Origin of the sequence: Desulfosporosinus cupriresistens (assembly GCF_001707885.1) — a bacterium.
GTDB lineage: Bacteria > Bacillota > Desulfitobacteriia > Desulfitobacteriales > Desulfitobacteriaceae > Desulfosporosinus.
Genome location: NZ_MASS01000022.1, coordinates 1 through 57,671 on the forward strand (window position 1 = coordinate 1; position 57,671 = coordinate 57,671).

54 protein-coding genes (1 of these 54 running past the window's edge) are annotated in these 57,671 nt (G+C 45.1%); 5 read left to right on the top strand and 49 right to left on the bottom strand.

Annotated elements, in window-relative coordinates; genetic code table 11:
* The 6 genes from DSBG_RS10495 to DSBG_RS10515 all read right to left on the bottom strand — a co-directional run.
* Positions 1 to 872, bottom strand: an 872-nt coding sequence (locus DSBG_RS10495; RefSeq protein WP_068964265.1) for a beta-ketoacyl-ACP synthase III, incomplete at its 3' end; no start/stop codon positions are given.
* A gap of 38 nt (positions 873 to 910) precedes the next feature.
* Positions 911 to 1,894, bottom strand: coding sequence for a phosphate acyltransferase PlsX (gene plsX / locus DSBG_RS10500; protein ID WP_068964267.1), 984 nt, complete (start codon positions 1,892 to 1,894; stop codon positions 911 to 913).
* Positions 1,895 to 2,482: a transcription factor FapR gene (gene fapR / locus DSBG_RS10505; RefSeq protein ID WP_068964269.1), complete on the bottom strand. Its 588-nt coding sequence runs from the start codon at positions 2,480 to 2,482 to the stop codon at positions 1,895 to 1,897.
* A gap of 418 nt (positions 2,483 to 2,900) precedes the next feature.
* The gene (gene rpmF, locus DSBG_RS21785) at positions 2,901 to 3,080 is read right to left on the bottom strand and encodes a 50S ribosomal protein L32 (protein ID WP_083236817.1); all 180 of its coding nucleotides are present in this window, start codon (positions 3,078 to 3,080) and stop codon (positions 2,901 to 2,903) included.
* A 32-nt stretch (positions 3,081 to 3,112) separates the two neighbouring features.
* Entirely contained in the window at positions 3,113 to 3,622 is a 510-nt protein-coding gene (locus DSBG_RS10510) for a YceD family protein (RefSeq protein ID WP_068964271.1), read from the bottom strand.
* A gap of 347 nt (positions 3,623 to 3,969) precedes the next feature.
* Positions 3,970 to 5,163, bottom strand: coding sequence for an acetate/propionate family kinase (locus tag DSBG_RS10515; RefSeq protein WP_068964273.1), 1,194 nt, complete (start codon positions 5,161 to 5,163; stop codon positions 3,970 to 3,972).
* A gap of 318 nt (positions 5,164 to 5,481) precedes the next feature.
* On the opposite strand from DSBG_RS10515, the gene ylbJ reads away from it, so the two are divergent.
* A complete protein-coding gene (gene ylbJ / locus DSBG_RS10520) occupies positions 5,482 to 6,636 on the top strand; it encodes a sporulation integral membrane protein YlbJ (protein ID WP_068964276.1) in 1,155 nt (384 codons plus the stop codon).
* 48 nt (positions 6,637 to 6,684) lie between these two features.
* On the opposite strand, the gene DSBG_RS10525 is transcribed toward ylbJ, so the two are convergent.
* Positions 6,685 to 7,185 carry an ATPase gene (locus tag DSBG_RS10525; protein WP_068964278.1) on the bottom strand — a complete coding sequence of 167 codons (501 nt, stop codon included), beginning with the start codon at positions 7,183 to 7,185 and terminating at the stop codon, positions 6,685 to 6,687.
* 17 nt (positions 7,186 to 7,202) lie between these two features.
* Positions 7,203 to 7,754, bottom strand: a complete 552-nt coding sequence (gene rsmD, locus DSBG_RS10530; protein ID WP_068964279.1) for a 16S rRNA (guanine(966)-N(2))-methyltransferase RsmD — start codon at positions 7,752 to 7,754, stop codon at positions 7,203 to 7,205.
* Positions 7,755 to 8,026: 272 nt separating this feature from the next.
* Between rsmD and gpr the strand changes: the two genes are divergently transcribed.
* Entirely contained in the window at positions 8,027 to 9,013 is a 987-nt protein-coding gene (gene gpr, locus DSBG_RS10535) for a GPR endopeptidase (RefSeq protein ID WP_068964281.1), read from the top strand.
* Positions 9,014 to 9,070: 57 nt separating this feature from the next.
* Here the strand turns inward: gpr and DSBG_RS10540 are convergent, their stop codons facing one another.
* The 7 genes from DSBG_RS10540 to DSBG_RS10570 form a co-directional block, all read right to left on the bottom strand.
* A complete protein-coding gene (locus DSBG_RS10540; protein ID WP_009620355.1) occupies positions 9,071 to 9,199 on the bottom strand; it encodes a small, acid-soluble spore protein, alpha/beta type in 129 nt (42 codons plus the stop codon).
* A 264-nt stretch (positions 9,200 to 9,463) separates the two neighbouring features.
* Positions 9,464 to 10,774 (bottom strand): ATP-binding protein, encoded by a 1,311-nt coding sequence (locus DSBG_RS10545; RefSeq protein WP_068964283.1) that lies wholly within the window; start codon positions 10,772 to 10,774, stop codon positions 9,464 to 9,466.
* Positions 10,775 to 11,113: 339 nt separating this feature from the next.
* Positions 11,114 to 13,633, bottom strand: coding sequence for an ATP-dependent DNA helicase RecG (recG, locus tag DSBG_RS10550; RefSeq protein ID WP_068964285.1), 2,520 nt, complete (start codon positions 13,631 to 13,633; stop codon positions 11,114 to 11,116).
* On the bottom strand, positions 13,630 to 14,493 hold the full coding sequence (gene sdaAA / locus DSBG_RS10555) for an L-serine ammonia-lyase, iron-sulfur-dependent, subunit alpha (RefSeq protein ID WP_068964287.1): 864 nt from the start codon (positions 14,491 to 14,493) through the stop codon (positions 13,630 to 13,632). The genes recG and sdaAA overlap by 4 nt, the downstream gene beginning before the upstream one ends.
* 12 nt (positions 14,494 to 14,505) lie before the next feature.
* On the bottom strand, positions 14,506 to 15,177 hold the full coding sequence (sdaAB, locus tag DSBG_RS10560; RefSeq protein ID WP_068964289.1) for an L-serine ammonia-lyase, iron-sulfur-dependent subunit beta: 672 nt from the start codon (positions 15,175 to 15,177) through the stop codon (positions 14,506 to 14,508).
* Between the two features lie 50 nt (positions 15,178 to 15,227).
* Positions 15,228 to 16,934 carry a DAK2 domain-containing protein gene (locus DSBG_RS10565; protein ID WP_068964291.1) on the bottom strand — a complete coding sequence of 569 codons (1,707 nt, stop codon included), beginning with the start codon at positions 16,932 to 16,934 and terminating at the stop codon, positions 15,228 to 15,230.
* Positions 16,935 to 16,954: 20 nt separating this feature from the next.
* The gene (locus tag DSBG_RS10570) at positions 16,955 to 17,311 is read right to left on the bottom strand and encodes an Asp23/Gls24 family envelope stress response protein (RefSeq protein WP_068964292.1); all 357 of its coding nucleotides are present in this window, start codon (positions 17,309 to 17,311) and stop codon (positions 16,955 to 16,957) included.
* A 179-nt stretch (positions 17,312 to 17,490) separates the two neighbouring features.
* Here DSBG_RS10570 and rpmB point away from each other — a divergent pair, with 179 nt between their 5' ends.
* Positions 17,491 to 17,682, top strand: a complete 192-nt coding sequence (gene rpmB / locus DSBG_RS10575) for a 50S ribosomal protein L28 (RefSeq protein WP_040412341.1) — start codon at positions 17,491 to 17,493, stop codon at positions 17,680 to 17,682.
* 258 nt (positions 17,683 to 17,940) lie between these two features.
* Here rpmB and hslO read toward each other — a convergent pair whose 3' ends face one another.
* The 16 genes from hslO to priA all read right to left on the bottom strand — a co-directional run bounded on the left by hslO (position 17,941) and on the right by priA (position 35,726).
* Positions 17,941 to 18,816, bottom strand: a complete 876-nt coding sequence (gene hslO / locus DSBG_RS10580) for an Hsp33 family molecular chaperone HslO (protein ID WP_068964294.1) — start codon at positions 18,814 to 18,816, stop codon at positions 17,941 to 17,943.
* Between the two features lie 284 nt (positions 18,817 to 19,100).
* Positions 19,101 to 19,751 (bottom strand): thiamine diphosphokinase, encoded by a 651-nt coding sequence (locus tag DSBG_RS10585; protein WP_068964296.1) that lies wholly within the window; start codon positions 19,749 to 19,751, stop codon positions 19,101 to 19,103.
* 37 nt (positions 19,752 to 19,788) lie between these two features.
* Complete coding sequence (rpe, locus tag DSBG_RS10590) at positions 19,789 to 20,460, bottom strand: ribulose-phosphate 3-epimerase (protein WP_068964298.1); 672 nt, start codon at positions 20,458 to 20,460, stop codon at positions 19,789 to 19,791.
* Between the two features lies 1 nt (position 20,461).
* Positions 20,462 to 21,349, bottom strand: coding sequence for a ribosome small subunit-dependent GTPase A (gene rsgA / locus DSBG_RS10595; protein WP_068964300.1), 888 nt, complete (start codon positions 21,347 to 21,349; stop codon positions 20,462 to 20,464).
* Positions 21,350 to 21,439: 90 nt separating this feature from the next.
* The gene (gene pknB / locus DSBG_RS10600) at positions 21,440 to 23,263 is read right to left on the bottom strand and encodes a Stk1 family PASTA domain-containing Ser/Thr kinase (protein ID WP_068964302.1); all 1,824 of its coding nucleotides are present in this window, start codon (positions 23,261 to 23,263) and stop codon (positions 21,440 to 21,442) included.
* The gene (locus DSBG_RS10605; protein WP_068964304.1) at positions 23,263 to 24,678 is read right to left on the bottom strand and encodes a peptidoglycan D,D-transpeptidase FtsI family protein; all 1,416 of its coding nucleotides are present in this window, start codon (positions 24,676 to 24,678) and stop codon (positions 23,263 to 23,265) included. The genes pknB and DSBG_RS10605 overlap by 1 nt, the downstream gene beginning before the upstream one ends.
* Positions 24,678 to 25,961 (bottom strand): FtsW/RodA/SpoVE family cell cycle protein, encoded by a 1,284-nt coding sequence (locus DSBG_RS10610; protein ID WP_068964306.1) that lies wholly within the window; start codon positions 25,959 to 25,961, stop codon positions 24,678 to 24,680. The genes DSBG_RS10605 and DSBG_RS10610 overlap by 1 nt, the downstream gene beginning before the upstream one ends.
* Before the next feature lie 4 nt (positions 25,962 to 25,965).
* Positions 25,966 to 26,685 carry a Stp1/IreP family PP2C-type Ser/Thr phosphatase gene (locus DSBG_RS10615; RefSeq protein WP_068964308.1) on the bottom strand — a complete coding sequence of 240 codons (720 nt, stop codon included), beginning with the start codon at positions 26,683 to 26,685 and terminating at the stop codon, positions 25,966 to 25,968.
* Entirely contained in the window at positions 26,666 to 27,115 is a 450-nt protein-coding gene (locus DSBG_RS10620) for an FHA domain-containing protein (protein WP_068964310.1), read from the bottom strand. The genes DSBG_RS10615 and DSBG_RS10620 overlap by 20 nt, the downstream gene beginning before the upstream one ends.
* 75 nt (positions 27,116 to 27,190) lie before the next feature.
* Complete coding sequence (locus DSBG_RS10625; protein WP_068964311.1) at positions 27,191 to 27,994, bottom strand: FhaA domain-containing protein; 804 nt, start codon at positions 27,992 to 27,994, stop codon at positions 27,191 to 27,193.
* The gene (rlmN, locus tag DSBG_RS10630; RefSeq protein ID WP_141694290.1) at positions 27,991 to 29,061 is read right to left on the bottom strand and encodes a dual-specificity RNA methyltransferase RlmN; all 1,071 of its coding nucleotides are present in this window, start codon (positions 29,059 to 29,061) and stop codon (positions 27,991 to 27,993) included. The genes DSBG_RS10625 and rlmN overlap by 4 nt, the downstream gene beginning before the upstream one ends.
* 243 nt (positions 29,062 to 29,304) lie before the next feature.
* Positions 29,305 to 30,660 carry a 16S rRNA (cytosine(967)-C(5))-methyltransferase RsmB gene (gene rsmB, locus DSBG_RS10635; RefSeq protein WP_068964314.1) on the bottom strand — a complete coding sequence of 452 codons (1,356 nt, stop codon included), beginning with the start codon at positions 30,658 to 30,660 and terminating at the stop codon, positions 29,305 to 29,307.
* Positions 30,653 to 31,342 carry a zinc metallopeptidase gene (locus DSBG_RS10640; protein WP_068964315.1) on the bottom strand — a complete coding sequence of 230 codons (690 nt, stop codon included), beginning with the start codon at positions 31,340 to 31,342 and terminating at the stop codon, positions 30,653 to 30,655. The genes rsmB and DSBG_RS10640 overlap by 8 nt, the downstream gene beginning before the upstream one ends.
* Before the next feature lie 153 nt (positions 31,343 to 31,495).
* Positions 31,496 to 32,485 (bottom strand): methionyl-tRNA formyltransferase, encoded by a 990-nt coding sequence (fmt, locus tag DSBG_RS10645; RefSeq protein WP_068964316.1) that lies wholly within the window; start codon positions 32,483 to 32,485, stop codon positions 31,496 to 31,498.
* Between the two features lie 302 nt (positions 32,486 to 32,787).
* A complete protein-coding gene (def, locus tag DSBG_RS10650; RefSeq protein WP_068964317.1) occupies positions 32,788 to 33,240 on the bottom strand; it encodes a peptide deformylase in 453 nt (150 codons plus the stop codon).
* A gap of 188 nt (positions 33,241 to 33,428) precedes the next feature.
* Entirely contained in the window at positions 33,429 to 35,726 is a 2,298-nt protein-coding gene (gene priA / locus DSBG_RS10655) for a replication restart helicase PriA (RefSeq protein WP_068964318.1), read from the bottom strand.
* Between the two features lie 379 nt (positions 35,727 to 36,105).
* Here priA and DSBG_RS10660 point away from each other — a divergent pair, with 379 nt between their 5' ends.
* Positions 36,106 to 37,371, top strand: coding sequence for a solute carrier family 23 protein (locus tag DSBG_RS10660; RefSeq protein ID WP_068964319.1), 1,266 nt, complete (start codon positions 36,106 to 36,108; stop codon positions 37,369 to 37,371).
* A gap of 219 nt (positions 37,372 to 37,590) precedes the next feature.
* Here the strand turns inward: DSBG_RS10660 and DSBG_RS10665 are convergent, their stop codons facing one another.
* The 12 genes from DSBG_RS10665 to DSBG_RS10720 form a co-directional block, all read right to left on the bottom strand.
* A complete protein-coding gene (locus DSBG_RS10665) occupies positions 37,591 to 37,992 on the bottom strand; it encodes an ACT domain-containing protein (protein WP_068964320.1) in 402 nt (133 codons plus the stop codon).
* Between the two features lie 16 nt (positions 37,993 to 38,008).
* On the bottom strand, positions 38,009 to 39,253 hold the full coding sequence (locus DSBG_RS10670) for a phenylacetate--CoA ligase family protein (RefSeq protein WP_141694291.1): 1,245 nt from the start codon (positions 39,251 to 39,253) through the stop codon (positions 38,009 to 38,011).
* A gap of 59 nt (positions 39,254 to 39,312) precedes the next feature.
* On the bottom strand, positions 39,313 to 39,546 hold the full coding sequence (locus tag DSBG_RS10675) for a hypothetical protein (protein WP_068964321.1): 234 nt from the start codon (positions 39,544 to 39,546) through the stop codon (positions 39,313 to 39,315).
* A 19-nt stretch (positions 39,547 to 39,565) separates the two neighbouring features.
* Complete coding sequence (metK, locus tag DSBG_RS10680) at positions 39,566 to 40,756, bottom strand: methionine adenosyltransferase (protein WP_009620401.1); 1,191 nt, start codon at positions 40,754 to 40,756, stop codon at positions 39,566 to 39,568.
* A gap of 5 nt (positions 40,757 to 40,761) precedes the next feature.
* The gene (coaBC, locus tag DSBG_RS10685) at positions 40,762 to 41,970 is read right to left on the bottom strand and encodes a bifunctional phosphopantothenoylcysteine decarboxylase/phosphopantothenate--cysteine ligase CoaBC (protein WP_068964322.1); all 1,209 of its coding nucleotides are present in this window, start codon (positions 41,968 to 41,970) and stop codon (positions 40,762 to 40,764) included.
* Complete coding sequence (gene rpoZ, locus DSBG_RS10690; RefSeq protein WP_009623585.1) at positions 41,970 to 42,176, bottom strand: DNA-directed RNA polymerase subunit omega; 207 nt, start codon at positions 42,174 to 42,176, stop codon at positions 41,970 to 41,972. The genes coaBC and rpoZ overlap by 1 nt, the downstream gene beginning before the upstream one ends.
* Entirely contained in the window at positions 42,173 to 42,781 is a 609-nt protein-coding gene (gene gmk, locus DSBG_RS10695) for a guanylate kinase (RefSeq protein ID WP_068964323.1), read from the bottom strand. Before gmk ends, rpoZ begins: the two co-directional genes overlap by 4 nt.
* A 9-nt stretch (positions 42,782 to 42,790) precedes the next feature.
* Entirely contained in the window at positions 42,791 to 43,066 is a 276-nt protein-coding gene (gene remA, locus DSBG_RS10700) for an extracellular matrix/biofilm regulator RemA (protein WP_009623581.1), read from the bottom strand.
* A 14-nt stretch (positions 43,067 to 43,080) separates the two neighbouring features.
* Positions 43,081 to 43,959, bottom strand: a complete 879-nt coding sequence (locus DSBG_RS10705; RefSeq protein WP_068964324.1) for a YicC/YloC family endoribonuclease — start codon at positions 43,957 to 43,959, stop codon at positions 43,081 to 43,083.
* A gap of 409 nt (positions 43,960 to 44,368) precedes the next feature.
* Positions 44,369 to 45,541, bottom strand: coding sequence for an LL-diaminopimelate aminotransferase (locus DSBG_RS10710; RefSeq protein WP_068964325.1), 1,173 nt, complete (start codon positions 45,539 to 45,541; stop codon positions 44,369 to 44,371).
* Between the two features lie 46 nt (positions 45,542 to 45,587).
* Positions 45,588 to 46,424, bottom strand: a complete 837-nt coding sequence (gene dapF, locus DSBG_RS10715; RefSeq protein WP_068964326.1) for a diaminopimelate epimerase — start codon at positions 46,422 to 46,424, stop codon at positions 45,588 to 45,590.
* 316 nt (positions 46,425 to 46,740) lie between these two features.
* On the bottom strand, positions 46,741 to 49,479 hold the full coding sequence (locus tag DSBG_RS10720) for a calcium-transporting P-type ATPase, PMR1-type (RefSeq protein WP_068964327.1): 2,739 nt from the start codon (positions 49,477 to 49,479) through the stop codon (positions 46,741 to 46,743).
* A gap of 175 nt (positions 49,480 to 49,654) precedes the next feature.
* On the opposite strand from DSBG_RS10720, the gene DSBG_RS10725 reads away from it, so the two are divergent.
* Entirely contained in the window at positions 49,655 to 51,487 is a 1,833-nt protein-coding gene (locus DSBG_RS10725; RefSeq protein WP_068964328.1) for an Rqc2 family fibronectin-binding protein, read from the top strand.
* 42 nt (positions 51,488 to 51,529) lie between these two features.
* On the opposite strand, the gene DSBG_RS10730 is transcribed toward DSBG_RS10725, so the two are convergent.
* From DSBG_RS10730 to DSBG_RS23070, 6 genes are all read right to left on the bottom strand, one after another.
* Complete coding sequence (locus tag DSBG_RS10730; protein ID WP_068964329.1) at positions 51,530 to 52,813, bottom strand: glycoside hydrolase family 18 protein; 1,284 nt, start codon at positions 52,811 to 52,813, stop codon at positions 51,530 to 51,532.
* A 101-nt stretch (positions 52,814 to 52,914) separates the two neighbouring features.
* Positions 52,915 to 53,793, bottom strand: a complete 879-nt coding sequence (locus DSBG_RS10735; protein ID WP_068964330.1) for an Fpg/Nei family DNA glycosylase — start codon at positions 53,791 to 53,793, stop codon at positions 52,915 to 52,917.
* Between the two features lie 51 nt (positions 53,794 to 53,844).
* The gene (gene cybH / locus DSBG_RS10740; protein ID WP_068964331.1) at positions 53,845 to 54,564 is read right to left on the bottom strand and encodes a Ni/Fe-hydrogenase, b-type cytochrome subunit; all 720 of its coding nucleotides are present in this window, start codon (positions 54,562 to 54,564) and stop codon (positions 53,845 to 53,847) included.
* 17 nt (positions 54,565 to 54,581) lie between these two features.
* The gene (locus DSBG_RS10745; protein ID WP_068964332.1) at positions 54,582 to 56,291 is read right to left on the bottom strand and encodes a nickel-dependent hydrogenase large subunit; all 1,710 of its coding nucleotides are present in this window, start codon (positions 56,289 to 56,291) and stop codon (positions 54,582 to 54,584) included.
* Positions 56,272 to 57,372, bottom strand: coding sequence for a hydrogenase small subunit (locus DSBG_RS10750; protein WP_068964333.1), 1,101 nt, complete (start codon positions 57,370 to 57,372; stop codon positions 56,272 to 56,274). Before DSBG_RS10750 ends, DSBG_RS10745 begins: the two co-directional genes overlap by 20 nt.
* 291 nt (positions 57,373 to 57,663) lie before the next feature.
* On the bottom strand, positions 57,664 to 57,671 hold the 3' portion of the coding sequence (locus DSBG_RS23070; protein ID WP_176716246.1) for an ATP-binding protein. It continues 163 nt past the right edge of the window; the window shows 8 of its 171 coding nt (coding positions 164-171); its start codon lies beyond the right edge, outside the window — the gene reads right to left on this strand; its stop codon occupies positions 57,664 to 57,666.

Below are 57,671 nucleotides of genomic sequence, written 5' to 3' on the forward strand. Positions count from 1 at the left end.
ACAGGAATGGACGCTGCTGACATATTACCATACTTGTCCAAGTTTACAACTACTTTATCTGGTGAAATTCCCAGGCGTTTAATCGCAGCATCGACAATCCGGATATTTGCTTGATGTGGGACTAGCAGATCCACATCTTCTTTCGTTAAACCGGCCTTCTCAAGAACCTTTAGAGAAACATCCCCCATAATCCGAATAGCAAATTTATAGACTTCTTTACCCTCCATCTGAAGAGTATGTAAGTTCTTGCCTACTGATTCTAAGCTGGCCGGACACTTCGAGCCGCCCGCTGGTTGACTAAGCAACATACCGCCAGAACCGTCTGAACCTAATTCGAAGCTCAAAAAGCCAAATCCTTCTTGGACCGGTTGTAAAACTGCAGCCCCCGCCCCATCACCGAAGAGAATACACGTTGAACGGTCTTCCCAGTTTAGAATTTTGCTCATTGTTTCTCCGCCAATGACGAGTACGGTTTTATACATTCCCGTAGCAACAAACTGACTAGCGGTTGCCACTGTATAAATAAATCCAGTACATCCTGCTTCCAGATCAAAAGCCGCTGCATTTTTTGCCCCTAAACGCTCTGCCACGAGGCAAGCAGTCGCCGGAAATGCATAGTCAGGTGTTATCGTCGCCACAATAATGAGGTCAACCTCTTCAGGGTAAATCTGAGCGTCCTCTAAAGCTCTCAAGCCCGCAAAGTAACATAATTCCGAGACAGGGGTGTCTTTCGAGGCGATATGTCGCTCCTTAATTCCAGTGCGTGTAGAGATCCATTCATCCTTTGTGTCCACAATCTTCTCTAAATCCGCATTGGTTAAAACCTTTTCGGGAAGATATGATCCTGTCCCCACAATACCAACACTTCGCATAGTCACATGTCCTCTTTTCTGTTTATTAAACATCAGACTCACTTAGGAAGCTCTTCCCGAATCTGTTCAATAAAATGCGTTTGCACACATTCCTGGGCCACCCGGATGGCATTTAAAATCGCCTTCGCTTTTGAACTTCCATGACATATAATACTAATCCCATTGACCCCAAGCAGAGGGGCCCCGCCATACTCAGCATAATCCATCATCTGAGCGAACTCTTTTAAACCCGGTTTGACGGCCATTGCCCCTAGCTTACGGACCGTGGTTGAAGTAATTTTTTCCTTAATAACCTGAACAAATACCCCTGCCAGCCCTTCAGCCGTTTTAAGCAATACATTTCCCACGAAACCGTCACAAACAACCACATCAGCACGCCCATAGGGGACATCCCGTCCTTCGACATTCCCGAGAAAATTGATGGGCGCTTCTTTAAGCAACAGGTAGGCTTTCTGGGTAAGTTCATTTCCTTTCCCTTCTTCACTACCTACATTGAGCAGACCAACGCGCGGATTTGGAATCTTCAATATTCTTGCTGCATAAATGCTGCCCATCAGTGCATATTGGCAAAGTTGCTCTGGTGTCGCATCTAAATTAGCTCCGACATCGAGAATAAGCTTCCCTCCCTCCACAGTCGGAAGGACTGTGGCAATAGCAGGTCTTTCAATTCCCTTTATGCGCCCTAAGCCGAGAAGGGCAGCAGCCATTTGTGCTCCAGTACTTCCCGCACTCACGACGGCATCTGCTTCTCCTTGCTTTACTAATCGGGTCGCAACCACTATCGTAGCATCCTTTTTCTTACGAACGGCATTGGCAGGGTGCTCGTCCATCTCGATGACCTCCGTAGCTTCAACAAACGATATGTTCTTAGGTCTCGTGCCTGTTAAGGAGGGAAGCACCCGCTCTTTTGGCCCCACCAAAATGAGATCTACATTAGGATTCTTTTCTGCGGCCATCAGTGTCCCTTTTATAATCTCCTCCGGGGCATAATCGCCACCCATTGCATCCACAGCAATTCTCATTTATTCCATCTCCGTTTCCCGTACATCCTCAAGTCCAAAAAATGCAAAAAGAACCCAGGTTCCTCGGAGCACTTCCTCCGAATCAACTTTTACCGATACTTGGACCCAATATTTACTCTGCTTACGTTTGAGCACTATTCCTTCAGCAACAGCGATCTCACCTAACTGAACTGGTCGTAAAAACTTTAGTTCGACACTCCCAGTCAAGGCCATCGGCGCATCCACTAAGCTAATGGCTAGAGAATTAGCCTGGGCAAACAGATAATGTCCGCGAGCAACTCTGGCCTTAGTCAAGACCATGCTTTCGTCAATTAGCAACTCAGAACGGGCTCTCTCTCCAATAGCTAGTTCTAACAGTTTTCCGATTAATTCCTGATCATCTAAAGACTTTAATGTTGAGTAAGCTTCTTGAGCTACCACTCGGGTTCGTTCTCGAAGTTCCGGGATACCCAGTTCTCCACGATCTAGACGAATGGTTGAGACACTCACTTTAAATCGCTCTGCAAGCTCTTCGTCGGTAAAGAATGGATGCTTGGAAAGTGCTTCTCCTAATACTTTACGGCGATCTACTTTACTATATCGGGCCATCTATATCACCATTTCTCACCCTACTTACAATTTCCTGATTAATATTCTCTGACTAACTATACCACGTCGCGGTTCGAGGACCTAAGTTCGTACTCACACCTCGAACATTTATTCATCGGAATTACGACCTGGTCACAATTATAAACCATCGCGCTTCACTTATCAATAAATAACCCTGTCGAAGGTAGATGGAATATGGAATAATAGCTTATAGGGGCTGTGCTAACTATATTTTTCACATCCCCACTTTTGCTTCTATATCATCAAAACACAAGCGTCCTCACTCCACTTTAATAGTGAAATGAGGACGCTTATTGATTGTTATAACCACTTGAAATTTTGGAGACTGAGTTTTCACACATCCCCGTAAAACAAAAGAGCCCCTATTTCAGAGCTCTTTGTTCTTGCACGCTAAACCTTAAGATTCTACAGCAATAACTACCTTTGAATTATAATACCCACAGCTAGGGCATATATAATGAGGCATTTTCGGTTTATGGCATTGGGGGCATTCGATGTGGTTTGGTGCAGTTATTTTCCACATAGCCCGACGTTTGCGTACTCTTGATTTTGATTGGCGATGTTGCGGTACACCCATAATTACACCCCCTTTAGGTTCTCTAAAATTAATTAGTCATTGAATTGCCACTTGGACAGTGCCGCTAACCGAGGGTCAATGTTGCTCTCCCCGCAATGACACGGAGTCAGATTTCGGTTCGCACCACAGGTCGGGCATAATCCCTGACACTCTGCTGAACAAATAAACTTCATCGGCAAAGCTAACACAATTTGTTCAAAGATTCGATCCTTGATCTCGATCTCATCTTTGTCCAAAAGAAGTGCTGTCTCAAGCTGATCTTCGGTTGCCAGTGTTCGAAAAACCCATTCGTCTTGGAAGGAGAGATCAAATGGATAAACAAACGTCTCTAGACAACGTCCACACGTAGCTTTAAGATCCGTGTGAATCGTCCCGTGAACCAACAAAGCTTTACTTGTGTTGTTTACCTGAAGTTGAACATGTACCGGTGCTTGAAACGAAAGGGCTTCTGTTCCCAAATCGAAGGAAGAAAAATCTTCGACCAAATCGAAACAGGCACTTCCACCTTCCTTATTACGAACCTGGGCTACATTCACTTTCATATTATCCACCCCAATACACATCCACTATTATAGTTGGCACATTTTTCTTTGTCAAGTGAAAACTCTTTACTTAGTATATTATACTCCTAATCCACTTCTAAGATTCTTACTTCTTTTAAGTGGGAGGCTTCGTTAGCTACAGGCAGTTTCGAAATACGTACTTCTTAACCTTCACGAGAACCAAACCCGAGGAATTCACTAGCTTAGAGAACACAGAAAGTCAAACCGACAAGCAAATAGCAACGCAGCGTGCCATCACGATAGTCTCCAGTGGAGAGTATCGCCGAAGGCGCTAACCCATAACGAACACTTATCGCCGTAGGATGCTAAGACACTTCTTCTCCACCCTAGCGAGTTAATTCAAACGTATCTAGAGCAATCATCAGTTCTTCATTGGTCGGGATAACTAAAACCCGACAAGATGCATTCGTTTTAGAAACATCCGCTTCCACACCCCGGACCTTATTTTTCTCTTCATCAATCTCTACACCTAGGTAGCTCATATTAGCGCAGATAGCTGCTCGCATCGTAAATGAGTTTTCTCCAAGTCCTGCCGTAAATATAATAGCATCTACGCCATTTAACGCTGCAGCATAAGTACCAATATATTTCTTAGCTTGATATGCGAAAATTTCTAAAGCAATCTTAGCACGGTAATTTCCTTCTTCCGCTGCTTTCTCAATGTCCCTAAAGTCACTGCTTACCCCTGAGACCCCGAGCACACCGCATTTTTTATTCAGGAAATTGTCCATCTGATCAGAACTTAGATTTTCTTTACGCATAATATAGGTAACAGTTGCTGGGTCCAAATCTCCGGAGCGTGTTCCCATCAGAAGTCCTTGCAAAGGAGTGAAGCCCATAGAGGTTTCAATGGATTTTCCTCCCTTAATAGCGGTAATTGAGGAACCATTACCTAAATGGCAGGTGATGAGCTTCAGCTCTTCTGCAGGTTTTCCGAGCAGGGCCGCAGCGCGCTGGCTAACATACTTATGGGACGTTCCATGAAAACCATATCTCCGAATTTTGTATTTTTCATACAGTTCGTAAGTTAATCCATAGAGATATGCATAATCTGGCATGGTTTGATGGAAAGCGGTATCAAAGACCGCCACTTGAGGAATCCCTGGCATAAGTTTCTGGCATGCTTCAATCCCTGAGATATTGGGAGGATTATGAAGCGGCGCTATCTCTATGCAATCCTGGATGGCCTGCATGACCGCACTATCAATTATTGCAGATTTCGCAAAATTCTCTCCTCCATGTACAACGCGATGTCCAACAGCCGCAATTTCTTTTAAATCATTGACTGCCCCGTATGTAGGGGACACCAAAGCTTTTAACACAAGCTCAATGGCTACCGTATGATTTGGGATTTCAGTTGTAATGACTTCTTTTTCTCCTGAAGCCGTGCGATGTGTAAGTACAGCACCCTCAAGACCGATGCGTTCAACTAGCCCTATACCGACTGTGTCCTTTGTAGTCATGTCTATCAATTGATATTTTAGTGAAGAACTCCCACAATTTACAACAAGAATTTTCAAGTATTATGCCCCCTTATATTTTTTCTACCAATCCATGACTTTTCTACTAGCATTTAGAAGTGACTTGACCCAAATAACAAAACTAGTTTTCCACTTTTTCCAGATGTACCCTTTTTGAGTTTGCTTACTCCCTGAGTGTAGCACAAAATTTTAGGTGTTTTCAAGTCCAAACATGATTATTATTAAATTAATTTCAGAAAATTTATAATATTGAAGCTTTAATGTAAGTCTGAGTTTTATAACTTGATCAAACTGAAACGTCCGACTTCTAGGGACCAAAAATCCTCCATATAAATTATGAAGGAAGGTGATATTTTCATGTCCACAGTTGCCCGTGCGTTGGCCTTAAGTCTCCTTGCCCTCAGCATGTTTATCTATCCCCAGGAAGTACTTAGCTCTGCAGGCGGAGGCTTGACCTTATGGTGGCGTTTTGTCCTCCCCGCTTTACTCCCCTTTTTTATCCTTTCCGAGCTCCTGATGGCGGCAGGATTTGTCCACTTTCTCGGTATACTTCTGGAATCATTCATGCGTCCGCTTTTTCGTCTTCCCGGCAAGGCGGCCTTTGTTGTGGCCATGGGATACACATCAGGTTTTCCAATGGGGGCGGTGCTGACTGCGCGGCTTCGCCAAACTGGAGAAATCACCCGTGTAGAAGGGGAACGTCTTTTAGCCTTTACTAATAACCCTAGCCCTGGATTTATGTTTGGTGCTGTAGCCTCTGGGATGTTGGGTAAACCTACGCTTGGCATCGTATTGGTCAGCTCTGTTTATCTTGCGAACATCATTGTTGGAATTCTTTTTCGTTTCTATCGCGTAACACCGGGTTCTCAGCAAACAACCAATTTGCCTTCATTCAAAAGAGCATGGTACGAAATGAAAAACGCCCAGGCCAAAGACAACCGGGCTTTCGGGCAAATTCTTGGCGATGCCATCAGACAAAGTACAACGACTGTCCTTATGGTTGCTGGTTTTATGGCCTTCTTTTCAGTGATCCTTCGACTCTTAAACACCTGGCATATTACCCTGCTATTAGCCACTCTTAGTCACAGTGTTATCCGTATTGTTCAGATTCCCGTTTTCCTAGCTTTTTTCAATGGTCTTTTTGAAATGACGTTAGGTTGCCAGGAGACAATCCGAGCCCTTTCTTCACTTCATCAACAGGTGGCACTTATAACCCTCCTAATGGGCTGGGGTGGTCTTTCAGTATTCGCCCAAGTCGCTGGATTAATTAGCGGAACTGATTTGCGCTTTTCCTCATTTGTGGTTGCTCGGGCCCTTCAAGCAATTATTGCTCTAGGATTAAGCCAACTCCTCCTCTTAGTTGCGAAAGTGCCGACCTCTTCCCTTTTTCCGATCCAAGGTCCAAGCACATCGGCTCTCTGGTGGAATACATGGCAATTAAGCTCCTTTGTTTTTGTTGGGATCATGACTATTTTTCTAATGTTCTCCTTGATTCGACAATCAGTGCGCTAAAGCAACCTTGTTTCGCCTCTGGCAAGTCTTACGAAAGAGAGAAGGGTGTTATTCCCCCTTCTCTCTTTCGTAGTTACCCGGCTGATCGCGTTCTTCTTTGGCTAACCCTTTTAATTGCTCGCGATTTTTACGCAATGCTTGAAGCGTTTCGTACAAACTCTGTTCAACATGCTGAAGCATTTCGTCGGCGTATTGAACGGCCCCAATTTTTACTTCATTGGCAAATGTTTGTGCCTGTCTAACGATGTCTTCTCCATAGCTCTGGGCCTGTTTAACCACTTCATTTTCTACTGCCATCTTATCGACGTAATTTTTACCACGCTCCATGAGTCTCTGAGCTTCCACTTGAGCTTCATTTAAAATCCGTTCCCGTTCTTTTAAAACCCATTTAGCATTGGTCAGCTCTTCTGGCAAGGCCGCACGTACGCGATCTAGTAATTCAAAGATGACTGTATCATCGACCAAGACTTTTCCCGTCATCGGGATCTTAGGCCCATGATCGACAATTTCTTCCACTTCATTAAGTAAACTTAAGATATCACTTTCCACTTATATCCTCTCCCTCGTCATACATCCATTCTCTGTAAATACCATACTTTTGTGTCGCCATACTCGCCTGTTTTACGAATTTCAAACGGAAAGATATCACCATTTAATTCTTCGTCTTTAGCCGTTTCAGCGACGATAACGCCGAATGGTGCTAAATAAAAGTGCTCCTTAAAAGTCAAGATCGCCTTAGAAACAAGTTCCTTGTGATAAGGGGGATCGAGAAAAATAAGATCAAAAACTTCAGAAGGGTATCGGTTTATATACGTAAAGGCGTCCATCAATAAAAGTTTGGCCTTTGGGCTTACCCCAACTTTTTCAAGATTTTCACATATGACCTTATGAGCGTTAAGACTCTTCTCTACCAGCACTGCTTCCCGCGAACCACGGGAAAGTGCTTCGATAGCTAGATTTCCGGTTCCAGCAAATAGATCTAATACCCGGGCATCCAAGACTTTATCCCCTAAAACATTAAAAATAGCACCCTTCACTTTATCTGAGGTCGGGCGCGTTAGCGTTCCTTCTACCGCCTTAAGTTGACGACCACGCATCTCACCTGCAATAATCCTCATAAATCCTCCATATTATATTATAGCAGAGCTTATTGAGCTTTACAGCCACCAATATAGATATTTAGAAAATACCTTCATCTATCAGTATACCATAGCAAGTGTGAATTTCTTCTATGAATATCGTGCATATCATTTTAGTTTTTGCCTATACTAGCTATGGCACCTTTCCTATCTGTTTTCGTTACTTTCGTTTTCCCTCTCTGTTCACTGGAGCTATAAAGCCTCAGTGACTTTTTAAGTTTTGTATAAATACAATAAAGGAGCAGCGAAAAATGAAAAAATCAGAATTTTATCGACACCTAAATGTCCAGCTTGATTTAGCAGTTGAAGCTCATCAACTCCTACGTGGGGAAAGCGGGGAAGAAATTCCCGGCGTCCTAATGGATGAACAAGAACTCGAACATGCCAAGGTCACAATAATTACTGTTAAGACCGATGAAGGAGTTGAACAGATTGGCAAACCTAAAGGACAGTATATTACCATTGATGCTCCTGAGATTCGAAATAATGATTATGTCATTCATGAAGAAATTACCCACGTTTTAGCAGATAGATTAATTGAACTGATGAATCTTAAAGAAGATGCCAGTGTTTTATTAATCGGCTTAGGAAACTGGAATGCTACCCCCGACGCCTTAGGCCCTCAAGTCATAAACAAAACTATGGTTACCCGTCATCTTTTTCAACTCGCTCCTACTGAATTACACGGTCAAATGCGGAAAATCAGTGCCCTTTCACCAGGTGTATTGGGAATCACCGGAATTGAAACGGCTGAGATTATTCATGGAATCGTGGAACATGTCAAGCCGGATTTGGTCATTGCAATCGACGCCCTGGCAGCCGGTTCCTTGGAACGTGTTGGCACAAGCATACAACTCGCCGATACTGGCATTCATCCTGGTTCGGGAGTAGGAAATCGACGCTCTGGCATCAATGAAGAAACCATAGGCTGTAAAGTAATTGCTATTGGGCTCCCTACAGTAGTTAACGCTGCCGTAATAGCTCATGATGTAGTGGAAGGTGTCTTTCAGCAGTTCGTAACTAGTCCAACATTATATAAACTTTATAAGGGCATAAAACCTGAAACGTTCAGTCAAATCATTGATGATGTGCTTTCTCCTTTTCAAGGCAACTTGATGGTTACACCCAAAGAAATCGACTCACTCATTCAAACGTCGGCCAAAATTATTGCTGGCGCTTTGGCAATTAGCCTGCATCCCGGAATTGACCGTGAAGACTATGAGCGTTATATACAATGACAAATAGAGAAAGGGGTCAAGTCGGTTTTAAACCTACTTGACCCCTTTCTCTACAGATTATTGTTGTGGTGAATTGGGAAAACTTTTGTGTTTCCGATTAGCAATCCCAATTTCTTGCGCGACTTCATATTTGAACTTTTCTAATTCGGGTGTCAGTTGGACCATTGTTTTTTTCGATTCAGTCAAAGCTTACACCTCCTTAGAATTATTTGTGTAAGCAGCAGACCTTCTTCGCTGCTGCATTTTATAAGATCTGTGCTTTCAGTCTGGTTTTATTATTGGACTATTTGAGCTCACGCATACCCGGCAAATCATCCCAGAAATTCAAGTATCATTTTTCGCTCAAGAAAAATGATACCTTTTTCTTTCTAAATTAAAGAGCTCAGAGAACCTATATTTTGTAATTTAGGATTTTCAGAGCAAAAAGTTTCGCCCATATCCAATTACACCCTACCTTTCATTCATTTGAGAGTAGGAACTCGATATTACAGTAGGTAAACCCTTAAATCTTATCTGTACTGTGGTGCCAAATTGGTTACTTTCAATGCTCAACGTGGCGTTGTGCCGAGTTGCAATACTATTACAAATAACCAAACCCAGGCCAGTCCCTGTATCTTTAGTTGTGAAAAATGGGATTCCTAGTTTGTCTTGGATTTCCGGGTTTATTCCAGAACCATTATCCGTAATGGATAAAACGAGAGCGTCCTCCAACATCTGGGTCCTCAGAGTGACTTTACCACCTGGTAACATTGACTCAAGAGCATTATTGACTAAGTTAAGGACCAGTTTCTTAATCTCGATGGCATCCAAAGGGATTCCTTGAGTTTCTTCAAAGAAAATTTCCACTGTTTTATCCTGGGATTTTGCTATGGTCTGAATTGTAGGAAGCAAAGAAAATAAAAGTTGATTGAGATTCCAAAATTTTAAATCCATTCCCTTTTCATTGGCAACTAAGATTAGCTCAGTTATTACTGAATTAGCACGCTCAAGATCTTGGAGCATTAAATTGCAATTTTCAGCAAACCTTATCTGATCCATCTTCTGACTAGCGGCAAGTTGAAGAAATCCGTGGACACTAGTAATAGGATTTCTAATTTCATGCGCTAGGCCGGATGCAACCTTCCCGATTGCATTGATACTTTCTGTCTTTACTAACTCTTTTTCCAAACGTTTTCGTTCAGCAATATCTCGTACGACGCTTAATAGTATTTTTTCAAGTTTGACTACAACTTGATGTGAACTCACTTCTACTGGAAAATGTGCTCCATCTTTTCTCACGTGGTAAGTTTCAAAGATTATTCCACTATTATAAGCGGCTTGCAGTTGCATTTCGATTAGGTCCATGGTTTTCTCAGCTCTAAGATCTTGAATTTTCATAGTGCATAATTCTTCATGTGTGTAACCATAAGCCTTTATGGCCGCCAGATTAGCTTCTAAAATGTGACCTTTTAAATCAATAAATAGGAAGCTGTCACACGAATGTTCAAATAACACTCGGTAATTTGCAAGCCGTCGCCGCCTTTTCGCTCCTTTAAGAGCATTGGATGCTTGGACAGCTAAATTTTCATGAACTCTGATACGTTCTCCACTAAAGCCGTTGACCTCATCGGAAAGGTTCAATAAATCGCATGTTTCCTTCGATGTTTGAGATGCTTGGATTGAAGGAAACTCACGGAACTTCAACTTATGAGTATATTCTTTTTTCCAGCTATCGAACATGAAATCGGCAGAAATATTGTTTTTTTGGTTTTCTTCCAACATAGAACCAAACCCCTTCAATGAATTTCTCAACACACTAAAAAGTGATCCCTAAGTATTTTAGCTGTATTAGCTTTTTCGTGTTTTTATATTACCATAAGTTAAATGACAGTTCCATATAATATTAATTCTAAATATCTGAATATTCAATAATCGGATATTTAGTACTATTTGTTTCAACATCAACTTTATTTATTTCTTTAATGTTTGACAAGATATCTACTTAATTTTTCGATCAAATATACGTTATTATGAGTAATTACTTTAAATACTTACTCATAAGCACGAAAAAACAAGAGCGCCGTAAGATTTTCCTGGCTCCTGTTTCTTCTCACTTTCTCCCTAATGAACGCCTATTTTTTCCGGTGGAAATGTTCGCTGAACTTCCTGAAAAAGCAATTCATACTTTTCCGGATTCTGTAATACTTTCTGGGCCATCTGATATGCCTTTTCCACCAAATGCCCGTCTTGAGAAAGATCCGTAAGATTCAATTGAGCTAAACCGTGTTGCCGAGTCCCTAAGATTTCCCCCGTTCCGCGCAGACGCATATCTTCTTCGGCAATTTTAAACCCATCTTCTGTTTGACATAGAATATCTAAACGACGACTGTTTTTGTTTCCTGACAACAAAAGACAGTAAGACTGTTCATTTCCTCGACCAACCCGCCCTCTGAGTTGGTGCAATTGGGCGAGGCCAAAACGCTCGGCCGCTTCAATGACCATAACAGAGGCATTTGGGACGTTTACTCCAACTTCAACCACGGTCGTTGCAACCAGAATATCAATTTCTCCGTCGTGAAACGCTGTCATGATCGCTTCTTTTTCGGCCCCCTTCATTCTTCCATGCAGAAGGGCAACACGACACGTAGGAAACCTAAGCTGGAGATCTGTGGCTCTCTGGGTCGCTGAAATAAGATCAAGCGTTTCTGATTCTTCCACTAAAGGACAAACAACAAAAATCTGCCTTCCAAGATTGATTTGCTCTTCAAGAAATAATTCCATCTTCGAGCGGGCACGTTCCGTCAATTTACGAGTAATAATAGGCTTTCGCCCAGCAGGCATCTCATTAAGTACAGAGAGCTGCAAATCGCCGTAGAGTGTCAAGGCCAGCGTCCGTGGAATTGGGGTCGCAGTGAGGACCAAAACGTGAGGATTTTCGCCTTTGCCTTGAAGAAGTGAACGCTGCCGGACACCAAAGCGATGTTGTTCATCTGTAACAGCAAGTCCTAAAGCCTTAAATACCACCGTTTCTTGAATAAGGGCATGTGTTCCTACTATAACTTGTGCCCGACCATCCGCTATCTGGGCCAATGTTTGATCCCTCACACTTTTACCCTGACTACCCAATAAACAAACAACCTTAATTCCCAGAGGAGTAAACGCTTTTTCCAGCGCTTGAAAGTGCTGTAACGCTAAAATTTCCGTAGGGGCCATCATTGCCCCCTGGTATCCCGATCCTATCGCACGTAACAGCGCCGCCATGGCGACCGCCGTCTTGCCGGATCCAACATCCCCTTGAACCAAACGGGCCATTCCGTGTGGTCTAGCGAGATCTTGAAATATTTCACTGATCACTCGTTGTTGAGCTGTGGTCAGTCTAAAAGGTAAGGCTTTATAAAAACTCTGGATCTGTGCCTCCCCCCCCAATAACACAGGACTTCCAAGTCGAACCATACCTTGGTGTAGTCCAGCGACCGCCAATTGCAAAAAGAGAACTTCTTCCCAAACTAGGCGATCCCTCGCTTGGGACAGACTGGTGTAATTAACCGGAAAGTGAATTTCTCGATGGGCTTGAGTCCGCCCCATCCATTCCTGTAGTTCTTCCTGGGGAATAATCTCTTGAAAACACGAATCCACTTGATCCAAAACACTATGGATTAAGTTGCGTATTACTTTTGATGATAAACGTGCGGTTTCTGAATAAACCGGGAGGATCGTTTGCAACCCATGATCAGGGACATCTACTTGACTTGCATTCTCCTTTTCAATATCTGTTGCCAACACTTCCGGTTGCTGTTGCTGCCAACGCACCTTTCCCGTTACAACGACTTGAGTTCCTACTGGATATTGCTTAAGAATGTGGGTTTGGTTAAACCATGTTGCCTGAAACAAGCGCCCTTGCTGCTGAATACTTAATTTAACCACTTTCAATTTTCCATTCATTACCTGACCGGCCACGACTTCTCCGGCAATTGTTGCCGTTTCTCCATCTTTTAACTCCGCAATCAAGCGCTTGCGGCGATCTTCATACCTGCGGGGATAATAAAGGAGCAAATCTAATACGTTATGAATCCCTAGCTTTTCAAGTTGCTTAGCTCTTTCCGGACCAACCCCTCTTAAGTATTGTAAGGGCCGCGATCGCTCGGAAACAGTATTTAACCCTTTCGACACTCCTTTTATAGGTATTTCTTGCCTTTCTTTTTCCTGAATTGGCTGATCTTTATGTATCACTTTGTTTTCTTGGGCTTCTCCGGCTTCTCGCTTTTCGTTTACTCCTCTATGATTTGTGTTTTTCCGTTTATCCGATATCTTCTGTTTCTCTGGTATACTCAAATCCTCGATTAAGGGTACACTTTGCGGTAAACAATCGGCAACTTCAGACGACACTTCTTGCATAAACCGGTGCAGTTCCGAAAAGGCTTCTCTTCGTCGCAGCGGGCTCCATGTTGAATAATTCTGAGCCAATTGTCTCAAAAGCTCCATATCATTACCAGGAAATAGCTGTTCAAGTCTGGGAAGGATTCCTCGTAAGAAACTGTTAAATCCCCCCAAGACTCCGGTATTCGTAAACCCTTGCTTTTCTTCTGTTAGCAGAGCTCTCCGGAAATTATTCAAAACGAGTTGCATCTGAGTAAGCTTCATAGAAAATCAGCCTGAATTCGTCGTCCCGTCGGCGTCACTGCAAGGCCACCTTGCGCAGTTTCTTTTAAAGCACAAGGCATTTGTTTACCTATCAAGCCCATAGTATCGATAACCTCATCAATCGGAATTGCACTCTTCACTCCTGAAAGAGCCATCTCAGCTGCTACCAAAGCGATCGAGGCTCCCGTTGCATTTCGTTTGACACAGGGAACCTCCACCAGCCCTGCCACAGGGTCACACACTAAACCCAGCATCGATTTCATAGCGATTGCTGCAGCGTCCGCCGTCTGACTAGGCGAGCCTCCTGCTAGTTCCACTGCCGCAGCAGCAGCCATTGCCGCTGCAGATCCTATTTCGGCCTGACATCCACTCTCAGCGCCAGAAACACTCGCTCGTTCTGCAATGACCATTCCTAATCCCGCAGCAGTAAATAAAGCAAGTACAAGATCATGCTCTGCTACTTCAAGAGCCTTCTCAACCGTCAAAAGAACAGCAGGAAGTACCCCACAGGAACCCGCAGTCGGTGCAGCAACAATTTTCCCCATACAAGCGTTAACTTCGGCCACTGCCAAAGCTCTGGCAATTGCACTACTCATTAGCCCGCCGATCAGGCTCTCACCCTTTTGCCACCTGGCCTCGATTTTCGCTGCATCTCCCCCTACCAAACCAGATAAAGAACGACGCTCGCCGCTAAGACCTGCTTCAACGGATTCTCGCATAACCCTTAAGTTCTTGCTCATACGCTGAAAAAGCGCTTGCTCCGATTGTTCTAATTCTTCCATCTGGTTTTGGCATACGACTTGACTTATTTTAAACCCTCCAGCTTCAGCCTCGATGACCCAGTCTTCGTAGGCACGCATAATTAACTCCTCCTATTCCAACGGCTCAATAGCTAAGGCCTGATAGATCCTGGGTATTTTCCGCAATAAACCAAGAACCGAATCGTCAATTATCTGATCCGTTTCCAAAATCATTAAGGCTTGCGCTCCCTTTTTTTCGCGGGATACCCACATGTGCGCAATGTTGATCTGGGCAGTCGCCAGGAGGAGCGTCACTTGGGCCACAACCCCTGGCAGATCCTGGTGCAGGATAACTAAGGTGGGATAGTCGCCTCTAATCTCCACCTGAAAATCATTAATCTCTCGAATGACAATTGTTCCTCCCCCGATAGACGACCCAAGAACCTGAACATGACACCCGTTCTTACCTAATAAATTAAATTTCACACTGTTCGGATGGATATCTCCCAGGTCCGCTGTTTCAAAAACAAAATCTAGACCGCGTTCCTTTGCAATCTTAGGGGCCTCTGAAATTCGTTCGTCATCCGGGGCCATGCCTAAAAGCCCCGCAACTAACGCTAAGTTTGTCCCATGCCCCTTCCCAGTTGTTGCAAAAGAGCCATGCAAAACAATTGTTCCTTTGATAGGTTCTTCGCCCAATATTTTTCTGGCCATGGCACCCAAACGAACCGCACCGGCGGTGTGTGAACTAGACGGACCAACCATGATCGGTCCAAGAAGATCAAAGACATTGCTCTTACCCACGATATACCCCCCTATATAAAAAACCCCCGGAAAAATTTCCGGAGGATAACCTATTCTACACCAAAAATATAATAATAGAGCGGTTGCCTACCCGGATGAACCTCTACTTCAACACTCGGTTTAACCTCACCAAGCCAATTTTCAAGTTGTTCAACCTCTTCTTCTTTTGTTTCTTTACCATAGAAGATGGTAACCAAATCATGAGTTTGCCAATCCATTTCCTCCAATGTTGCCTTTGCAACTTCAAATAGTGTTTGGCCTGAGGTAACAATCGTATCTTCTACCAACCCCAAGATATCTCCCTCAGATATCTTTAAAGTCCCATACTGGGAATCGCGAACTGCATAAGTTACCTCTCCAGAACAAACGGCACTCAGGCCTCTGCTCATATTTTGGATGTTCGCCTCCACATCCCCTTCTGAATTAAAATTCAGTAGCGCAGAAATCCCTTGAGGAATCGATTTGCTGGATATCACATAGACTTCACGATCTTGTACAACCTCTTTTACTTGACTGGCTGCCATCACGATATTTCCATTATTGGGTAAAATAAAAATTCGATGCGCTGGAACTTTACGAACAGCTTCCGCCAGATCTTCTGTACTGGGATTCATAGTTTGACCGCCATACACTACTTCATCTGCACCCAAGCTAGTAAAAACATCCGCAATTCCTTGTCCCATGGCAACAGCAACGATACCATAATCTTTCCGCATATGACCTGCATTGTTAACATTCATCGGCCCTTGTAGTGAATCGTTTGATTCGGTTTTCATCGCGTGAGCCATATTTTCATTTTGCTCAAGCATGTTATGAATTTGAACTTCATGGAGCGAACCCCACTGGATAGCATAATCTAAAATTTTACCGGGGTTTCTAACGTGCACATGAATTTTTACCACTTCAGGTGTCCCGACAACCAACAAACTCTCTCCGCGGCCGTTTAAATCCTGTCGCATCTGCTCAACACGCAAATCAGTTCCCTTAACTAAAAATTCAGTGCAATAGGGATAGTCCAGATTTTCAATTTGCTTGAATTTCCGTTGAATTTCAGGGTGTTCGTGCTCAAACGAAGTCGGCTTTTCTCCCACTTCGTTTAGCGTATTAGGATTGATTGCTTCTCCAGTTAAAACAGTGATCCAACCACTTAATATGATCAGGAAACCCTGTCCCCCAGCATCTACAACACCCGCCTGTTTCAAGGCTGGCAACAAATCCGGGGTTCTTGAGAGGGCCTCTAAGCCTTTGCGTTGCCCTTCGAGGAGGGTATCGAGAAGTGATCCTCCCCCCTTGGCCCTAGTCAACGCACCCCGCGCCGTTTCTCTTGATACCGTCAGGATTGTACCCTCAACAGGTTTCATCACTGCTTTGTACGCCGTATCAACACCTGCTTGCAAAGCCTGCGCCACTTGAAGAGGGTTTGCTATTTGCAATCCTTCAAAGCCTTTAGCAATTCCCCGTAAGAGCTGAGAAAGAATAACCCCTGAATTTCCGCGAGCTCCCATTAGGGAGCCCATCGAAGCAGCACTTGCCACTTCACTGATTGAAAGGCTGGATACTCTCTCTGAATCCCTAACTGCCGATTGAATGGTCAAAAACATGTTCGTTCCTGTATCACCATCGGGCACTGGAAAAACGTTTAGAGCATCAACCGCTTGCTTTTTTTGTTCCAAGGCCTGCGCACCAGCCACCATCATTTGTTTCCATAGTACTCCATTAAGAACATTAATTATGTCTGCCCCTGGTCTCAAAACCATATCCCCCTAATCTTTTTACACTACACTAAAATGCGAACATCTTGTACATTCACATTTACTTGGGACACGGTTAATCCTGTAAGCTTCTCTGTCGTATAACGGACGCGCTCCATTACATTAGCGGCAACTTCAGAAATTTTAACCCCATATCCAACAACGATATACAGGTCAATAATGACCTCGTTGTCTTGAATCGAAACCACAACACCACGGCCTAAATTTTCCCGCCCAAGTAAATCTACAAATCCATCCGTGATTTTGCGCGAAGCCATACCTACCAAGCCATAACATTCAACTGCCGTAGCACCTGCAATTGTCGATATGACTTCTTCAGAAATATCAATCTTTCCTAAGCTATTTATAATTTCTTTTCCCATTAAAAAGAAACCTCCCTTTCGGCATTACCCACACTGACCCTATTCTATCAATTATAAAGAAAATGTTCAAATAGCCCTTCCCCCCGCATCGAGAAATTAATGAAGTACACCTTGCCAACACGCAAGACTTTTGATAGAATATATAAGTGTCATTTCGGTTGCAAAGGAGGATTTAGAGCATGGCTAATGTTTGTGCGATATGCGCCAAAGGAGTAGTCACTGGATTTCAAGTCAGCCACTCACATATACGAACAAAACGAACTTGGAAACCAAACTTGCAACGCGTTCATGCAATTGTGAACGGGGCTCCCGCCCGGATCAAAGTTTGCACCAGATGCTTACGTTCCGGCAAAGTTCAGCGCGCTAGCTAATGAATCAAAAGTTCGACATCTGTCGGACTTTTTTCATTTCCCCCACATTTCTAGTCCTAAAATCACACTTTTATTCGTTCCCAGCCCGGAGGGTGTGATTTTGCAGAGCGAACCCTTTAGGCAGAGTCGCGTTAACCATGCTTAGATTAGTCGGCGTCAGAACGGCATGGGTTTACATTCAGAACAGCCCAGAGGTTTGCTGTTCTCGCCGAGTAATCAAGCAGGGTAGCGACGGCGCCGTGGGTGAGCGGAGCAATATCACACCCTCTCCAAAATCTGTTGAAGTTCTTCCTTATTAAATAAATAATATTCATTACAAAAATGGCAAACCATTTCAGCTTTTCCATCTGAAATTAGGTCTGCTATTTCTTTTTTACCTAACGAAACTAATGTATCACTTAGACGAGCCTTAGAGCACGTGCAAGAAAACCCTGCCACTCGGCGCTCTAAGACATGAAAAGGGAGTTGTCCCATCAAATGATCTAGTAACTCGTCCATACTTTGGCTCTGAGCTGCCAGTTCACTGATTCCTACCCGTAACTGCCCAAGCAGTCTTTCAATTGCTTGGATATCCTCCTCATTCGCACCTGGCAATGGTTGGATCAAAAATCCCGCAGCCCCAGCTACATGATAATCTTTTTCCACTAACACTCCCAGAAGCATTGCTGAAGGAATCTGTTCAGACGTCAACAAATAATGCACAAGATCCTCCGCAATTTCACCGCTCACCAACGGGACCATTCCTGTATAAACTTCACCATTTTGCAAACTTCGACTAACAGCCAACTCGCCATGTCCGACCGCTGTTGCCACATCAAGTTTTCCAGAAGCTTTTAACGGCAAATCCGCCAAAGGTTCTTGGACATAACCTCGAACGACTCCCTGCGCATTTCCCACGGCAACAACTCCCTGTAAAGGGCCGTCTCCCAATAAGCGTAACGTGATATTCTCTTCCCCCTTGAGAGAGCTAGCCAAGATGAGTGTTCCTGTCATCAAGCGGCCTAAAGCCGCCGTAGCAACCGGTGACATCCCATGACGCCTACGAGCCTCTTCAACCGTATCCGTGGTCCTAACAGCGACCCAACGGGCCTTCCCCTCCAACATTGTTCCAATCCAAAGTTCATCATGTTGCATAATCGTCTTCCTTCTCTGATCTTTTAATTCCAAAGTGCCCGTGGCGCTATCGAGAGTGCAACAATTCAACCGTTCCCAACCCACGTCGTACCTATCCCAAGCCGACCCCAACCCAGAGGGTGTGATTTGCAGAGCGAACCCTTTAGGCAGAGTCGCGTTAATCGCGCTTAAATTACGAGGCGCCAGCGCGGCAGCTGTTCACATGCAGAACAACCCAGAGGTTTGCCGCGCTCGCCTTGTAATCAAGCACGATAGCGACGGCGCTGTGGGTGAGCGGAGCAACATCACACCCTCCTGCTGTTAGGCAACACCATCATCACCCAACCCTCGTGAACCTGTATCACAGCCTCCTCTGCGAGGAAAACATTACTCACGCCACGCGGAGATTCCTGAAATAAAACATCATGCCGAAGCGGATAACACAACCCCTCAGTCGTGACAATCGCCTTCTCCGACAAAGTAATTAAGGAGATTTCCTGCCCAAGTGCCCCCCTTATCAGTTCACGACCTTGAAGAATCCACATCTCATGTTCAGGATCGACCAAGCGAATTCGGTACCCCTTCTTAGCGTAAGCGAGCATAAGTGCTACGTTACCCAAGAAATGATCAATTCGTTTTCCTGTCGCCCCATACAACCAAATATCCGTTTGACCAACAAAACGGGCCTGTTCCTCAGCACGTTTTAGCGCCAATTCAAGATCTGTTTCATCCTTTTCGCGAGGGTAACGTTCAATCTCGCACCCTGCATTTTTACATCGCTTTAAATTCTCCGGTAAGATTGAATCAAGATCCCCAATAAGAAGGTTAGGCATACATCCAGAGAGAACTGCATAGTTCGCCCCTCCATCTGCACATATCAAAAAATCAACATCACTGAGGACCTGTTGCCCCCAAGCCAAATCCCATGCACCATTGGCTAATACTGCAATTTTCATAACTTGCCCTTCATATCCTAAGACTCGATGTTTAGCATTAGCTTGACGAAGTTACAGACTTCGCTGCTTGAAGAAGTTTTTTCACTGCTTGTTTTGGTTCAGGCTGAGCAAAAACAGCAGCCCCGGCAACTAAAATATGAGCTCCGGCCTTCGTAACCACCGATGCCGTTTCTAGATTAATTCCCCCATCCACTTCAATAAGACAAGCAGACCCTGTCTGTTCAAGATGGCTGTGGAGGACCTTGATCTTTGGAATAACATTTGGTATAAATTTTTGACCCCCAAATCCCGGGTTGACGGTCATCAATAGCACCATATCTAAGTCTTCCAAAATATATTTAATACCATCCATCGGCGTCGCGGGATTGAGAGCAATTCCAGCAGTCATCCCCTGCTCTTTGATCTGTTGAATCACACGGTGCACATGGAGAGCCGTCTCTAAATGAAAAGTGATATGATCAGCACCCGCAGCGGCAAAATCAGCAATGAACCGCTCCGGTTCTTCAACCATCAGATGAACATCAAAACGCATACGTGAATGAGCCCTTAGAGATTTAACCAGAGCCGGCCCAAACGTTAGATTAGGGACAAAGTGCCCATCCATAACATCAATATGTAAGACTTCCGCGCCAGCATCCTCAACTAAACGCACCTGTTCTCCTAATCGAGAAAAATCGGCAGATAAAATAGAAGGGGCAATTTGAATCACATTAATATCTCCTCTCAGCTTCAATTACTTCTTGTAAAAATATTAGGTAGTGTTCATAACGAACAGCCGAAATTTCTCCGTTTTCTAAGGCTGCTTTAATTGCACAGTTTGGTTCTTTATCATGAAGGCAACTGTTGAAACGACAACTGCTGCGGCGGTCGATAAATTCCGGAAAACAATCTGCTAACTCCGCGCGTTTCATAGGAGGCAAGAAAAGGGAAGAAAATCCTGGCGTGTCCGCCACCAGCCCACCAGCACAGACCATTAATTCCACATGACGTGTGGTGTGGCGGCCTCGCTTAGACTTTAAACTAATTTCCCCGGTCTTGAGTTTTTTTCCGGGAGATAAGGCATTAAAGAGACTGGATTTTCCAGCGCCAGAAGGCCCTGCTAGCACACTAACCTTGTCCACCAACTGGGCTCTTACTTCCTCAATTCCCTGACCTGTTTCACTGGAGACTTCGAACACAGTATATCCTATTTGGCGGTATACATCCGTAATTGACGGTTCCTCGGCACCAGTAGTTAAGACGGCTTCATATTTATCTAATTTGGTAAAAATTATAATAGGCTCAATACCAGCATCCGTCACCTGGATCAACAAGCGATCCAGAAGATTAAGATCCGGCTTAGGAGACGTCATGGCAAAAACCAAAAGAGCCTGATCTACATTAGCAATCGCCGGACGGCTCAAAACGTTGCGCCGTGGCTCTACTGCTTCAATCGTCGCCTTGTCCCCCTCGTCTGGTAAAATTTTCACTCGGTCTCCCGGCAAAAAGTCTTGGTCTTTAACACGAAAGCGACCGCGCAGGGAACACTCCCATACTCGGTCCTCCGCAAAGACATAATAAAAACCACTATATCCTTTAAGTAAGACTCCTATGATCATATATACTCCTTACTTACCATCTTGTATCGATAATCATTTATTGCTTTATGCTTAGCGTAGAATTAGCCATTCTATGCTGCTAACGAGGCATTAAGAGGATGATATGAGGCTGAGCCATGAACTTCCGATTTTTGCCCTCTGATCCCCGACCTCTGTTTTCGCTACAACACTAAAAATCTGAGCTAGAGTTACATTGGGGTCAGTTCCATAGGCCATAGGCCCGGGGCCACGCGAAACGATCACCGTAACTGTATCACCCTGATTAACGGCCTCTCCTGGATTAGGAGTCGTGCTCATCACTACGTCTTTGGGGAAAGTCGTAGAATCCTCGGTTTTTAGTTGTACAACCAGTTTATTATCCTCCGAAAGTATTTTAGTGGCGTCGGTGGATGTCTTGCCAATCACATATGGCATATTGATCGGAATCAGTTCCGGTCCCTCACTTATGGTTAACGTAATAGTTCCTTTGTTTTTTGTCCAAGTAGAACCCGCTGCAGGATCCTGTCCCGAAACACAATCTTTAGGCACAATCGCACTTGGCTTGGTGTCATAGGTTATGTTTTTTTCCAAAAATCCCTCAGTTTCAATACGATTCACCGCATCTTCCTTAGACAAATGCTCCGTAGTTACATCAGGGAACACCGCCACATCAGGGCCTTTGCTGACCACGATTGTAACCTGCCGACCTTCTTTGACCGAATCCCCCGCCTTAGGAACCTGACTAACAATACGATCTTTCTCGATGTCATCGCTAAAGTCATAAGTAACATCCGGACTAAGCTTCAGTTTGGCCTGTGCTAAAAAGTCCTCTGCCACTGGTTTCGTCATTCCGACTACATCGGGGACCAGCGTTGTTTCTACCCTAAAATAGCTCCATCCCATCCATCCAACAATCAAGATAAATGCTAAGACGAGTCCACTCATAATCCAACTCAAACGTTTCATTCTCTTGAGTTTAGTGAGCGGAGAATCTTTCAATATAGGGTTTTTCTCTATTGAATCATTTACCGTGATCGGTGCCAGAATCTTACTCATTCCTTTGTGAGTCTGAGTCGCTTCCGGATCATCTGTTTGAGGGATTTCCATCTGAGTAATCGGTCGACCAGCTTGGATGTGTTTCAGATCTTCCAGCAAATCTTTGGCCGACAGATATCGCTGTTCCGGCGACTTAGCGATTGCTCGCATAATAACAGTTTCGAATTCTTTCTCGATCCGCGGGTTTATCTTACTTGGTAAAATAGGTTGCTCCTGGAGATGCTTAAGCGCAATAGTAATCGGCGTTTCACCATCATAGGGGACTTTACCAGTAATCAATTCGTAAAGAATGATCCCCAAGGAGTAAATGTCGGATTGCTCATTACTTTGCAACCCTTTGGCCTGTTCCGGGGACAAGTAATGAACCGAACCTATGATATCCCCCGTATGAGTCACTGTTGCCGAAGATACGGCCCGAGCAATCCCGAAGTCTGTGACCTTAGCATGCCCGTCTACCGTCACTAGGATGTTGTGGGGCTTAATATCTCGATGAATAATATGGTGCTCATGGGCATTTTTAATGGCCTCTATAATTTGCAGCCCCAGGTTAATCGATTGATCTGTAGACAGTGGCGCATACTCGCGGATGATTTCTTTGAGATTACGACCTTCTACATATTCCATGACAATATATTCAGTATCACCATCTTTGCCCACATCATAAACTGAGACGATATTAGGATGGGATAAACTCGCTGCAGATTGGGCTTCCCTCCGAAAACGGCGAATAAAGTCTTCATCTGTGACAAACTGCTCCCGGAGCACCTTGATCGTCACAACACGGTTAAGGAGAATATCCTTGGCCTTATAAACAATTGCCATACCACCGGCACCGATTCGCTCCAAGACTTCGTATCGTCCCCCGAAGATTTTACTCACTATTTTTCACCTACTTTCTGGCTCAAAGCTTCTTGAATGATTTGTCGGGCAATCGGAGCAGCCGCCCCTCCTCCCGTTCCACCATGTTCCACAAGAACGGCTACCGCGATCTGTGGGGCTTCGGCGGGTGCAAAAGCAATATACCAGGCATGAGTCAAGACATTTCCTCCTGGTTCTGCTGAACCTGTTTTAGCCGCAACTTGAACATTGGGTAATGCCCCTGGGGCAGCCGTTCCATCGGTCACGGCGGTCACCATTGCGCTCGTGATTTTATCTGCTTCTTCTTTAGTTAAGGCAGTCAGCCAAGGCTGTGGTTTCTGTTCATAGACAACCGTTTGGGCGGGGTCTAAGACACGTTCCACAAGATGTGGAGCCATAATGACCCCATGGTTGGCGATACCAGCCGTTATCAACGCCATATGAAATGGTGAGACTAGCACCTCGCCTTGACCAAAAGCACTGGCAGCAAGAAGATTTGTTGTCAAATTCTCTGGAATTTTCTCCGCCTTAGTAATTGAGCTTGTTGGGACATTAAGTTCAAAGGGGATTTTCTGTCCAAAACCGAAACCTTTAACCGCGGTAAGAAAATTTTTATCTCCTGCCTGTACCCCAAACGTCGCAAAGTATGCGTTACAGGAATCAGCTAAGGCCATATTATAGTTAACCCAGCCAAATGCCCTGCCGTTTTGTTCGTTAATGACTTGTCCATTTATAATTGCCGAACCTGTACTATCATAAAGGTCCGTCGTATTTATCCCACCTCGGAACAAGGCGGCAGACGTGACCACCTTCATGATTGACCCCGGTGGGTAAAGAGAAAAAGCATGATTTTCAAGCGGCCTATCCTGCGTGCGACTAACGATGTCTTTCCAGTCTTGTTCTAGGTTTGTGGGGTTGAAACTAGGTTGACTCACCAATGCCAACACTTCTCCTGTCCGAGGATCGATGGCAACAGCAGCCCCCATTTTCCCTTTGAGCGCGTTATAAGCGATGCTTTGTAAACGTGAATCCAAAGTGAGCACCACATCATCCCCTTGACGAGGAAGTGCAAAGAGCTGTTGAACGGCTTGAGTAGGTGTTGCATCTTTAATTCCGAGCAACCAATCTGCCGAGTTACCTTCAAGACCGGAAGCACCAAGTTGCACAGTAGAATAGCCGATTAACGGCTCAAACATTTCTCCTTGCGGGTATTCACGTACCTTCTTATCCTTAGAAACTTTAGTTTGTGCTATAATTTCGCCGTTACGATCGAAAATTCCTCCCCGAGTTACACGGCTTTCCATAAGAATTAAGCGGCGATTAGCGTTGTTCTTCAACAGTGTATCTGCCTGAACAACCTGCCAATAAACTAAACCGAGACTTAGAATGAAAAAGCTAAAGGCCATACCAAGTGCTACTCGACGTACCCCTCGCATTATGTTGCATACTCCCTTCCCTTATTCTTGGTGCTGCGACAACTTACCGCAGTGGCATTTGAGATATTCAACAACACTCCTAGCAAGATAAAGTGAACAATGAGAGAACTTCCACCATAACTTACCCAGGGAAGTGGTATGCCCGTTAAAGGAAGTAGTTTAGTAACCCCAGCCAAAATAATTAAGGTCTCTGTTCCTAGGAGAATTCCAATTCCAGCGGCTAAGATTTGCCCAAACCGATCTTTGGCCCTCAAGCTTACCGCAAAAGCTCTCATGACAACAATGAGAAAGAGGACTAATACGGCCATAGCTCCTGCAAAGCCAAGTTCTTCAGCGATAACTGAAAAGATAAAGTCAGTGCTGGCCGCAGGGACAGTCGATGCTCCGATTCCGTTGCCTAAACCAGTCCCCAATATTTTTCCTCCCCCAATAGCAAACAGAGATTGGGCAATTTGGTAGCCTCCACCCGTAGGATCTTGCCAAGGATTCATCCACACCATAACCCGGACGCGTACGTGCCTAAAGAGCATATAGCCTAAAGTTCCTGTCAGCAGAAAAATCGGTAGGGATATTCCCAAATAAAGAGATCTCTCCGTTACCACATAAAGCATGAGCACAAAGAGCATATAAAACACCAGTGCCGTCCCCAGGCTCTTTTGGGCAGCCAGAATTCCAAGCACAAAAGCTACCATGATTATAAAGGGACCTAAAGTCCGCGAGTCAGGTAATGAGAATCTACCCCATTGAACAGTTCCAACCCGTAACAATTCTTCATTCTCTTCCAAGTAGGTTGCCATGAATAAGAGCAAGGCTAGTTTGACAAATTCCTCCGGTTCTATTCCAATTCCCCCCAGGTGAAGCCAACTTTTGGCTCCACCAGCCGCGGAACCAAACAGCAGAGTCACCAACAACAAGCCAACAGCCAATAGCCCCCAGAGGTATCTAAACTTTCCTAACTGTCGATAATCTCGGATCATCCATAAAACCGCGTAGAAGAGTAGAAGCCCAATATTAGCCCACCAAAATTGACGCAATGCGATTTCTGGACTAATTCGAACCACAAATACAAGCCCCAAGGCCATAATGGCTTGAACCGCAGGCAGAATATAGGGATCTCCTTGGTAATGAAAAACTTGCTCCATCAAGCTCCCTATAAGAACTATGGCAGTAAAAACTAACGCTTGCCAGAGAAGCTGGTTTTTCACGCCTCCCCATTTAAGCAGGCTAAGCCCTATCCACATCATTCCTAAAATTAAACTGCGCGAGGTTAAACGTTGAATCATCAGCTTACTCCAAAATACAGCACAAGGCTGTGAAATTATCCGGCGCACCTCGTTCTAAGGTAAGCTTACGCAATCTCTCAAATCGTTCTTCCCAGGAGCCCACTTTGAGAAATTCTTCGGCAAGTTCTTGATTATTAATCATATTGGAAAACCCGTCTGTGCACAAAAGGAAAACATCGCCTGTCTGCAAACGCATACTCCTGCAATCCAGTTCAATCTCAGGTTCCGCTCCTACTGCGCGCATCAGCACATGCCGTTGAGGATGTTTTTCAGCTTCTTCTTGGGAGATCTGTCCTAACCGTACAAGTTCACCAACCAACGAATGGTCTGTTGTCAAGGAAGTTAACACCTCATCGCGCCATAGATAAGCACGACTGTCGCCAACATGAGCAATAACGACTGTCTTACTGCGCACCAGCAAAACCGTCAGAGTCGTTCCCATCCCAGCCTTTTCCGGCTCAGTTGTTGAAGATTCATAAACGACACGATTCGCTTGAACAAAGGCCTCAGTCAACTCGCTTTCTAACGTCTGGTCCTCAAGCTCAACAAAACGAGGTGCCCATTTTTCCAACTCTTGCAAAGCGGTCGAAGAGGCAACTTCTCCCGCACGGTGCCCCCCCATGCCATCGGCCACAGCATATAGGCCTTGTTTAGGCAACACCAAAAAAGAATCTTCATTATTTTTTCGAATACACCCTTTTTCACTAAAGCTTAGTACTCTCATTTTGCCACCTCGAGTATTGGAAGGTAATACTTCCAATTTTCACATAATCTCCTGCAACCAATTGAACTGGAGAATGAATTTGCTCTCCATTAACCCAGGTTCCATTCGTACTTCCTAGATCTTCCACAATGGTTTGTCCTTTTTGCAACCTAAAAACCGCATGGTCAATGGAAGCAAAATGATCCGGTAGAACGATGTCATTGTGCTTGCCACGCCCTAAACGCAACCCTTTACCATCCACCCGAAAAACACTCCCTCGAGAAAGCCCTTCTGCCCCGGTCAGTACCTCTAGCCGTCCATATTCATGATGCGGACGTTGAAAAATCCCCTTCATTTGGAGATCAGCCATCAGTGCTGTAAAGATGCGGAATATAAAAAGATAGATAAGGGCGACAAAAGCCAGCCGTCCAATGACAAATACTAATTGCATACAACCCTCCTAGCCGGGAATCGGAAGTTGGAAGCCAGAAGTCAACGACTTAAACTCAAAGCTCCCAGTTTAAATTCACGCCCCCCGTGGTGATCTTTGTATGACCAGCACACTTTGTCCGATTTGAATACGGTCCCCAGGAGCTGCCATCTGATGCTTTATTCTTTGTCCATTAACAAATGAGCCATTTGTGCTTCCCAAATCGTCTAACCACCAACCGTTTTCTCCAAGTGCAAGCTTCAGATGCCGCCGCGAAACTTCAGGGTCATGAAGTACCAACTGACATTGCCCATGGCGACCAATGAAAACTTCCGTATCCTTCAGCTCAAACGATTGACCAATATCGGGTCCTTCTATCATTTCGAGAAAGTACTCTGAATTCCTTCCTTTACGACCCTGATCCAATAAGTTTGGCTTGAAACTCTCTTTAAAGATGGTCGTACTTTCGCGCCAATCAAGTTCTTCCTCGGCGTCTTCTTCTCTTTCTTCTTCATCTCCCCAATCTACGTCAATCGAGTCATCAAAATCTACTTCAATAACCATTTCTCGAGGATTAACAGTTTCATCTGAATGCAGCTCGATCGCCGGTTTAGATAAAAACGTATACCCATTCCTGTCCGCTTCAGCAAATAAATATTTGGAGAGTTCGATGAGAAACACATCCCCAAAACTAGCCAATGACCCCCAGTCACTGGAATGAAGATAAACTCGGTAGATGTTCGGTACATATACTTGTGAAATGCTGACCTGCTTATTCTTAAGCATCGCCTTCACAAGTTCTTTAGCAATTTCTACTGGTTGAAGGCGGGCAGCACCTTTTTTGAAAGCTCCGGTAAATAGATATTCGGCCATCCCTTCAAATCGGGCCAATAGGCTCATTTTAACTCCCCCTCCCACTGTCGACGAAGTTGTCCGCAAGCTGCGTCAATATCCACACCCCGTTCCTCACGTGACGAAACAGAAATCCCAGCGTCTTCTAACACCTGGGCAAACCTTCTCATAAGCTCCGGATCGGGGCGCTCCATTCCGGTCCCTGCCACAGGATTAACCGGAATCAAATTTACATGTCCTAGCTGTCCTTTTAGTAATCCGGCCAGTGCCTCAGCTTCTTCCCGTTTTGCGTTTTCAGCCGTCAAGGCGACCTCAAAGGTAATCCGTCGATGCGTAATTTGGGTATACTCTTGGCAGGCCTCCATAAGCTGGGCCAGTGGATAACGCCGATTCATTGGAATTAAATCATTTCTTACTTTATCCTGCGCTGCATGAAGAGATACTGCCAGACCCACTTGGGGATTATCTTTAGCCAGTTGAATAATCCGAGGCACAACTCCACTGGTTGAAATCGTCATCCGCCGCATGCCAATCTTTAGCCCCTGTTCATCATTCAAAAGTAGGATCGCCTGAAGAACCTGATCATAATTGAGAAGGGGTTCCCCCATACCCATAAAGACAATGTTAGTCACCTGAAAATCCGGGTCTTCTTGACGAACAAAATGGGTAATATCCAAGACTTGACCCACAATCTCAGCAACAGTTAAGTTTCTCCGAAACCCTTCCAACCCAGTAGCACAAAAGGCGCAGCCTACTGCGCATCCCACTTGAGTAGAGACACACACTGTATGCCTATCACGTGACCTAGTCCTTGCATAGTCCATTAAGACACACTCAATCGTCTCCCCATCTTCAAGTCGAAACAAATACTTCCTCGTTCCGTCTTCTGAACGTTGTTCACGCACTCGTTCCAAAGGATACAAATGCAAGTGAGATCTTAAAGCTTGTCGGTCACCCTTCCCTATGTTATTCATTTCATCCCAGGTGCGTACTGCTTTCTGTTGCACCCATTGGAACAATTGAATCGCCCGATACCGTTTTAAACCTATCTCTTGACAGATCCGTATCAGCTCATCTTCGGAACATCCGCGCAAATCAATTACCATAATATTTATTATTCACCCAATTCACTCCAGTTAAACTTCCCTGTAAAGAAAACTTGGCTGGCCACCCACACACGAGGACACTGTCCTCGCACGTATTAACCCTTCTTGCAGACACTGTCTTCGCACGTATTAGCCTTCTTGTTAGCCTTAGCGCAGGCGATCCCTTCTCGCCATCCATGGCCAGAGGTGCCTAGTTGCACTTATGCTTCCAGAAAGTTATCATTTCTGACTGTCACAGTCAGTATATACTTTCTAACTAATACGCCGGAATTTCGCCAAGAAAAATCCATCCATTCCATGGCGATGTGGTAGAAGTTGCAGCATTCCTTTACTCGCTTGTTGAATTTCTCTTGAATCCTCTAAAGTAAAGGGCAAATTCTCCACTAGGTTGACTGGCTCAAATTCCGGATGCTCTGAGCGAAATTTCTTGACCAGTTCAAAATTTTCTTCTGGTTCGATTGTGCAGGTTGAGTAAATTAAATCCCCCCCGACTGCAACGCAAGACGCCGCTCTTTCTAAGATCGCAAGCTGAAGTTGTGGCAAGTCCTTGATGTCCTGTTCTTCTTTCCGCCAACGTAGATCAGCTCTCCGTCGGAGAACACCCAAGCCTGAGCAAGGAGCATCCACTAACACACGCTGCTGAGAACCGAGTTTTATGCCAGGCAAATCCCGAGCGTCACCTAACTGAGGTTGGATTATCGTAATACCTAATCTTTGGGCTAACTGATCAATGAATTCAAGTTTATGAGAATGAACATCAAATGCTAGGATTTCTCCCTCATTCCCCATCATCTGGGCCAAATGCGTAGTTTTCCCACCGGGGGCACTGCAGGCATCCAAGACATGTTGGCCTGGTTTAGGGGCGACCACATGAGCAACTAGTTGAGAGCTTTCATCCTGAACCGTAAAAAGTCCCTCACAGAAACTCTCAACTCTTTCTAAGGAACCGAAATTCTGGATTCTCAGGCTTTCTGGAATCCGAGTTCCGACTTCGACTGTAATTCCTTCTTGAGTAAGACGATCCATTAAATCTTCACGTGAGATCTTTAGCGTATTTGTGCGGATCCAAGTTTGAGCAGACTCATTATTAGCTCGGCATAAGGCTTCTGTTTCCTCCAGACCCCAGCGTTTTAACCAACGCTGAATCATCCATTCGGGGTGAGAATAGCGCACTGAAAGATAGCGTACGGTTTCACGTTTCTCATCCGGCCAAGAAAAATCCCACCCCTGATTCATAACCTTGCGTAAAACGACATTCACTAAGCCTGTGTATTTCGGGAATGGTTTCGCTAACTCCACACTCTCATTAACCGCAACAGCATCTGGGACTTTATCCACATAAAGCAGTTGGAAAGCCCCAATACGCAAAATAGCCCTAACCTCATGAGGAAGCGCCGACATTGGCTTACTTAAATACTTGCGCAACACATAATCTAAGGTTAGCCGATGTTTAAGCGCACCATTCACCAATAAAGTTACAAATTGACGGTCTCGAGAATCAGTTAGCTTGCCAACATTCTTCTGGAGCAAGAGATTAGCATACGCTCCTTCTACCTCAACACGGGTCAGCATATGGACCGCCATCCCTCGAGCTGTTTCTTTAATCATCACTTCTACCCCGAGCAATCAAAATAAATCGTGCTAATTGAAGCACAGCAGCCAACGCCGCTGCCACATAGGTTAAAGCGGCTGCATTTAACACCGAACGCGCGCCGCGCACTTCCTCGCTGCGCAGCAGATTTTCCTTCTGTAATAGAGACAATGCTCGATGACTGGCATTGTATTCCACTGGAAGAGTAATGATCTGAAAAAGCACAGCAAAGGCGAAAGCAAAAATCCCCAACTGAAGAAGCCAGTCAAAGCTCGGCATAAAAAGGCCAATCATAATCAACATCGGACCCGCCCCACTGCCGAGGTTGGCGACAGGGACAAAAGATGATCGAAGTTGCAGTGGAAAATAATCTGTGGCGTGTTGTAACGCATGTCCCGTTTCATGAGCGGCTACCGCCACGGAAGAAAGTGAACTGCTCCGATAAACGTCTTCACTAAGTTTAATAACCCTAGTACGCGGATCGTAGTGGTCAGAAAGACGTCCTCCAATCGGTTCGACCTTAACATCGTATAATCCATTACTATTCAAGAGCGCCCGTGCAACCTGTGCCCCTGTAAGCCCTGATTGGGAACGAATTTCAGAGTACTGTTTGTAAGCAGTGGAAATTTTAAATTGAGCGTATAACGACAATAAGATGGCTGGAATTAAGAGAACTATTGAGGCGCCCCCAAAATACATAATTTAACCTCCATTCTACTGCTTGAATTTGACGGAAAGTCCAAGTCTCTACTTATAGTTCGATGCGCGTGACACAAGCCGAAGTTAAAGTCCGAAGTTCGAGGTCAGAGGTCCCTATTTCTAATATTAAGCCCCACGCCTGACCATAAATCCTTAAGCAAATATTTCTCCTACTTGGCCATGTCGGCCATTAAAAAAATCTCTAGCTAGCATAGCACGTTTACCTGCTGGCTGGACCTCCAATATCTTAAGGACCCCATCACCTGTCTGTACCACTAAACTATCCTCCAGCACTTGAAGAATTTGACCTGGCTCAGCCGCCTTAACGCGATCGAGGTTCGAGGTTCGAGGTTCGAACCTTGTCCCTTCCGCCTCCACATTCTTGTCCGTGTCTAGAAAAGGAGCGCTGCGCCAGATTTTCAGGTTTTCTCCTCGAAAGGTCGTAAACGCTCCCGGCCAAGGGTTTAATCCCCGAATCTGATGATGTAGTTCAGCCGCTTTACGTGACCAATCTAAATGTTCATGGTCACGTTTCAGAAGGGGGGCATAATTTGACTTACCCGTTTGTGGTGTAGCAAATAGTCTCCCCAATTCCAACTCACTTAACGTGTCTATTAGGAGTTTTCCTCCCAAAGAAGCTAACTCATCATGAATCTCACCCGTCGTTGCTTCATTAGAAATTAGGATTTCTCCTTTTAGCAACATATCTCCCGTATCCAAACCTTCGTCCATAAGCATGGTAGTCACTCCAGTATGGGTTTCCCCTTGCATAACTGCCCAGTGAATCGGTGCTGCCCCACGGTATGCCGGGAGCAACGAAGCATGTACATTTATACACCCTTTTGAGGGCAACTGCAAAATTTCTCTTGATAGGATTTGTCCGTAGGCAACAACAATAATGCTCTCCGGCGCTAAGGTCCTAAGCAGTTGGATTCCTTCAGGTGTTTTGATCTTATCCGGTTGATAAACAGGTAAACCTAGTTCTTCTGCCACCACTTTTATGGGACTAGGTTTTAGTTTTTTTCCTCGTCCGGCCGGCCGATCAGGTTGAGTAAAGACACCAACAACATCATGTCCTCCCTTAACCAAGGCCTGTAAAGAGGGTACGGCAAAATCAGGTGTCCCCATAAAAACTAATCGCATACTTATTCCCCCTAATCGTGGTTCGATATTCGAGGTTCGTGGTTTGCATCCTGTAGCCAAGCCCGAGGAGCCCTTTTCTACAAAGCGACTACATTAACTCTCCACAGCTCCTCCCCAGAGGAGCGTTTTCTGCTAAGCGGATGCGTCAGTGGAGCCGCGGTCCAGACGAGCGCTGATGGTTCGCTCCCCCGTCAGCGCGCCGGAGGTTCACATGCATCCCACCCAGAGGTTCGGACGCGCTCGCGAACCGTCCAGCTCGTCAGCGGCGTAACGTGCAGACGCGTGCAGAAAACGCTCCGGGCTTAACTCCGATAAGTTTTCTTCGCAACATCGACAAACAATATTCCCTCCAAATGATCAATCTCGTGTTGCAAAGCACGAGCTAACAAACGATCCGCCTGAAAGTCCAACATTTGTCCTTGACGATTTAGCCCCTGAACACGAATTCTAGCAGCCCGAACCACATCCCCCGTAATATTTGGTATGCTGAGACACCCTTCCTCAGCACTGTTTGATCCATTTTTTTCCAATATTACTGGATTAATGAGTTCAACCAGCACGTCATCAACTTTTACGACAATAACCCGCTTGGATACCCCGATTTGAGGAGCAGCTAATCCTACACCATCGGCGGCAAACATAGTATCAACCATGTTATCCAGTAGTTTTATAATGGACGGATTAATTTCCTTAACCTCTTTTGCTTTTTCACGCAGTACATCTGCGCCTATTTCTACGATCTGATAAACAGCCATCTTCATTTACTCCTTTCAATAACGCCCGAACCTTGTGTCTTTGTTGCCTACCCGATTATATTCCATGACCAACTCCCTAGGCGAGAGTCCATAACCAAAGGTTCAGCAATATTGTGCATTGAACTTCGCATGTCGAATTATATGTCTTTAATCATTAAACTTTGCTTTTGAAGAATTAATTTTTAACTCTAAAGTGGATCCACTTCAATATTTAAAATAATGCCACTGCTGGCCGGACTTTTAAAAAACTGTTGTACCCCTTGATGCATAAATGACCTGAGCAGATCCAGACGTATGCCTTTGACAGATATTTGCCATCTCCATTGGTTCTTTAGTCTCGATAAAACGGCTGGTGCAGGCCCCAGAATATCCAATTCAGTATTTCCAAATTTAGGGTCATGCATTCCTTGCTGCAAACATACCCCCAAATCATTAGCCCCTTTTATGACCCGATCCTCTTTTTCATGGAGGAGAAGAACACGAATTATATGAGTGTACGGCGGATACTTTCGTTCTTTGCGATAACGAATCTCTTCCCAGAAAAACCCCTGGAAATCATGATGTGCAGCTCGCACAAGGGCGCCATCGCTTGGAGAGTACGTTTGAATCACAACCTCACCCGGTTTGATACTCCGGCCCGCTCGACCGGCAACCTGAGTTAATAGTTGAAACGTCCGTTCTCTAGCTCGAAAATCGGGCATATTGAGCATTTGATCTGCGGCTATCACTCCGACCAAGGTAACATTTGGGAAGTCCAGTCCTTTAGCCATCATCTGAGTACCAACTAAAATTGAAGCTTCTTGGCGGCGAAAACTTTCCAAAATCGTATGATGGGCTTCGCCTGACCGTGTCGTATCAAAGTCCAAACGTAATATGGAGGCGTTCGGAAACAGGCCTTGCAGCTCCTCTTCCACACGCTGTGTGCCCTGCCCAAAGAACCGAATATATCGACTACCACAATCCGGACACGTTAGAGGAGGAGGCTCTTTGTGATTACAATAATGACAGCGCATCGCCTGACCTTGGGTATGATACGTTAGAGCTATATCACAATTGGGACAATTGACCACGTAACCACATTCCCTGCACACCACAAAAGTAGAATACCCTCTGCGGTTCAGGAAAAGCATTGTTTGCTCGCCCCGCTCCAACCTTTCCCGCAACTTTTGTTGCAGCAGAAGGGAAAACATACTGCGGTTTCCCTGCATAAGTTCCTCGCGCATATCTACGACCTCAACCGGCGGCAGAACACTTTCTCCGATCCTCTGAGTCATCGTTAGCAAGCGTATTTTACCTGATTGTGCAGCGGCATAGGCTTCTAAAGAAGGTGTTGCACTCCCCAGCAAAACGACACCCTTGAGTTGTTCCATCCGTTTGCGGGCGACATCCCGCGCATGATATTTGGGGTTCTCATCTTGTTTATACGCTCCATCATGTTCCTCATCTAAAATAATGAGCCTCAAATTCAATAAAGGTGCGAACACGGCCGAACGGGCTCCAATGACAATCCTCTTCTGACCGTTCAAAATGCCCGCCCAAGCCTTCATTCTTTCCTTTGATCGTAAACCCGAGTGCAGGACTATCACTTGATCGCCGAATTGGGTTTCAAAGTAACGGGCAACTTGAGATGTTAAAGAAATTTCCGGCACAAGCAGAATTGCATCTCCGCCTTGGGCCAATATCTGGGTAATCAGCTCACGATAAACCGCCGTTTTGCCACTGCCTGTCACACCATGTAATAAAATGGTTAGAGGCGACCCTTCCTCTAAAGCAGCTAAAACGCCTCTTACTGCCGTAGTTTGCTCCCCGGTAAGTTGGTAAGTCCGCCCCGAATAAAGGTCGCGGTCAACAACCACTTCTGCTTGGCTTAGAGGTGCCTCACCTGAAGTGCCTTCATTAACAGAACCTCTCTTTAATGCTCCTTCACCCTTTGAAATAAAGCGAGTTTCTCTTTTCGCCCACCCTTGTTGCAGGAGTTTGTCAAGCGTCGCCTCAGAGATATTTGCTCGTTTCAAGAAGGTCTTATGCTGAATAGCCTTACTCCTTGCGCGGTTAAGTACCGTGATCGCTCGGAAGGCATCCAAATCTAGCCACTGCAGAGTCTGAACATCTGTATCCGAAATAGCAGCCTTGAGACTAATCCACTCTTCGACCGTTCCTTTAAGAAGTGGCCAAACCGTATGTAGACTTTGAGCCACTGAACAGATCGTCGTTTGGGCTAACCAATGGGCGAGTTCAATCAGATCCGGTGGAACAAGACTATTCTCGTCCACAATTTCTAAAATAGACTTAAGATTTACCATACCCAGGTCATCTGGCAGATCATCTGTGACATTCACAACAAGCCCCTGAACCTTACGATTTTGAAGAAAAACGAGTACTCGCATACCTATCTTTAAGGTGAGATGTTCAGGAATAAGATAATGATAGCTTTGGTCAAGGCGCCTATTTGCTATATCAACTAACACCTCAGCATAGCGAAACATAATGACGCCTCCTTACTGGCAAAAGTAACCTAGCCGGATAGTAAAGTTTGGTCAGAAACATTATATCAAATTTTTCCTCATCTTAATATTTTATCACATTCTGTCCACTATATAAGTACAGAAAGATATTAGACCTAAACAAGTCCCATCTCATTTATACAATCATCTGACATTCTAACCCCTAGTTGAAAGCGGGAAATTAATAACCTCTTGTCAAAATACAATTAATTATGATATGATCTATTCACATAAATTCTTGTACCTTTAAATTAGTCCCGTGAGACTAAGAAGGGAATGGCGAACCATGGGTTAAACATGGATACCTCTTTCTTGCTCGCGGGCAGGGAAGAGGTTTTTGGTTTAAAAGAGGAGGAATACCATGTCAACCGAAGTTCAGATTAACGAAAAGCTCCCTCTTGTCCAAGCGATCCCGCTTGGCTTGCAACATGTCTTTGCAATGTTTGGCGCTACTGTCCTTGTCCCTTTTTTAACCGGTCTCAGCCCATCAGTGGCTCTCCTTTCTTCAGGAATCGGCACTATTATTTTTCTACTATTAACAAAAAGTCGAATTCCTGCTTATCTGGGTTCATCATTCGCTTACATTGCAGCTTTAACAACCTTTGTCAAAACCAATCATAATCCTTCCGCAGCCATGGGCGGCGCATTAGCCGTCGGTGTTGTGTATATCGTCATTTATCTACTTATGGCTGCCTTTGGTACCCGCTGGATTCATAAAATTGTTCCCCCAGTCGTCGCCGGGCCAGTCGTCGCTATCATTGGTTTAAGCTTGACCTCAACTGCCGTAGGTATGGCATCTCAAAATTGGCCGATTGCCGCCTTCACATTAGCCGTCGCTGCTTTAATCTCGGTATATGCCAAGGGGTTCTTTAAAATCATCCCAATTCTCCTAGCTATCATCTCTGGATATATCGTCGCCTCAATTATGGGCCTTGTTGATTTCAAACCAATCTATGAGTCCTTCTCCTCCCTAAACAATCTTATTGTTTTCCCGGTCAAACTAGGAAGCGATTTCCAACTGCCTAGCTTTGATAAAGTCGCAATTTTAGCTATGGCTCCTCTCGCTCTCGTAACAATCATCGAAGATTTAGGCCACATGATTGTGCTTGGAAATATAACCCATTCCGATCCGATCGAAAACCCCGGATTCCATCGAGTTCTCCTCGGTAATGGCCTCGCTACCGTCGTAGCTAGTTTCTTCGGCGGACCTCCGGTAACAACCTACGGTGAAAACATTGGCGTGCTTGCCGTAACAAAAGTCTACAGTAACTTCAACATCTGGATGGCAGCGATTATCGCGATCATCTTAAGTCTATTTAACCCTTTACAAGCCGCAATTATGTCCATTCCTTCAGCCGTCATGGGCGGTGTTACCATCCTCCTCTTCGGAATGATCGGCACGACAGGTATACGCACTCTTATTGAAGCTAAAGTAGATTTCTCCGAAACAAAAAACCTCATCATCGCCTCCGTAATATTCGCTCTCGGTATTGGGTTACCTGACCACGGCGTAGCCTGGGCAACCATCGTCGGCATAACCTTAAACCTCTTACTAAAGGAACAAACCAAAGACATCAAAACCTCAGCCCCAGCAACGCAGAGCAAACCAAAAGGCAAGCGGAAATAACAAAGGAATAAGTAAGAGGCTCTTGTTCGTCAAGAGCCTCTTACTTATTATCGCCCACCACCGTCCCTCCCCGTCGACCCTCAAGCCCAGAGGAAGTTTCTCTGCTTAGAGAGCACTTTAGTGGAATTGCGTCAATGAGCGCAGGAGGTTTTGCGGTTTAGCAACATCTTCAAGCGAATAGCAATGCAGCGAGTGCGAACGTGCAGAGACACTTCCTCTCTACCTTATCGGTAAATTAATCTTCTGCATCGCCTTCTCCATAATATCCTGATCTTGTACTCGGATGACCACTTGGGCTTGTTCATGCTCCTTTTCTACAAAAGCATACATGTACTCCACTACCACATCATGTTGAACGAGTTGGTTGAGCATTTCGGCGAGTCCACCTGCACGATCAGGAACCTTAAGTACCCAGACTTTCGTTAAGGAAACAACGACTTTTCGTTCACGTAACTTCTCCGTGGTCGCCTCAGGATCATCCACAATAATACGTAAGACTCCATAATCCTTGGTATCCGCCAATGACAGGGCTCGCAAATTTACCTTTAGTTCGGCAAGAAGACTTATCACCTCAGCCAACCGTCCTTTTGCATTCTCCAGGAAAATAGATAATTGCAACATACTGAAACCCTCCCTTTTAGCGTTTATCAATAACTCTTACGGCTTTTCCCTCACTCCGTGGTATGCTTTTTGGTTCGACTAAACGTATACGGACCGAAATTCCCAGAATTTCTTCAATTCTCCTCTGCAAACGATCTTGACGTCCCTCCAACTCTCGTACTTCGTCAAAAAAACTGGTTTCGTCAACTTCCACCTGGACTTCTAGTTGATCCAAGCTCCCAACACGGTAAACAACAAGCAGATAATGCGGTTCAAATTCTCCCAAAGAAAGAATTGCCTCTTCAACCTGACTAGGAAAGACATTGACCCCACGAATGATTAACATATCATCCACCCGAGCCGTGACGCGTTCCATTGTCCAACCGACATTTCCGCAGGAACACGTACCATGATGTAAGGTTGTCAAGTCTTTGGTCCGATAGCGTAACACCGGAAAGGCCTCTTTATCCAGACTAGTAAGAACTAACTCTCCTTGTTCTCCAACAGGGAGTGGATTTCCCTCAGCATCTAAAATTTCCGGATAAAAATGTTCGTCAATATGTAATCCCTGATGAGCCGGACATTCCAGAGCAACACCCGGTCCCATAGTCTCACTGAGCCCATAGATATCAAACGCTTTTATACCTAAACGCGCTTCGATTTGTTCTCTCATTCCTTCTGTCCAAGGCTCTGCACCGAAGATCCCAATTTTCAACTTCAATTCGTCTCGAGAAATCCCTGATTCTTCAAGACTTTCCGCTAGATATAAGGCATAAGATGGAGTGCATGCCAACACAGTTGTCCCAAAATCCCGCATAAGCATCAGTTGACGAGCTGTATTGCCACCAGATATAGGAACAACGACAGCACCCAGTTCTTCACAACCATAGTGTAGTCCCATTCCTCCAGTAAACAAGCCATATCCGTAGGCGATTTGAACAACATCCTGCTTAGTTACGCCTGCTCTCTCAAGTTCACTTGCCACGATCTTTGCCCATAGTTTTATGTCATTGAGAGTATACCCCACAACCGTAGGCTTGCCCGTTGTTCCTGAAGAGGCATGAAGTCGGACAATATTTTCCATAGGTTCGGCAAAAAGTCCAAACGGATAATTTTTCCGTAAATCTTCTTTTGTCGTCAAAGGAATTCGTTGAAAATCTCGAAGGGACTTAATATCCTCAGCTTGGTTTATTCCTATCGCTCCAAAGCGTTCTTGATAGTAGGGAATTGTCAACACACGCTCTACCGTATTACGAAGACCCTCAAGCCATTGTTTCTCCATTACCGCGATCCTCTCTACCATAAATTTTATATCTCTGTCGGCTGACAAAGACTTTAAATCTACCTACGTCTAAGACTGTTAATGGCCACTTCGTGACGGCCAAGGATTTCGTCAGTTGATTTTTTATCATCTTTTAAAATCTTGTTAAACCTCTCGATGATGATTCTGTCATCCACCCCTTGAGACCATTTTAACCCATTTTCACTTCCTGAACTAGCCTCTTTTAAAAAAATTAAATAAAAAGGAGCTCCTCCTCTTCTTTGATCGAAGGAACTCCTTTTATCTATAACCAAGAACTAACAAGCAAATAACTTACAAGCCAGCAAGCTTTTTCAAGGCCCCAGCCTTGTCCGTTCTTTCCCAGGGGAGATCCAGGTCAGTTCTACCGAAATGTCCATAAGCGGCCGTTTGCCGGTAAATTGGGCGTCGTAGATCGAGAGCTTTAATGATGCCTGCCGGTCGAAGGTCAAACGTCTGCAGTATAAAGTCAACGATCTTCTCATCATCAATCTTCCCTGTTCCAAACGTCTCAACAGAAACGGATACTGGACGCGCCACACCGATGGCATAAGCAATTTGAATTTCACAACGGTCCGCCAACCCTGCAGCAACTACATTTTTTGCCACATAACGAGCTGCATAAGCTGCTGACCGGTCAACCTTTGTGGGATCCTTGCCAGAGAATGCACCGCCACCATGGCGAGCCATGCCTCCATAAGTGTCAACAATAATTTTACGTCCTGTGAGGCCACAGTCCCCTTGTGGTCCGCCAATCACGAAACGTCCCGTTGGGTTAATGAAATACTTTGTATCTTCATTTAAAAGCTCTTTAGGAACGGTCGGATACACAACATATTGCAGTAAATCCCGCCGAATTTGCTCTTGAGTAACATCCGGATGATGCTGAGTGGAGATTACAATGGTATCCACTCGAACCGGTTTGTTGTCCTCATATTCCACTGTTACCTGCGTTTTACCGTCCGGACGCAAATAACTTAAAAGACCAGATTTTCGCATTTCACTAAGTTTACGCGCCAAACGATGAGCTAAATCGATAGGCAAGGGCATATAGCTTTCGCTTTCATTCGTTGCATAACCGAACATCATTCCTTGGTCACCAGCTCCGATGGACTCAATATCACTATCAGTCATTTCGCCAGTTTTTGATTCTAAGGCCTGATCCACACCCAACGCAATATCCGCCGATTGTTCTCCAATTGAAGTTAAGACAGCACAGGTATCGGCATCAAAGCCATATTTGGCTCGAGTATAACCGACTTCTCGAACTGTCTCTCTTACAACATGGGGAATATCTACATAACACGAGGTGGTTATCTCACCGCTGACCAGAACCAAACCTGTTGTCACGGTCGTTTCACAGGCCACTCGAGCATTAGGGTCTTGCGCAAAAATTGCATCCAAAATAGCATCTGAAATTTGGTCACAGATTTTGTCGGGATGCCCTTCTGTCACAGACTCAGATGTAAATAATTTTTTTACCAATTATTTCACTCCTTTGTTTCGACGCCGAGGAGACCGGCAATCTCGCGAACGAGATGTCGTCCAACCTCAAGTTTACTCATCTGAGGGAAATCTATTCTTCTTCCGTCAGGGAAGAGAAAACTGACAATGTTAGTCGAGCTGCCAAAGCCGGCACCTGGTTTAGTAACATCATTAGCTACCAAAAGATTAACATTTTTTCTAATCATTTTATTCTGAGCGTTAGTCAAGAGGTTCTCGGTTTCAGCTGCAAACCCAATCAAGATCTGCGAAGTTTTCTTGCGCCCCAGCTCAGCTAATATATCGGGGTTCGGAATCAACTCTAAAGTAAGGTTGCTCCCATCCTTCTTTATCTTTTGCTCCGCCTGAAATGCCGGACGGTAATCCGCAACCGCTGCAGCCTTAACGACAACATCCACCTCAGAGAAACGTGCCAAGACCGCTTCATACATCTCCAGAGCCGTCTGCACAGAAACTCTACTCACTCCAGGCGGGGTTGCTAAATTGGCAGGCGCACTAACAAGTATAGTCTCCGCACCTGCTTCCTGTAAGGCTTGAGCGATGGCATACCCCATCCGACCTGAACTCCGATTACCCAGATAGCGAACAGGATCAAGCGGTTCTTGAGTTCCTCCCGCGGTCACAAGGGCTTTCTTACCTTTTAGCCAATCCGAACCGACGAAAAATCGAGCTAAGGATTCCACGATTTCCACTGGTTCGCTCATTCGTCCGTCCCCTTCGGTACCACATGCTTGAAAACCTGTGGCAGGTCCAATGATTTGGACCCCTCGGTCCTTGAGAATTGCCAAATTAGCTTGAATCGCTGGATGATGATACATCGCATGATTCATGGCAGGTGCCACAAAGATCTGAGCATGGGTAGCCAATAGAACTGTTGAAAGGAAATCATCAGCCAAACCTATCGCCATCTTGGTCATTATATTAGCTGTAGCCGGGGCAACAACGACAGCATCGATGTGCTCAGCCAAGGCAATATGCTCGACATTCCACAGCTTAGGCTCGTTGAACATTTCTACATACACTGGATTTGTCGAAAGACTCTGCAACGTCAGCGGGGCAATAAATTCTGTCGCAGATTTTGTCATAGCTACACGCACCTCGGCGTTCAGCTTACGCAATCGGCTAACCACTTCCGCGGCTTTGTAAGCCGCAATTCCGCCAGTGACCCCGACGAGAATTTTTCTCCCTGAAAACATTACTGGCTCTCCTCAGGGGTACATTCATAGCTATATTCAGAACGTGAAATCTCCTCGAGTGAAATGCTTACTGGCTTAATGCCCTTAGCTAAATCTTCATGTTTGGCTTCTTCCATTATCATACGCGCCCGTTTGGCAACCACTATAACCAACGTATACTTGCTATCGACCTTATCCATTAGAAGGTCAAGTGAAGGTTGTTTCATCTAGACTCCCCCTTAAAAACAAACGGCTTTCGTTTAACCCGACATTTTTCTGCTACGAGGATACTCTTTAGTTTATCAACAGCCGCAGGAACTTCGTCGTTAATAACTACATAATCGTACTCACTCACATATCCCAGTTCCTGAATTGCAGTGGCTAACCGTTTCTGAATAACTTCCTCAGTCTCAGTTCCCCGTTTGTGAATGCGTTCTGCGAGAACATCCAGAGAAGGTGGAACGATAAAGGTAAAAACTCCTTGCGGAAAACATTTTTTAACTTGTAACGCCCCTTGAATTTCGATTTCTAAAATAACATCCTGCCCGTCCAGTAATGCCTGTTCAACTGCAAATCTAGGTGTTCCATAATAATTATCACAGAACATAGCCGATTCTAATAATTCATCCCTGACGATCATGGATTCAAATTCCTTCCGCTGACGAAAATAATAATGAACCCCCTCCACTTCACCGGGGCGAGGCGACCGCGTCGTCATCGAGACAGAATATTTTAAGTTGGGCATTTGACGAAGCAATTCTTGACAAAGCGTTCCTTTGCCGGCGCCTGAAGGGCCTGAAAGGACAATTAGCAATCCATGACTTTTTTCCACGCTACACCTCTAATCTGCCGGGTCTTCTGCGTGGGTGCTAGACTCTTTTGTTGAAAGACGATGGGCCACTGTTTCCGGCTGAACTGCTGAAAGAATCACATGATGGCTGTCACAGATAATCACAGCCCGTGTACGCCGACCATAAGTGGCATCAATGAGCATGCCCGCATCCCGCGCTTCTTGAATAATACGTTTGATCGGTGCGGATTCCGGACTTACAATCGAAATAATTCGGTTGGCAGATACGATATTGCCAAACCCAATGTTAATGAGCTTAATGTCCAAGTTGAATCCTCCAATTACTCTAGATTTTGAATTTGTTCGCGAATCTTCTCCAGTTCGCTTTTTACATTAACTACCTGTTGTCCAATCCTTAAATCATTGGCTTTTGATCCTATGGTATTGATTTCTCTGTTCATTTCCTGAACTAGGAAATCTAGTTTGCGCCCTACCGGCTCGGAACTTCGCAAAGCCTCCCGGCTCTGAGTTAGATGACTGTCAAAGCGAACTAACTCTTCCGTGATTGATGCTCGGTCCGCAAAATAAACCACTTCATTTGCCAGTCGAGCCGCATCCAATTCAACCTCTCCTAGAAGCGTTTGAATACGTTCCTGCAGTCGTTCTTGATAGGCTGTCACGACATAAGGTGCACGCTCAGCAATTGTTTGCAAATACTCGGCAATTAGCTCAAGCCTTTGCAATAAATCGATCGTTAACTTTTCTCCTTCAGTACGACGCATATGCCCGAAACCATCGGAGGCCTTCAAAAGTGACTCAGCGCACATACTCCACAAAGTGTCAAGATCGATTTCAGGCTCTACAACCGAGAGAACCTCCGGTAAATTAACGAGACGGTAAATATCCGTCTCATAGGGTGTATGTAGAGCTAAGGCGAGATCCTTCAATGTCTTATCATACGTCAGTGCTAAATCTTTGTCAACCTTCACCAATCTCTTTCTTGCTTCAGTTTCCACCACATTAACATGCACTTCGATCCGACCGCGCTGGAACTTCTCTTGTAAAGTTTTACGTATTCGCTCCTCAAAACCTATGAAATTTCGCGGTGATCGTACTAGTATTTCTAAAAACCGATGATTAACGGATTTAAGCTCTACAGAGAACTGATAACCAACTCCACTCGACTCTCCCCGCCCGAATCCCGTCATACTATTCGCCACATTCCACCCAGTTTAGCCACCTATCAACTGGGTTTATTCACCCCTTTATGATTTATTCTGAAGGTACAGAGCAATCTTGTCTAACTAATGTTCCCAGCCTATTCCTTACTACTTTAGTATAACAGATTGCTTTCAATATTTCCTATTAGCCCGCCCCCTATACTTTTAGAAATAGGCTGATCAGCTCGAAAAAGACACAATAAAGCACCTGTTTTATACAGGTGCATCATTTCATATTTAAATTACGAGTAACCAATTTATTGATTCTTTCTGCAATCTCATTATACATTCTTCAGCTTCTTCATCTGACACTAACTTAAAGCACAATTATAGCATTCATTTTGTTTTAATACCTTTGCTGATTTTATATCTCTTTTCAGCTTTTTTGAACCAATCAAGATATCTTTTGCTAGAATTCAAACTTCCCGAAATTATCCTGCAAACGCTGTAAAGCTTCGCGCAATCGTTCCGTATTAGTCGTTAAAGAAATGCGGAAGTAACCCTCACCGGATTCCCCATAGCTGTTACCCGGAGTAAGCACTACACCTGTCTTATCTAAAACTAATTCACAGAAGGAAGCCGAGGTAAAGCCTTTGGGTACTTTAGGCCAAACATAGATCGTGGCCTTTGGCCTTTCCACCGTCCACCCCAATTCAGTCAATCCTTCAATAACAATGTCTTGTCGTTCCAGATAGATCTTACGATTTTCACCGATAATATCTTGGTTTCCTAAAAGCCCCTCAATAGCAGCCTCTTGTATAGCCTGAAAAATCCCAGTGTCAATGTTCGATTTAATACGTCCCAGCGCCTCGATAACCCGAGCATTTCCTGCGGCCCACCCGATTCTCCAACCCGTCATATTATAGGTTTTGGACATAGAATGGAATTCAATTCCAACATCCTTAGCGCCCGGCACCTCTAGAAAACTTAAGGGCTTATAACCCTTAAATGCAATTTCCGAGTAAGGTCCATCATGACAAACAATGATATCATATTTTTTAGCAAAGGCAACAACCTTTGAATAGAAGCTTTCATCTGCTATAGCGCCCGTAGGGTTATTCGGGTAATTCAAGAACATGAGTTTAGCCTTGTGCGCAATCTCTTCTGGTATCCTGTCTAGCTCCGGCAAGAAACCGTTTTCTTCTTTGAGCGGCATAGCATAAGGAACCCCTCCTGCAAGTGAGATCCCGACACCATAGACTGGATAACCAGGGTCCGGAATCAAAGCAATATCTCCGGGATTAAGATAACAAAACGCTATATGGGCAATACCTTCTTTTGATCCGATAAGAGAAACCACTTCTTTTTTGGGATCGAGCATAATATTCGAACGCCGTTTATACCATTCCGCCACCGCTTGGCGAAACTCCAGCATTCCTACGTAAGAAGGATAGCGATGATTTACCGGATTACGAGCGGCTTTTACCAACTTGTCAATAATATGTTCAGGAGTCGGGAGATCAGGATCCCCTATTCCCAGACTAATAACATCCACGCCTTTTGCCTTGGCCTCTGCTATCTTTTCGTCAATACGGGCAAATAAATACGGGGGCAACGCTTGAATACGCCGCGCTTCTTCCATATAAAGAAATCCTCCTTTATGCCTTAGGATTTACAGACATCGTAAATCAACGTTCTAACCATTCGCCCTTAAACACATAAGTTGCAGGACCAGTCATATAAACATGATTGTCTGCTCCCCATTCGATAAATAAGTCTCCACCCGGCAAGTGAACAGTTACTGCACGTTCTGTTTTATTATTAAGCACCGCAGCAACTACAGAAGCGCAGGCACCTGTACCACAGGCAAGTGTTGGACCGGCACCCCTCTCCCAAACTTTCATGATCATCTCCTTTGAAGAGTTGATCTGAATAAATTCGACATTGGTTTTACGGGGAAACAACGAATGTTTCTCAATTGCTGGACCAACACGCTCAAAATCCAATGTAGAAAAATCATCCACAAAGATTAGACAGTGCGGATTCCCCATGGAAACAGCTGTATATTGAAACGTTTCTCCTAACACTTCCAAAGACTGTCCCACCACAGGCTCCCCATGGCTCAAAACTGGTATGAGGTCTGCTCGCAAAATAGGCTCACCCATATCCACTTGTACTCCATGAACCTGGTCGTCTTGTATATTAAGCTTAAGAGTCAGAACACCTGCCAGGGTTTCCACACGCATTGGGTTATGTTTAACAATTCCTTGATCGTATACATATCTTGCGAAACAACGAATACCATTACCACACATCTCAGGTTCAGATCCATCTGAATTAATGATTCGCATCCGAGCATCAGCGACTTCCGAAGGCAGAATTACGATTAATCCGTCCCCACCAATACCAAATTGGCGGTGACAAAGCTTTCTGGCCAACTCCGAATAATCAACATCTACTACAACAGAAAAATGGTCTAGGAAAACGAAGTCATTCCCCAGACCATGCATTTTAACGAATTCCATCGCGTTCACTCCCTCATAATCGATGTTCGAGGTTCGAGGTTCGAGATTCGACTATCGACTATCGAATATCGCACGTTTAGACTCTAGATAAGTTCACCCAATACTAATGATAAATTCCTTATCCTTAGCAAAGTAAAATTATTTACCCCCATTATCTTATTAAAAGAATACTCTGCGGGGTAAGATAGGTCAACCATTTGACGCAAGTATACACGAGAAGAAGGAGAGTTATACATTATACATTTGCGAACTACCACTAAATCAAAGTTCGAGGCACGAAATTCGCACCTCGAACTTGGAACCTCGTTCTTCGCATTTATCCCTTTACCATAGACGGTTTTCCTTGCCAACTGTGCTTTAGGAGCCGCGCAAATCCAATCAGAACAGATGGCCCACCCGCCACGCACAAGATTAAAATCCATTGCCAACTGTGTAATGGTGTGGTCTTAAAGATCGCTTGTAGAGGAGGCAGGTAAATGACACTGAGCTGCATGAACGTAGAAACCAGCACCGCTCCAACAAGATAGGGATTCGTAAGCAGACCCACTTCGAAGATTCCTCTTTCTTCAGAACGACAATCGAAGACATGGAACAATTGAGAAAAGACTAAGGTAGTGAAGGCCATGGTTCGAGCACCCAACATATTCACTCCCATAAAGAGCCCAACTACAAACACGAACAGCGTTCCTAATCCGATCATGGTCCCCCGTATCCCTATCTTGCTGGCTAAGCCACGTGCAAAAATACTCTCTCCCGGGGCCCTGGGCGGACGATTCATAATGCCTGGTTCAGCTCCATCTACTCCTAGAGCCATTGCTGGCAAACCATCGGTAACAAGATTAACCCACAGGATTTGAATTGGTAACAGTGGAAGAGGCAAGCCCACGAGCGTTGCTAAAAACATTGTTAGAACCTCACCTAGATTACAGGATAGTAAGTAACGTATAAACTTCCGAATGTTGTCATAAATCCCCCGGCCTTCTTCCACTGCAGCCACGATTGTCGCAAAGTTATCATCACCTAAAACCATCGATGAAGCTTCTTTAGTTACATCTGTTCCAGTTAAACCCATAGCCACCCCGATATCCGCTTCTTTAACCGCCGGGGCATCATTTACCCCGTCACCTGTCATAGCAACCACCTGGTCATGTTTTTTAAAGGCCCGCACTATTCTAAGTTTATCCTTCGGCGTCACGCGAGCATAAACAGAAACATCCATGACCTGCTCACTTAGCTCCCGATCAGACATTCTTTCAAGTTCTTCTCCAGTGATAACTCCTCCGTCCGTCCCCCGTAAAATTCCCAGCTCATGGGCGACGGCTTCTGCCGTTAAGCGATGATCGCCTGTAATCATGACAGGTTTAATCCCAGCTTGCCGGCAAACTTTTATCGCTTTGACGGCACTCCCTCGAGGAGGATCAATCATTCCGAGCAATCCAACAAACGTAAGGCCTTGTTCAATACGCTCATCGAGGGGCTCTGAATCTGACAAAGGTTTCTCTGCGACAGCCAGAACCCGGAGAGCATGCCGTGCCATTTCATCATTAGCTCGCATAATACTTCGTACACGTTCATTCGACAGCTCCTTGACCCCTTGCGCAGTCAACTCTTGCCTGCACAGCCGCAGAACCATGTCCGGTGCCCCTTTTACATAGGCCATTTTACCCTGTTTGGTCTGATAAACAACACTCATTCGTTTCCGGTCGGAATCAAAGGGCAGCTCCCCGATGCGTTCTTGTTTACGTTCTAGAACTTCGCGCCAAATTCCCGCTTTAGCCGCGGCTACTAGAATGGCGCCCTCTGTAGGATCTCCCTCAATACCCCAGGGAGAATCATTTCCCTTCGAACGAAACAGTCCGGCAACTTGGACCCCTTTCTTAGTCAACATAGAATTGTTGCAAAGAGCCGCAATCTTTAACCCTTCCCGAAGGGGATCACGATCTTTCTCTGGATCGGCACCCTTGAACTCCCCTTTAGGATCATATCCTTCTCCAGAAACGCTGATTCGTCGTCCATCCGAGTAAATCTGACGCACGGTCATTTCGTTCTGGGTCAGCGTTCCTGTCTTGTCTGAACAAATTACCGTCGCACAACCCAAAGTTTCAACGGCAGGAAGTTTTCTAATGATCGCTTGCCTCTTCACCATGCGCTGAACTCCCACAGCCAAAGCAACCGTGACAATGGCAGGTAAACCTTCTGGAATAGCAGCCACTGCTAACGACACTCCGGTGAAGAACATTTTATAAAAGTCCTCTCCCCTTAAAACTCCCGTCACCACCACAGCAGCACAAACGAGAAAGCTGATTAGAACTAACCATTTACCAAGTTCCGCCAGGCGCTTTTGCAAGGGGGTTTCTTCCTCTTCCACACTTTGAATCATACCTGCAATAACACCCATCTCTGTTTCCATACCAGTAGCCACTACAACACCAGCCCCTCGGCCATTAACAACCGAGGTCCCCATATAGCCCATATTTTGGCGATCGGCCATTGGGGTTAGTTCTTCCCTGAGCGGTGATATGCTCTTACTCACAGGATGAGACTCACCTGTCAGTGCAGATTCTTCCACTTGCAGATTGACGGCCTGAATCCAACGCACATCAGCCGGAATGCGATCTCCAGCCTCAAGGAGCACGATATCCCCAGGCACTACGTCCGCAGCCGGAATCCGTTGCTCCATGCCTTCTCGCAACACCCGCGCTTCAGGGGCGGTAAGAGAACGAAGCGATTCCATCGAACGCTCCGCGCGATACTCCTGAACAAAACCGAGAATGGCATTAATAATTAGAATCGCCAAAATCGTGATTGCATCCGCTATTTCGCCTAAAAGCCCAGATACAACCGTGGCTACTAGTAAAACCAAAACCATAAAATCCTTGAATTGCCCCAGGAACAGAAAAACAGGATGAACTCCTTTTTTTACTGCCAAAACGTTTTTTCCAACCTCAACTAACCGACGATGAACTTCTTTAACGCTTAACCCTTTACCCGGATGCACATCCAAGGCCTTGGCCACGTCAAGCCAAGGCAACACATGCCATGCCTGTTGCCGCATGCCCTTCTCCTCCTTTTGCTTTATCAACAGTTTTAAAAGGCTTTGTCCCTTTTGTAGTACATGCTTATTCTCAAAGGCTGAGAAAAATGCCTCGCTAGAACAAGTGTGTTATACTAAAAAGTGGCGGACTTACTTCGCTACAATGATTCAGTTCTGTGATGAAAGGAGTTCTCACATGGCCTTAGACGGCGTGACCCTTGCCTATCTAGTAAAAGAGCTTGCTCCCCAACTCATCGGAGCACGTATTGATAAAATTCATCAGCCAGAAAAAGAAGAAATCCATTTTCAGATACGGCATCAAGGAGCTAGGCGCCTCCTGCTCAGTACCAGCGCGACCTCACCTCGCTTCCACCTCACCCAAGAAAACAAAAAGAATCCAACTTCCCCGCCCATGTTTTGTATGATCTTACGCAAACACCTCGAGGGCGGCAAGATCGTCAAGCTCCACCAAAGTGAGCTAGAACGAGTTATAACCTTAGACATTCAAAATTACAACGACCGCGGCGATCTAGTCACCTTGCAATTACACTTAGAAATCATGGGGAAACACAGCAATCTCATCCTCGTCGACCCGACGACGAATACGATTCTCGACGGCCTTAAGCGGTATTCACATGCTGTAAGCCGCTACCGAGAAGTATTACCGGGTCGAGCTTACCTCGCTCCTCCCTCTCAGGGAAAGCTACCTCCCCAAGAGGACGAAGAACTTTGGCGACAGGCTCTTTATAAGGAAGAACTAGATCACCCCATAACGAGCATTCTTCTCGCCCGTTTTGCCGGGATCAGCCCGGAATTGGCCCGTGAAATCGTGATTCAAGCCGGCTTGACTACAGAAATCCGCCTTCACCAATGCGGTGATATCGATTTGGCTCGGCTTTTTCAGGCCTATCGCCGCTTAAGCAATCCCGCAGAGATTCTGGAAATCCAACCATGTCTTTACTATAATTCTGGGAACCAGTCCCTTCCTGTGGCGTTCACATTTATTCCCTTTCAACAATACCAAGAGTTAAAAACAGTTAGCGTCCCTACGTTGAATGACGCGATTATTGGCTTTTACCAGTCAAAATTCATCGCCAACACGGTTGAATCGAAACGGGGCTCTCTTCGCAAAGTTGTTCAAGAACAGCACTCGCATTTCAGCAAAAAACTCAAACTATATGATGAAGCCATGTCCAGCGCCAAGTCCAATCTAAACTATCAAAAATGGGGAGAACTCCTCACCGCCAACCTCTACCATATTCCTCCTGGTTCGACTGAAGTGACGGTGGAAGATTATTATGACCCAGCACTTTCCTCCGTGGTCATTCCCCTAAATCCTCATATCAGTGCCATTGACAACTCTCAGCGCTATTACAAGCTCTACAACAAAGCAAAGGCCACACTGCTTAAAACTATACCCCTCAAAGAGGCTGCCCTGGAAGAAGTGAAATACCTCGCTTCCTTAAAGGTCAGCTTGGATCAAGCATCCACACTGGCAGAGCTTGATGATATCCATCTCGAGCTAATCGGTCAAGGATATGTGGCAGGAAAACATATGAAAAAGGATAATCCTAAACAAAAAAAAGGCCGCTCCAAGGCGAAGTCGACTACAAAGTCTCCTAAGGATGTTCCTCAGCCAAGAGTCTATCGTTCTAGCCAAGGTAGAATAATCTATGTTGGAAAAAACAATGCCCAAAACGATTGGTTGTCCTTACGTAAGGGTAAACCAACCGACCTTTGGCTCCATGTTAAAGTCATTCCTGGCTCACACGTCCTTATTCCTCTCGAAGAGGGGGAAGAGTTCCCGGATGACGCCACCCTTGAAGAAGCAGCTGCCCTAGCAATCTATTACAGTCAAGCTCGCGGTTCTTCACAGGTCGCCGTAGATTACACGCATGTCAAACAGCTAAAGAAACCTAACTCAGCCAAGCCCGGAATGGTGATTTATGAACAGAACTGGACTTTATATCTCACACCCCAACCAGAAATTTTAGAGAAGTTGCTGGCCAGTGAAGAGCTGTCAGAATAAAATTGGAGCAGAAATCCGCAAGTGATTTCTGCTCCAATTTATTTACACTCGTTTACGCACCACAAAGTTGTCGGCAATCAGCAGCCAATTCTGAGGAAAGTCATTGCCCAATACCCAGTAGTAGAACCCCCGAATCCCTAGTTCCTTGACCAAATTAAACTTAGCCTGCATGCTTCGGGCATCTTCAAACCAGACTTCGTGCTGCGCTCCCTGCTCATCCGTATATCTAAACCACGGAGCTTGGGAAGCCTTGTCATATTCAATATTCACACCGTAACGGAGAGCGAGCCCCAAAGCTTTTTGAGGGCTAATCGACTTAGCAAATTTTCCCCCGGGTACATAAGGAAGGGTCCAGTCATAACCATATAACGGCATCCCCATCATAATCTTATCTCTAGGTACAACAGATACCGCATACTGCATGACTTTTCTCATCTGATGGATTGGGGACACTGCCATGGGTTCCCCTCCGGACCAGCCCCATTCGTAAGTCATAAAAAAAATAAAATCAACAACTTGACCAATTGCCTGATAATCATGACCCTCATATAGAACCCCAGGCTGTTCTGTCCTAAACTTCGGCGCCAGCGCAGCGGAAAGATAGTACCCTCGAGGTTTCAATAATTGTCTGGCCTTCTGTAAAAAGCGAACATATCGTTCCCGATTCTCTGCACCTAAATACTCAAAGTCAAAGTCAAGACCCTGATACCCTTTCTCTGTCATAACCTGAAGAGCTTGGTTAAGCACGTGTTCCTGCAAAGCCTCGTTTGTCAGAATCGCGGAGGCAATTTCTGTACTAAATTGCCCGTTCTCAAAGTTAGTTAAAACTAATAGTGGTAAGACCCTGTCCTTAAGCGTAGCATTTAAGGCAGGCTGATCCTCAACCGGGGTAAGATTTCCATCCCTATTAACGGCATAGCTAAAAATGGCCAGATAGGTTAGGTACTCTCCCACTTTATCGACAGCCTCAACTGACCGACCACGAGTCATCCTGGGATCAATGTAAGCGTTTGTCTCTACTATCTGCTTTGGTTTCTGAGGTAAATATAAACGTAAATCAATTGGAATATCATCAGGGTTTGGGATTTTATTAATTCGAACTATTTCCTCGACTGACACTTTATAGTTTTGACTTATCAACCAAAGACTTTCTCCAGGTTGCACCCAGTGAAACTGTCCGCTGATAGGTATCACGAATGTTTGCCCCACGACTAATCTGCTTAGATCCGGAACCTGGTTGGCATCAGCAATCTCTTGGGCGGAGATCCCATAAGCTTGAGCAATCTTGTTGAGAGTATCTCCCGGCCTTACCACATGAATTTGCATAGAAATCCTCCTCTTAGCACACAAATCTCTCCTGTTAATTTATGTTCCAGGAGTCATCGTCGCGCGCCCAGAAAAGAACTAAGTTTGACTTATTTATAATCCTATTTTTGGCAATTGCGGCAGAAAAATGCCTGCCTACCCCCGACCTCTGACTTTTGAATAACTTCGTGACAGGACAAGCACAATTTTCCTGCCCGGTCATACGCTTGGAAATAAGGATTATAGCCCCCCGTAAAATCATCTCCCGGAGCAAATTTTTCTTCCATGTCTCCACCTAGACGAATAGAATCCTGGAGAATAGAGACTAAGGAGTGATACAAACTCTCTTTTTCAGCCTTACTGAGCGAAGAAATTAAGCGAGTAGGCAAAATACCTGCTTTAAATAAAGCCTCATTAGAATAAGCATTACCCACACCAGCAACGTTTTTGGGATTCATTAACCAAGGCTTGATCATGCCCTTTTTTCCCTCAAGTAGCCGCGTAAAGTCTTCCACTCGGAAGTTTGGATCTAAAGGGTCCTTCCCCAGCTCCTGCAATTTTTTATCAAGGAGCTCCTTCCCCAGATAGTGGAGATAACCCAGCGTAAGCGAGCAAAAGAAAAGCACTGAACCGTCCGACAAGCTAAAAATGACACTTGCTTTGCCTGGTAATTCCTTAATTCTTTGCTTTAATTCCTCTGAATCATTAAGGACAACCTCAGATAGCGAAAGTTTTTTAACGTTTTCCGCTCCTAAGAAATAAAGCCTGCCATCCAACATCATGTGAGTCAGCAGATAATAACCGTCATCAAGCTGAAAAATCAGAAATTTGCCCCTACGGGTAATCTCTTGAATCAGTTTTCCTCTCAATTGGTTACAAAAATCCGTACTCTCCAGGTTGAGACTTTTAGTTCTTAAGACATTAATCTCGATAATTCGTTTTCCCTTAACCCATTTGTTCAAATAGTTCTTGTACAGTTCCATTTCGGGAGCTTCAGGCATTCTCTCACCTCTTATTTACTCGTTGCGAACTAAATCTCCATCTACAGATTCCTAATGATCAACCTCAGTTGCGGTTAGGTTTTCTATTGGATCTTGCTCTTCAGCTGCAATACTCGGGCGTAAGATCACAAACTTATATCCATTGACCATGGCTGAGATCGTCCCATCATCATCTAAGAGATCTTGGCGGATGACCATATAGAGATGACTCAATAAGAAAATAGCGTATCCCCAGGCGACAAGGTGGTGAAGGTTACGAACCTGATACTCGCCTCGAAAAGTAGGAACAATCCAACCAAAGAGACCCTGCACGATTCCATTAGGGTCACTCCCTCCACGCATTGCTAAGCCTGTGAGAACCATAAAGATGCCAGCAATCCAAATGAAGATAAAATACATAAGTTGAGCAAGGGCGTTATGACCAACTCTCACCGTGTGCTCCGGGGTCATAAATGTATAATACTTAAACGTTGCCACAAGATCTTTCCCGAAACCCTTCTCCCAAAAGCGAAATTTAGAGTATTCATTACCTGCCCAATACCAATATAACCGAAATAACATAATAGCTATAAACACAAAGGCGAATACACCATGCCAATATCGCAAATGGCCAATGAAAAAATGTGCAACGGCCTCGCCTGGCGAAACAAATATAGGATGTCCAATATACATTCCGGTCACAAACAATCCTACGATGGCCACGGCGTTGACCCAATGAAAAAAACGGATTGGAAATTGCCAGACATAGACTTGACGACGAAGAACACTCATCTCCAGCTTCCTCCTCTCTAAAGCACTCTAACCTTTAATATTTCATCGCCTTTAGGTGTCAACAAATGCGTAGCACAGGCCAGGCAAGGATCAAACGAATGAATGGTGCGCAGGAGTTCCAAAGGCTGGTCTTCGTTCACAATCGGTGTGTCCAGTAAAGACGATTCATACGGCCCTTTCTGACCGGATTCGTCCCTTGGGGAGGCGTTCCAGGTCGTCGGAACGACGGCTTGATATGCGCTGACCTTCCCATTGTTAATCTTAACCCAATGTCCTAAGGCACCCCGGGGTGCTTCTGCGAAACCCACGCCCTGAGCTTGAGCAGGCCAGGTCTGCGGATCCCATTTTTCTCCGTTAAACGTCTGACTATCTCCCGCCTTAATATTGGCTACCATATCCGCATAAAAACCCGCCAAATGATTAACTAAATATTTAGCCTCTAGAGCCCTAGCCAAGGTTCTGCCCAAGGTTGAGAAAACTGCTGTCACCGGAAGATCTAACCGCTGAAGTGCCTCATCGACAAGCGACTTGATCTCTTTGTTGCCTCGGGCATACGCAACGACAAAGCGCGCTAGGGGACCCACCTCCATCGCGTTTCCTTGCCAACGGGGGGCTTTTATCCAGCTGTACCCTTTTTTCTCATCGACATTCTGATAGGGTGGTTGCGGTCCATCATAGGAAGGGTCTGTTTTTCCCTGCCAAGGATGTAATCCCGCTGCAGGATCATCATAACGATACCAAGAATGGGATACAAACTCTTGAATCTGCTTAGGGTCCTTGAGATCGATCTCGTGTACCTTACTGAGATCCCGGTCTAAAACGACTCCACTAGGAAACAGGAAGCTTTCCGATTCCCGTATATCACCGGTTGGTACCCCTCCATAAGCCAGGTAATTTCCGCCGCCCCCGCCAAATAAATCTTTCTTATAGAAACTGGCGATGGCAAAAATATCTGGTATAAGCACCTGATCCACAAAGACTTGAGCCTCATCGATCTTGGCCTTCACCAAATTCAAACGTTCCATATTAATCACATCATTGTCATTCATATTCAGGGTACAGGCCATTCCCCCCACGAGATAGTTTGGATGTGGATTTTTCCCACCGAAAATGGTATGAATCTTAGCCACTTCTTTTTGCCAGGTTAAGGCCTCTATGTAATGCGCTACCCCCATTAAATTGGCCTCGGGCGGTAGGCGATAGGCTGGATGCCCCCAATAAGCATTAGCAAAAATTCCTAATTGACCACTTTCCACTAACGTTTTAACTTTGGTCTGCACATCCCGAAAATACCCCTCCGAGGAGTTCGGCCAATTCGAGATAGATCTGGCCAGCGCACTCGTTTGAACAGGGTCAGCTTTCAGGGCACTGAGGACATCGATCCAGTCAAAACCATGCAAGTGATAAAAATGGATCACGTGATCTTGGACAAATTGCGTGGCGGTCATGATATTACGAATATGATTAGCATTTTTAGGGATACGTATAGCCAAGGCATCTTCAACCGCCCGAATCGAGGCCAGGGCATGAATATGCGTACACACCCCGCAGATCCTTTGGACAAAGGCCCAGACGTCACGAGGATCCCTATTTTCCACAATCTTTTCGATTCCCCTAAATAGAGTGCCTGAGCTAATGGCCTCAACAATGCGATCTCCCTCGACCACTGCCTCAATGCGCAGATGTCCTTCGATTCGAGTAATAGGATCAATTACGATTCTTGTCATGCTTCGATTCCTTTCCACTCTTTTCATGGTTTTTTACAACAGCGGTCATTCCCGCGTGGGCCGCCACTGCGATCCCTGTTAGACCAAGAACCCCTGCCCCTATAGTATCCGCATCTTTTCCGATGGCATTGTTCGGGATCTTTGCCAAGCGTGTATAGAGTGGCGTATTATCGAAATAATTATCTTCCGAGCAGCCAATACAAGGATGACCCGATTTAATTGGGTAACTCACCCCGTCATTCCATTCTGTAATTGCACAGGCGTTGTAGGTCGTTGGACCCTTACACCCAACTTTATAGAGACACCAGCCCTGTTTTGCCCCAGCGTCATCAAACGACTCCACAAATTGGCCTGCATCAAAGAAAGCTCGTCGTACACAATTATCGTGGACTCGATGTTGATAAAATGCCTTCGGCCTCCCTAAGTTGGTCAGTTCCGGTATTTCTCCATAGGTAAGATAGTGGACAATCGTCCCCGTTATAACTTCGGCAATAGGAGGACAGCCCGGAACGTCAATGATCGGCTTGTTTTTGACAACCTTCCGAATCGGAACTGCTTGCGTGGGATTAGGATAAGCACCTTGGACACAAGCATTTGTAGCGCACGATCCATAAGCAATGACCGCGGCTGCTCCACTGGCAACCTCCTTTAAAAGTTCTGTAGACGACTGGCCGCCAATTGTACAATAAACTCCACCATTACCCAGAGTTGCGCTACCCTCGACCACCAGTAAGTAGGCTCCTGGATGATCCTTCATCGTCTTTAAACGAGCCGCTTCAGCTTGTTTTCCAGCAGCGGCTTGTAACGGTTCCATATAGTCTAAGGAAATCATATTTAAAATCAGATCTGAAATAAGAGGATGTGCCGAACGTAAGAACGATTCCGTACAACAGGTACACTCCTGTAAATTTAGATAAATCACAGGCAAACGCGGTTTCGTTTGTAAGGCCTGGACAATTTTAGGGAACTCAGCAGCATCGAGTCCAAGCATGGCACCTGTTAAAGCACAGAATTTAAGAAAGTCTCTGCGCGACACTCCTCTGCGACGAGCCAACTGATAATAACTCTCGGATTCAGACAATCTTAACCCTCTCCCCTCTTAGGTCATTCCCTTAACCACGAGTTCATTCTGCTTATTCTTTGCCAAAAGATGGTCAATTATCCCACGCCAAAAGGGGATGTGTGAAAACTCAGTCTCCAAAATTTCAAGTGGTTACAACAATCAATAAGCGTCCTCATTTCACTATTAAAGTGGAGTGAGGACGCTTGTGTTTTGATGATATAGAAGCAAAAGTGGGGATGTGAAAAATATAGTAACAAGTTTTAGCACAGCCCCTTTCATTAAACTCAGCCAGCTCCACAAATTTCGGACTTAAATCA

Bases quoted from the DNA above. Each gene is read 5' to 3' on its own strand.
- coaBC (WP_068964322.1), bottom strand. From the start codon at position 41,970: ATGTTTTCAGGGAGAAAAATTCTCGTCGGGGTCACTGGCGGAATTGCG.
- DSBG_RS10620 (WP_068964310.1), bottom strand. From the start codon at position 27,115: ATGCAATTAGTATTTGTCATTGGACGGCTGGCTTTTGTCGCCCTTATC.
- DSBG_RS10665 (WP_068964320.1), bottom strand. From the start codon at position 37,992: ATGTTGCAATTATCTATTTTCCTGGAGAATGCAAAAGGACGGTTGGCT.
- DSBG_RS10545 (WP_068964283.1), bottom strand. From the start codon at position 10,774: ATGTTGGAAGAAAACCAAAAAAACAATATTTCTGCCGATTTCATGTTC.
- fapR (WP_068964269.1), bottom strand. From the start codon at position 2,482: ATGGCCCGATATAGTAAAGTAGATCGCCGTAAAGTATTAGGAGAAGCA.
- DSBG_RS10570 (WP_068964292.1), bottom strand. From the start codon at position 17,311: ATGGGAAAAGAAATTATAAATAGCTTAGGAAAGATTGATATTTCTGAA.
- DSBG_RS10730 (WP_068964329.1), bottom strand. From the start codon at position 52,813: ATGCAAATTCATGTGGTAAGGCCGGGAGATACTCTCAACAAGATTGCT.
- DSBG_RS10565 (WP_068964291.1), bottom strand. From the start codon at position 16,934: ATGGTTTTGAGACCAGGGGCAGACATAATTAATGTTCTTAATGGAGTA.
- ylbJ (WP_068964276.1), top strand. From the start codon at position 5,482: ATGTCCACAGTTGCCCGTGCGTTGGCCTTAAGTCTCCTTGCCCTCAGC.
- fmt (WP_068964316.1), bottom strand. From the start codon at position 32,485: ATGCGATTAGTTTTTATGGGGACACCTGATTTTGCCGTACCCTCTTTA.
- DSBG_RS10725 (WP_068964328.1), top strand. From the start codon at position 49,655: ATGGCCTTAGACGGCGTGACCCTTGCCTATCTAGTAAAAGAGCTTGCT.
- rpmB (WP_040412341.1), top strand. From the start codon at position 17,491: ATGGCTAATGTTTGTGCGATATGCGCCAAAGGAGTAGTCACTGGATTT.
- DSBG_RS10615 (WP_068964308.1), bottom strand. From the start codon at position 26,685: ATGAGAGTACTAAGCTTTAGTGAAAAAGGGTGTATTCGAAAAAATAAT.
- priA (WP_068964318.1), bottom strand. From the start codon at position 35,726: ATGTTTCGCTATGCTGAGGTGTTAGTTGATATAGCAAATAGGCGCCTT.
- recG (WP_068964285.1), bottom strand. From the start codon at position 13,633: ATGAAGCTTACTCAGATGCAACTCGTTTTGAATAATTTCCGGAGAGCT.
- dapF (WP_068964326.1), bottom strand. From the start codon at position 46,424: ATGGAATTCGTTAAAATGCATGGTCTGGGGAATGACTTCGTTTTCCTA.
- DSBG_RS10710 (WP_068964325.1), bottom strand. From the start codon at position 45,541: ATGGAAGAAGCGCGGCGTATTCAAGCGTTGCCCCCGTATTTATTTGCC.
- rsmB (WP_068964314.1), bottom strand. From the start codon at position 30,660: ATGATTAAAGAAACAGCTCGAGGGATGGCGGTCCATATGCTGACCCGT.
- DSBG_RS10670 (WP_141694291.1), bottom strand. From the start codon at position 39,253: ATGGAGAAACAATGGCTTGAGGGTCTTCGTAATACGGTAGAGCGTGTG.
- DSBG_RS10720 (WP_068964327.1), bottom strand. From the start codon at position 49,479: ATGCGGCAACAGGCATGGCATGTGTTGCCTTGGCTTGACGTGGCCAAG.
- def (WP_068964317.1), bottom strand. From the start codon at position 33,240: ATGGCTGTTTATCAGATCGTAGAAATAGGCGCAGATGTACTGCGTGAA.
- DSBG_RS10610 (WP_068964306.1), bottom strand. From the start codon at position 25,961: ATGATTCAACGTTTAACCTCGCGCAGTTTAATTTTAGGAATGATGTGG.
- cybH (WP_068964331.1), bottom strand. From the start codon at position 54,564: ATGAGTGTTCTTCGTCGTCAAGTCTATGTCTGGCAATTTCCAATCCGT.
- rpoZ (WP_009623585.1), bottom strand. From the start codon at position 42,176: ATGAAACAACCTTCACTTGACCTTCTAATGGATAAGGTCGATAGCAAG.
- DSBG_RS10640 (WP_068964315.1), bottom strand. From the start codon at position 31,342: ATGTATTTTGGGGGCGCCTCAATAGTTCTCTTAATTCCAGCCATCTTA.
- DSBG_RS10745 (WP_068964332.1), bottom strand. From the start codon at position 56,291: ATGACAAGAATCGTAATTGATCCTATTACTCGAATCGAAGGACATCTG.
- gpr (WP_068964281.1), top strand. From the start codon at position 8,027: ATGAAAAAATCAGAATTTTATCGACACCTAAATGTCCAGCTTGATTTA.
- DSBG_RS10510 (WP_068964271.1), bottom strand. From the start codon at position 3,622: ATGAAAGTGAATGTAGCCCAGGTTCGTAATAAGGAAGGTGGAAGTGCC.
- DSBG_RS10660 (WP_068964319.1), top strand. From the start codon at position 36,106: ATGTCAACCGAAGTTCAGATTAACGAAAAGCTCCCTCTTGTCCAAGCG.
- rpmF (WP_083236817.1), bottom strand. From the start codon at position 3,080: ATGGGTGTACCGCAACATCGCCAATCAAAATCAAGAGTACGCAAACGT.
- DSBG_RS10585 (WP_068964296.1), bottom strand. From the start codon at position 19,751: ATGAAAATTGCAGTATTAGCCAATGGTGCATGGGATTTGGCTTGGGGG.
- rsgA (WP_068964300.1), bottom strand. From the start codon at position 21,349: ATGATCATAGGAGTCTTACTTAAAGGATATAGTGGTTTTTATTATGTC.
- rsmD (WP_068964279.1), bottom strand. From the start codon at position 7,754: ATGAGGATTATTGCAGGTGAGATGCGTGGTCGTCAACTTAAGGCGGTA.
- DSBG_RS10625 (WP_068964311.1), bottom strand. From the start codon at position 27,994: ATGAGCCTATTGGCCCGATTTGAAGGGATGGCCGAATATCTATTTACC.
- sdaAA (WP_068964287.1), bottom strand. From the start codon at position 14,493: ATGCGTGCCTACGAAGACTGGGTCATCGAGGCTGAAGCTGGAGGGTTT.
- DSBG_RS10605 (WP_068964304.1), bottom strand. From the start codon at position 24,678: ATGCGAGGGGTACGTCGAGTAGCACTTGGTATGGCCTTTAGCTTTTTC.
- DSBG_RS10735 (WP_068964330.1), bottom strand. From the start codon at position 53,793: ATGCCTGAAGCTCCCGAAATGGAACTGTACAAGAACTATTTGAACAAA.
- hslO (WP_068964294.1), bottom strand. From the start codon at position 18,816: ATGCAACATGATGAACTTTGGATTGGAACAATGTTGGAGGGGAAGGCC.
- plsX (WP_068964267.1), bottom strand. From the start codon at position 1,894: ATGAGAATTGCTGTGGATGCAATGGGTGGCGATTATGCCCCGGAGGAG.